This window comes from Sphingobacterium sp. E70, assembly GCF_019285695.1.
In the GTDB taxonomy this organism is placed as follows: domain Bacteria; phylum Bacteroidota; class Bacteroidia; order Sphingobacteriales; family Sphingobacteriaceae; genus Sphingobacterium; species Sphingobacterium detergens.
Genome location: NZ_CP079104.1, coordinates 4,281,461 through 4,337,054, shown reverse-complemented (window position 1 = coordinate 4,337,054; position 55,594 = coordinate 4,281,461). Strand labels below are relative to the sequence as shown.

At 38.7% G+C, this 55,594-nt stretch carries 83 protein-coding genes and 3 pseudogenes (1 of these 86 only partly in view); 27 read left to right on the top strand and 59 right to left on the bottom strand.

What is annotated here, in order from left to right:
* The 18 genes and pseudogenes from KUH03_RS30595 to KUH03_RS30515 form a co-directional block, all read right to left on the bottom strand.
* A protein-coding gene (locus KUH03_RS30595) for a DUF4998 domain-containing protein (RefSeq protein ID WP_257088136.1) crosses the window boundary here: on the bottom strand, window positions 1–336 show its 5' portion. 537 nt of this gene lie to the left of the window's left edge; 336 of the gene's 873 nt are visible here — the first part of the coding sequence; the start codon lies at window positions 334–336; its stop codon lies beyond the left edge, outside the window.
* Window positions 337–360: 24 nt separating this feature from the next.
* Window positions 361–1,542 carry a DUF5000 domain-containing lipoprotein gene (locus tag KUH03_RS30590; protein WP_257088135.1) on the bottom strand — a complete coding sequence of 394 codons (1,182 nt, stop codon included), beginning with the start codon at window positions 1,540–1,542 and terminating at the stop codon, window positions 361–363.
* A 52-nt stretch (window positions 1,543–1,594) separates the two neighbouring features.
* A complete protein-coding gene (locus KUH03_RS30585) occupies window positions 1,595–2,533 on the bottom strand; it encodes a RagB/SusD family nutrient uptake outer membrane protein (RefSeq protein WP_257088134.1) in 939 nt (312 codons plus the stop codon).
* Window positions 2,425–3,153: a RagB/SusD family nutrient uptake outer membrane protein gene (locus KUH03_RS30580; protein ID WP_257088133.1), complete on the bottom strand. Its 729-nt coding sequence runs from the start codon at window positions 3,151–3,153 to the stop codon at window positions 2,425–2,427. The genes KUH03_RS30585 and KUH03_RS30580 overlap by 109 nt, the downstream gene beginning before the upstream one ends.
* A gap of 29 nt (window positions 3,154–3,182) precedes the next feature.
* A complete protein-coding gene (locus tag KUH03_RS30575) occupies window positions 3,183–3,506 on the bottom strand; it encodes a hypothetical protein (protein WP_257088132.1) in 324 nt (107 codons plus the stop codon).
* A 213-nt stretch (window positions 3,507–3,719) separates the two neighbouring features.
* Complete coding sequence (locus KUH03_RS30570; protein ID WP_373564513.1) at window positions 3,720–4,622, bottom strand: hypothetical protein; 903 nt, start codon at window positions 4,620–4,622, stop codon at window positions 3,720–3,722.
* Window positions 4,623–4,720: 98 nt separating this feature from the next.
* Complete coding sequence (locus tag KUH03_RS30565) at window positions 4,721–5,089, bottom strand: TonB-dependent receptor (RefSeq protein WP_257088131.1); 369 nt, start codon at window positions 5,087–5,089, stop codon at window positions 4,721–4,723.
* A complete protein-coding gene (locus KUH03_RS30560) occupies window positions 5,061–5,630 on the bottom strand; it encodes a hypothetical protein (protein ID WP_257088130.1) in 570 nt (189 codons plus the stop codon). The genes KUH03_RS30565 and KUH03_RS30560 overlap by 29 nt, the downstream gene beginning before the upstream one ends.
* Window positions 5,612–6,289 carry a TonB-dependent receptor plug domain-containing protein gene (locus KUH03_RS30555; RefSeq protein ID WP_257088129.1) on the bottom strand — a complete coding sequence of 226 codons (678 nt, stop codon included), beginning with the start codon at window positions 6,287–6,289 and terminating at the stop codon, window positions 5,612–5,614. The genes KUH03_RS30560 and KUH03_RS30555 overlap by 19 nt, the downstream gene beginning before the upstream one ends.
* Before the next feature lie 76 nt (window positions 6,290–6,365).
* Complete coding sequence (locus KUH03_RS30550; protein ID WP_257088128.1) at window positions 6,366–6,662, bottom strand: carboxypeptidase-like regulatory domain-containing protein; 297 nt, start codon at window positions 6,660–6,662, stop codon at window positions 6,366–6,368.
* Entirely contained in the window at window positions 6,659–6,880 is a 222-nt protein-coding gene (locus tag KUH03_RS30545; protein WP_257088127.1) for a hypothetical protein, read from the bottom strand. The genes KUH03_RS30550 and KUH03_RS30545 overlap by 4 nt, the downstream gene beginning before the upstream one ends.
* A 189-nt stretch (window positions 6,881–7,069) precedes the next feature.
* Complete coding sequence (locus KUH03_RS30540) at window positions 7,070–7,336, bottom strand: DUF4974 domain-containing protein (RefSeq protein ID WP_257088126.1); 267 nt, start codon at window positions 7,334–7,336, stop codon at window positions 7,070–7,072.
* Window positions 7,333–7,652: pseudogene (locus tag KUH03_RS30535) on the bottom strand (FecR family protein). The gene KUH03_RS30540 and the pseudogene KUH03_RS30535 overlap by 4 nt, the downstream one beginning before the upstream one ends.
* Window positions 7,643–7,867: a hypothetical protein gene (locus tag KUH03_RS30530; protein ID WP_257088125.1), complete on the bottom strand. Its 225-nt coding sequence runs from the start codon at window positions 7,865–7,867 to the stop codon at window positions 7,643–7,645. Before KUH03_RS30530 ends, KUH03_RS30535 begins: the two are co-directional and overlap by 10 nt.
* A gap of 80 nt (window positions 7,868–7,947) precedes the next feature.
* Window positions 7,948–8,103 (bottom strand): hypothetical protein, encoded by a 156-nt coding sequence (locus tag KUH03_RS30525; protein WP_257088124.1) that lies wholly within the window; start codon window positions 8,101–8,103, stop codon window positions 7,948–7,950.
* 441 nt (window positions 8,104–8,544) lie between these two features.
* Window positions 8,545–8,754 carry a sigma factor-like helix-turn-helix DNA-binding protein gene (locus tag KUH03_RS49355; protein ID WP_373564856.1) on the bottom strand — a complete coding sequence of 70 codons (210 nt, stop codon included), beginning with the start codon at window positions 8,752–8,754 and terminating at the stop codon, window positions 8,545–8,547.
* Window positions 8,676–9,017, bottom strand: coding sequence for a sigma factor (locus tag KUH03_RS30520; RefSeq protein ID WP_257088123.1), 342 nt, complete (start codon window positions 9,015–9,017; stop codon window positions 8,676–8,678). Before KUH03_RS30520 ends, KUH03_RS49355 begins: the two co-directional genes overlap by 79 nt.
* Before the next feature lie 14 nt (window positions 9,018–9,031).
* Window positions 9,032–9,187, bottom strand: a complete 156-nt coding sequence (locus KUH03_RS30515; protein ID WP_257088122.1) for a hypothetical protein — start codon at window positions 9,185–9,187, stop codon at window positions 9,032–9,034.
* A gap of 527 nt (window positions 9,188–9,714) precedes the next feature.
* Between KUH03_RS30515 and KUH03_RS30510 the strand changes: the two genes are divergently transcribed.
* Window positions 9,715–10,143 carry a hypothetical protein gene (locus KUH03_RS30510; RefSeq protein WP_257088121.1) on the top strand — a complete coding sequence of 143 codons (429 nt, stop codon included), beginning with the start codon at window positions 9,715–9,717 and terminating at the stop codon, window positions 10,141–10,143.
* A 19-nt stretch (window positions 10,144–10,162) separates the two neighbouring features.
* Here KUH03_RS30510 and KUH03_RS30505 read toward each other — a convergent pair whose 3' ends face one another.
* From KUH03_RS30505 to KUH03_RS30410, 20 genes are all read right to left on the bottom strand, one after another.
* Window positions 10,163–10,414 (bottom strand): hypothetical protein, encoded by a 252-nt coding sequence (locus KUH03_RS30505; protein WP_257088120.1) that lies wholly within the window; start codon window positions 10,412–10,414, stop codon window positions 10,163–10,165.
* Window positions 10,415–10,768: 354 nt separating this feature from the next.
* Window positions 10,769–11,428, bottom strand: coding sequence for a hypothetical protein (locus KUH03_RS30500; protein ID WP_257088119.1), 660 nt, complete (start codon window positions 11,426–11,428; stop codon window positions 10,769–10,771).
* Window positions 11,391–11,729 (bottom strand): hypothetical protein, encoded by a 339-nt coding sequence (locus KUH03_RS30495; protein ID WP_257088118.1) that lies wholly within the window; start codon window positions 11,727–11,729, stop codon window positions 11,391–11,393. Before KUH03_RS30495 ends, KUH03_RS30500 begins: the two co-directional genes overlap by 38 nt.
* A 635-nt stretch (window positions 11,730–12,364) precedes the next feature.
* Window positions 12,365–12,670: a hypothetical protein gene (locus KUH03_RS30490; RefSeq protein ID WP_257088117.1), complete on the bottom strand. Its 306-nt coding sequence runs from the start codon at window positions 12,668–12,670 to the stop codon at window positions 12,365–12,367.
* The gene (locus KUH03_RS30485; RefSeq protein WP_257088116.1) at window positions 12,657–13,055 is read right to left on the bottom strand and encodes a hypothetical protein; all 399 of its coding nucleotides are present in this window, start codon (window positions 13,053–13,055) and stop codon (window positions 12,657–12,659) included. Before KUH03_RS30485 ends, KUH03_RS30490 begins: the two co-directional genes overlap by 14 nt.
* A 180-nt stretch (window positions 13,056–13,235) precedes the next feature.
* Window positions 13,236–14,063: a hypothetical protein gene (locus tag KUH03_RS30480; protein WP_257088115.1), complete on the bottom strand. Its 828-nt coding sequence runs from the start codon at window positions 14,061–14,063 to the stop codon at window positions 13,236–13,238.
* On the bottom strand, window positions 14,060–14,281 hold the full coding sequence (locus tag KUH03_RS30475) for a hypothetical protein (protein ID WP_257088114.1): 222 nt from the start codon (window positions 14,279–14,281) through the stop codon (window positions 14,060–14,062). Before KUH03_RS30475 ends, KUH03_RS30480 begins: the two co-directional genes overlap by 4 nt.
* Window positions 14,272–14,727 carry a hypothetical protein gene (locus tag KUH03_RS30470; protein ID WP_257088113.1) on the bottom strand — a complete coding sequence of 152 codons (456 nt, stop codon included), beginning with the start codon at window positions 14,725–14,727 and terminating at the stop codon, window positions 14,272–14,274. Before KUH03_RS30470 ends, KUH03_RS30475 begins: the two co-directional genes overlap by 10 nt.
* A gap of 147 nt (window positions 14,728–14,874) precedes the next feature.
* Window positions 14,875–15,063 (bottom strand): hypothetical protein, encoded by a 189-nt coding sequence (locus tag KUH03_RS30465; protein ID WP_257088112.1) that lies wholly within the window; start codon window positions 15,061–15,063, stop codon window positions 14,875–14,877.
* Window positions 15,064–15,123: 60 nt separating this feature from the next.
* On the bottom strand, window positions 15,124–15,999 hold the full coding sequence (locus tag KUH03_RS30460) for a Gfo/Idh/MocA family protein (protein WP_257088111.1): 876 nt from the start codon (window positions 15,997–15,999) through the stop codon (window positions 15,124–15,126).
* 360 nt (window positions 16,000–16,359) lie between these two features.
* Entirely contained in the window at window positions 16,360–16,800 is a 441-nt protein-coding gene (locus KUH03_RS30455; protein WP_257088110.1) for a fasciclin domain-containing protein, read from the bottom strand.
* 139 nt (window positions 16,801–16,939) lie between these two features.
* A complete protein-coding gene (locus tag KUH03_RS30450) occupies window positions 16,940–17,653 on the bottom strand; it encodes a RagB/SusD family nutrient uptake outer membrane protein (protein WP_257088109.1) in 714 nt (237 codons plus the stop codon).
* Complete coding sequence (locus KUH03_RS30445) at window positions 17,626–18,312, bottom strand: RagB/SusD family nutrient uptake outer membrane protein (protein ID WP_257088108.1); 687 nt, start codon at window positions 18,310–18,312, stop codon at window positions 17,626–17,628. Before KUH03_RS30445 ends, KUH03_RS30450 begins: the two co-directional genes overlap by 28 nt.
* A gap of 9 nt (window positions 18,313–18,321) precedes the next feature.
* Window positions 18,322–18,531, bottom strand: a complete 210-nt coding sequence (locus tag KUH03_RS30440; RefSeq protein ID WP_257088107.1) for a hypothetical protein — start codon at window positions 18,529–18,531, stop codon at window positions 18,322–18,324.
* Complete coding sequence (locus tag KUH03_RS30435) at window positions 18,528–18,719, bottom strand: hypothetical protein (RefSeq protein WP_257088106.1); 192 nt, start codon at window positions 18,717–18,719, stop codon at window positions 18,528–18,530. Before KUH03_RS30435 ends, KUH03_RS30440 begins: the two co-directional genes overlap by 4 nt.
* A 16-nt stretch (window positions 18,720–18,735) precedes the next feature.
* Window positions 18,736–19,068, bottom strand: a complete 333-nt coding sequence (locus tag KUH03_RS30430; RefSeq protein WP_257088105.1) for a hypothetical protein — start codon at window positions 19,066–19,068, stop codon at window positions 18,736–18,738.
* Between the two features lie 20 nt (window positions 19,069–19,088).
* A complete protein-coding gene (locus tag KUH03_RS30425) occupies window positions 19,089–19,499 on the bottom strand; it encodes a TonB-dependent receptor (protein ID WP_257088104.1) in 411 nt (136 codons plus the stop codon).
* Window positions 19,486–20,820 (bottom strand): TonB-dependent receptor plug domain-containing protein, encoded by a 1,335-nt coding sequence (locus tag KUH03_RS30420; protein WP_257088103.1) that lies wholly within the window; start codon window positions 20,818–20,820, stop codon window positions 19,486–19,488. Before KUH03_RS30420 ends, KUH03_RS30425 begins: the two co-directional genes overlap by 14 nt.
* Before the next feature lie 164 nt (window positions 20,821–20,984).
* The gene (locus tag KUH03_RS30415) at window positions 20,985–21,176 is read right to left on the bottom strand and encodes a carboxypeptidase-like regulatory domain-containing protein (protein WP_257088102.1); all 192 of its coding nucleotides are present in this window, start codon (window positions 21,174–21,176) and stop codon (window positions 20,985–20,987) included.
* An 848-nt stretch (window positions 21,177–22,024) separates the two neighbouring features.
* The gene (locus tag KUH03_RS30410) at window positions 22,025–22,390 is read right to left on the bottom strand and encodes a protein-disulfide reductase DsbD domain-containing protein (RefSeq protein WP_306429219.1); all 366 of its coding nucleotides are present in this window, start codon (window positions 22,388–22,390) and stop codon (window positions 22,025–22,027) included.
* A 628-nt stretch (window positions 22,391–23,018) separates the two neighbouring features.
* On the opposite strand from KUH03_RS30410, the gene KUH03_RS30405 reads away from it, so the two are divergent.
* The 13 genes and pseudogenes from KUH03_RS30405 (at window position 23,019) to KUH03_RS30350 (ending at window position 30,836) form a co-directional block, all read left to right on the top strand.
* Window positions 23,019–23,516, top strand: a complete 498-nt coding sequence (locus KUH03_RS30405) for a DinB family protein (protein ID WP_223583587.1) — start codon at window positions 23,019–23,021, stop codon at window positions 23,514–23,516.
* A gap of 643 nt (window positions 23,517–24,159) precedes the next feature.
* Window positions 24,160–24,783 carry a hypothetical protein gene (locus KUH03_RS30400; protein ID WP_373564512.1) on the top strand — a complete coding sequence of 208 codons (624 nt, stop codon included), beginning with the start codon at window positions 24,160–24,162 and terminating at the stop codon, window positions 24,781–24,783.
* Between the two features lie 31 nt (window positions 24,784–24,814).
* Complete coding sequence (locus KUH03_RS30395) at window positions 24,815–25,666, top strand: glycosyltransferase family 39 protein (protein WP_257088101.1); 852 nt, start codon at window positions 24,815–24,817, stop codon at window positions 25,664–25,666.
* 67 nt (window positions 25,667–25,733) lie between these two features.
* Complete coding sequence (locus KUH03_RS30390; RefSeq protein ID WP_257088100.1) at window positions 25,734–26,348, top strand: hypothetical protein; 615 nt, start codon at window positions 25,734–25,736, stop codon at window positions 26,346–26,348.
* Window positions 26,349–26,368: 20 nt separating this feature from the next.
* Window positions 26,369–26,668 carry a putative glycolipid-binding domain-containing protein gene (locus KUH03_RS30385; RefSeq protein WP_257088099.1) on the top strand — a complete coding sequence of 100 codons (300 nt, stop codon included), beginning with the start codon at window positions 26,369–26,371 and terminating at the stop codon, window positions 26,666–26,668.
* Entirely contained in the window at window positions 26,611–26,919 is a 309-nt protein-coding gene (locus KUH03_RS49350; protein ID WP_373564855.1) for a putative glycolipid-binding domain-containing protein, read from the top strand. The genes KUH03_RS30385 and KUH03_RS49350 overlap by 58 nt, the downstream gene beginning before the upstream one ends.
* Before the next feature lie 260 nt (window positions 26,920–27,179).
* Window positions 27,180–27,422: a hypothetical protein gene (locus KUH03_RS30380; RefSeq protein WP_257088098.1), complete on the top strand. Its 243-nt coding sequence runs from the start codon at window positions 27,180–27,182 to the stop codon at window positions 27,420–27,422.
* A complete protein-coding gene (locus KUH03_RS30375) occupies window positions 27,419–27,577 on the top strand; it encodes a hypothetical protein (RefSeq protein ID WP_257088097.1) in 159 nt (52 codons plus the stop codon). The genes KUH03_RS30380 and KUH03_RS30375 overlap by 4 nt, the downstream gene beginning before the upstream one ends.
* A gap of 71 nt (window positions 27,578–27,648) precedes the next feature.
* Window positions 27,649–28,622: pseudogene (locus KUH03_RS30370) on the top strand (beta-N-acetylhexosaminidase); the annotation flags it as partial.
* Window positions 28,605–29,462 carry a PA14 domain-containing protein gene (locus tag KUH03_RS30365; protein ID WP_373564854.1) on the top strand — a complete coding sequence of 286 codons (858 nt, stop codon included), beginning with the start codon at window positions 28,605–28,607 and terminating at the stop codon, window positions 29,460–29,462. The pseudogene KUH03_RS30370 and the gene KUH03_RS30365, both read left to right, overlap by 18 nt.
* Before the next feature lie 289 nt (window positions 29,463–29,751).
* Complete coding sequence (locus KUH03_RS30360) at window positions 29,752–30,027, top strand: hypothetical protein (RefSeq protein WP_257088094.1); 276 nt, start codon at window positions 29,752–29,754, stop codon at window positions 30,025–30,027.
* Complete coding sequence (locus KUH03_RS30355; protein ID WP_257088093.1) at window positions 30,024–30,308, top strand: hypothetical protein; 285 nt, start codon at window positions 30,024–30,026, stop codon at window positions 30,306–30,308. The genes KUH03_RS30360 and KUH03_RS30355 overlap by 4 nt, the downstream gene beginning before the upstream one ends.
* Window positions 30,309–30,458: 150 nt before the next feature.
* The gene (locus KUH03_RS30350; RefSeq protein ID WP_257088092.1) at window positions 30,459–30,836 is read left to right on the top strand and encodes a GNAT family N-acetyltransferase; all 378 of its coding nucleotides are present in this window, start codon (window positions 30,459–30,461) and stop codon (window positions 30,834–30,836) included.
* 89 nt (window positions 30,837–30,925) lie between these two features.
* Here KUH03_RS30350 and KUH03_RS30345 read toward each other — a convergent pair whose 3' ends face one another.
* Window positions 30,926–31,309, bottom strand: coding sequence for a helix-turn-helix domain-containing protein (locus KUH03_RS30345; RefSeq protein ID WP_257088091.1), 384 nt, complete (start codon window positions 31,307–31,309; stop codon window positions 30,926–30,928).
* 208 nt (window positions 31,310–31,517) lie between these two features.
* Here KUH03_RS30345 and KUH03_RS30340 point away from each other — a divergent pair, with 208 nt between their 5' ends.
* Window positions 31,518–32,201: a YceI family protein gene (locus tag KUH03_RS30340; RefSeq protein WP_120258966.1), complete on the top strand. Its 684-nt coding sequence runs from the start codon at window positions 31,518–31,520 to the stop codon at window positions 32,199–32,201.
* A 169-nt stretch (window positions 32,202–32,370) separates the two neighbouring features.
* Here KUH03_RS30340 and KUH03_RS30335 read toward each other — a convergent pair whose 3' ends face one another.
* Window positions 32,371–32,838 (bottom strand): hypothetical protein, encoded by a 468-nt coding sequence (locus tag KUH03_RS30335; RefSeq protein ID WP_257088090.1) that lies wholly within the window; start codon window positions 32,836–32,838, stop codon window positions 32,371–32,373.
* 181 nt (window positions 32,839–33,019) lie between these two features.
* Window positions 33,020–33,976 (bottom strand): hypothetical protein, encoded by a 957-nt coding sequence (locus KUH03_RS30330; protein ID WP_257088089.1) that lies wholly within the window; start codon window positions 33,974–33,976, stop codon window positions 33,020–33,022.
* Window positions 33,977–34,416: 440 nt separating this feature from the next.
* On the opposite strand from KUH03_RS30330, the gene KUH03_RS30325 reads away from it, so the two are divergent.
* Complete coding sequence (locus KUH03_RS30325) at window positions 34,417–34,920, top strand: GNAT family N-acetyltransferase (protein ID WP_257088088.1); 504 nt, start codon at window positions 34,417–34,419, stop codon at window positions 34,918–34,920.
* A gap of 194 nt (window positions 34,921–35,114) precedes the next feature.
* On the opposite strand, the gene KUH03_RS30320 is transcribed toward KUH03_RS30325, so the two are convergent.
* Both KUH03_RS30320 and KUH03_RS30315 read right to left on the bottom strand, forming a co-directional pair.
* Window positions 35,115–35,774 (bottom strand): DUF2931 family protein, encoded by a 660-nt coding sequence (locus tag KUH03_RS30320; protein ID WP_257088087.1) that lies wholly within the window; start codon window positions 35,772–35,774, stop codon window positions 35,115–35,117.
* Window positions 35,740–36,228, bottom strand: a complete 489-nt coding sequence (locus KUH03_RS30315; RefSeq protein WP_257088086.1) for a hypothetical protein — start codon at window positions 36,226–36,228, stop codon at window positions 35,740–35,742. Before KUH03_RS30315 ends, KUH03_RS30320 begins: the two co-directional genes overlap by 35 nt.
* Before the next feature lie 518 nt (window positions 36,229–36,746).
* Between KUH03_RS30315 and KUH03_RS30310 the strand changes: the two genes are divergently transcribed.
* The gene (locus KUH03_RS30310) at window positions 36,747–37,280 is read left to right on the top strand and encodes an N-acetyltransferase (protein ID WP_257088085.1); all 534 of its coding nucleotides are present in this window, start codon (window positions 36,747–36,749) and stop codon (window positions 37,278–37,280) included.
* A 211-nt stretch (window positions 37,281–37,491) separates the two neighbouring features.
* The gene (locus tag KUH03_RS30305) at window positions 37,492–38,109 is read left to right on the top strand and encodes an HPP family protein (RefSeq protein ID WP_120258970.1); all 618 of its coding nucleotides are present in this window, start codon (window positions 37,492–37,494) and stop codon (window positions 38,107–38,109) included.
* Between the two features lie 70 nt (window positions 38,110–38,179).
* On the opposite strand, the pseudogene KUH03_RS30300 reads toward KUH03_RS30305, so the two are convergent.
* The 5 genes and pseudogenes from KUH03_RS30300 to KUH03_RS30280 all read right to left on the bottom strand — a co-directional run.
* Window positions 38,180–38,968, bottom strand: a pseudogene (locus tag KUH03_RS30300) (outer membrane beta-barrel family protein); the annotation flags it as partial.
* 22 nt (window positions 38,969–38,990) lie between these two features.
* Complete coding sequence (locus KUH03_RS30295) at window positions 38,991–39,458, bottom strand: outer membrane beta-barrel family protein (RefSeq protein ID WP_257088084.1); 468 nt, start codon at window positions 39,456–39,458, stop codon at window positions 38,991–38,993.
* Window positions 39,407–39,664: a hypothetical protein gene (locus KUH03_RS30290; RefSeq protein WP_257088083.1), complete on the bottom strand. Its 258-nt coding sequence runs from the start codon at window positions 39,662–39,664 to the stop codon at window positions 39,407–39,409. The genes KUH03_RS30295 and KUH03_RS30290 overlap by 52 nt, the downstream gene beginning before the upstream one ends.
* A gap of 5 nt (window positions 39,665–39,669) precedes the next feature.
* A complete protein-coding gene (locus tag KUH03_RS30285) occupies window positions 39,670–40,617 on the bottom strand; it encodes a TonB-dependent receptor (protein WP_257088082.1) in 948 nt (315 codons plus the stop codon).
* Window positions 40,618–40,855: 238 nt separating this feature from the next.
* Window positions 40,856–41,260: a VOC family protein gene (locus KUH03_RS30280; RefSeq protein WP_257088081.1), complete on the bottom strand. Its 405-nt coding sequence runs from the start codon at window positions 41,258–41,260 to the stop codon at window positions 40,856–40,858.
* Between the two features lie 179 nt (window positions 41,261–41,439).
* Between KUH03_RS30280 and KUH03_RS30275 the strand changes: the two genes are divergently transcribed.
* Window positions 41,440–41,565 (top strand): hypothetical protein, encoded by a 126-nt coding sequence (locus KUH03_RS30275; RefSeq protein ID WP_257088080.1) that lies wholly within the window; start codon window positions 41,440–41,442, stop codon window positions 41,563–41,565.
* 268 nt (window positions 41,566–41,833) lie between these two features.
* On the opposite strand, the gene KUH03_RS30270 is transcribed toward KUH03_RS30275, so the two are convergent.
* From KUH03_RS30270 to KUH03_RS30250, 5 genes are all read right to left on the bottom strand, one after another.
* Window positions 41,834–42,091, bottom strand: a complete 258-nt coding sequence (locus tag KUH03_RS30270) for a hypothetical protein (protein WP_257088079.1) — start codon at window positions 42,089–42,091, stop codon at window positions 41,834–41,836.
* Window positions 42,063–42,275: a hypothetical protein gene (locus tag KUH03_RS30265; RefSeq protein WP_257088078.1), complete on the bottom strand. Its 213-nt coding sequence runs from the start codon at window positions 42,273–42,275 to the stop codon at window positions 42,063–42,065. The genes KUH03_RS30270 and KUH03_RS30265 overlap by 29 nt, the downstream gene beginning before the upstream one ends.
* A gap of 378 nt (window positions 42,276–42,653) precedes the next feature.
* Window positions 42,654–43,400 (bottom strand): DUF6882 domain-containing protein, encoded by a 747-nt coding sequence (locus KUH03_RS30260; RefSeq protein WP_257088077.1) that lies wholly within the window; start codon window positions 43,398–43,400, stop codon window positions 42,654–42,656.
* 10 nt (window positions 43,401–43,410) lie between these two features.
* Window positions 43,411–43,983: a hypothetical protein gene (locus KUH03_RS30255; protein WP_257088076.1), complete on the bottom strand. Its 573-nt coding sequence runs from the start codon at window positions 43,981–43,983 to the stop codon at window positions 43,411–43,413.
* A complete protein-coding gene (locus KUH03_RS30250) occupies window positions 43,968–44,117 on the bottom strand; it encodes a hypothetical protein (protein WP_257088075.1) in 150 nt (49 codons plus the stop codon). Before KUH03_RS30250 ends, KUH03_RS30255 begins: the two co-directional genes overlap by 16 nt.
* Window positions 44,118–44,332: 215 nt before the next feature.
* Between KUH03_RS30250 and KUH03_RS30245 the strand changes: the two genes are divergently transcribed.
* From KUH03_RS30245 to KUH03_RS30210, 8 genes are all read left to right on the top strand, one after another.
* Window positions 44,333–44,860: a LytTR family DNA-binding domain-containing protein gene (locus KUH03_RS30245; protein ID WP_257088074.1), complete on the top strand. Its 528-nt coding sequence runs from the start codon at window positions 44,333–44,335 to the stop codon at window positions 44,858–44,860.
* Window positions 44,861–44,905: 45 nt separating this feature from the next.
* Window positions 44,906–45,076, top strand: a complete 171-nt coding sequence (locus tag KUH03_RS30240) for a LytTR family transcriptional regulator DNA-binding domain-containing protein (RefSeq protein ID WP_257097451.1) — start codon at window positions 44,906–44,908, stop codon at window positions 45,074–45,076.
* A 25-nt stretch (window positions 45,077–45,101) separates the two neighbouring features.
* Window positions 45,102–46,991: a histidine kinase gene (locus KUH03_RS30235; protein ID WP_257088073.1), complete on the top strand. Its 1,890-nt coding sequence runs from the start codon at window positions 45,102–45,104 to the stop codon at window positions 46,989–46,991.
* A 567-nt stretch (window positions 46,992–47,558) separates the two neighbouring features.
* Window positions 47,559–47,708, top strand: a complete 150-nt coding sequence (locus KUH03_RS30230) for a hypothetical protein (protein ID WP_257088072.1) — start codon at window positions 47,559–47,561, stop codon at window positions 47,706–47,708.
* 140 nt (window positions 47,709–47,848) lie between these two features.
* Window positions 47,849–48,724 (top strand): ABC transporter permease, encoded by an 876-nt coding sequence (locus KUH03_RS30225; RefSeq protein WP_257088071.1) that lies wholly within the window; start codon window positions 47,849–47,851, stop codon window positions 48,722–48,724.
* Window positions 48,711–48,968 carry a hypothetical protein gene (locus tag KUH03_RS30220; RefSeq protein WP_257088070.1) on the top strand — a complete coding sequence of 86 codons (258 nt, stop codon included), beginning with the start codon at window positions 48,711–48,713 and terminating at the stop codon, window positions 48,966–48,968. The genes KUH03_RS30225 and KUH03_RS30220 overlap by 14 nt, the downstream gene beginning before the upstream one ends.
* A 14-nt stretch (window positions 48,969–48,982) precedes the next feature.
* The gene (locus KUH03_RS30215; protein WP_257097449.1) at window positions 48,983–49,900 is read left to right on the top strand and encodes an ABC transporter permease; all 918 of its coding nucleotides are present in this window, start codon (window positions 48,983–48,985) and stop codon (window positions 49,898–49,900) included.
* Between the two features lie 472 nt (window positions 49,901–50,372).
* Window positions 50,373–50,897, top strand: coding sequence for a DUF1062 domain-containing protein (locus tag KUH03_RS30210; RefSeq protein WP_257097447.1), 525 nt, complete (start codon window positions 50,373–50,375; stop codon window positions 50,895–50,897).
* A 225-nt stretch (window positions 50,898–51,122) separates the two neighbouring features.
* On the opposite strand, the gene KUH03_RS30205 is transcribed toward KUH03_RS30210, so the two are convergent.
* From KUH03_RS30205 to KUH03_RS49345, 6 genes are all read right to left on the bottom strand, one after another.
* Window positions 51,123–52,457: an SWIM zinc finger family protein gene (locus KUH03_RS30205; protein ID WP_257088069.1), complete on the bottom strand. Its 1,335-nt coding sequence runs from the start codon at window positions 52,455–52,457 to the stop codon at window positions 51,123–51,125.
* A 72-nt stretch (window positions 52,458–52,529) separates the two neighbouring features.
* Complete coding sequence (locus KUH03_RS30200; protein ID WP_257088068.1) at window positions 52,530–53,909, bottom strand: DUF6493 family protein; 1,380 nt, start codon at window positions 53,907–53,909, stop codon at window positions 52,530–52,532.
* Window positions 53,882–54,079 (bottom strand): hypothetical protein, encoded by a 198-nt coding sequence (locus tag KUH03_RS30195; RefSeq protein WP_257088067.1) that lies wholly within the window; start codon window positions 54,077–54,079, stop codon window positions 53,882–53,884. Before KUH03_RS30195 ends, KUH03_RS30200 begins: the two co-directional genes overlap by 28 nt.
* Window positions 54,080–54,102: 23 nt before the next feature.
* Window positions 54,103–55,077, bottom strand: coding sequence for a DUF6493 family protein (locus tag KUH03_RS30190; protein WP_257088066.1), 975 nt, complete (start codon window positions 55,075–55,077; stop codon window positions 54,103–54,105).
* 5 nt (window positions 55,078–55,082) lie between these two features.
* On the bottom strand, window positions 55,083–55,358 hold the full coding sequence (locus KUH03_RS30185; protein ID WP_257088065.1) for a DUF6493 family protein: 276 nt from the start codon (window positions 55,356–55,358) through the stop codon (window positions 55,083–55,085).
* Window positions 55,253–55,564: a WGR domain-containing protein gene (locus tag KUH03_RS49345; protein WP_373564511.1), complete on the bottom strand. Its 312-nt coding sequence runs from the start codon at window positions 55,562–55,564 to the stop codon at window positions 55,253–55,255. Before KUH03_RS49345 ends, KUH03_RS30185 begins: the two co-directional genes overlap by 106 nt.
* Between the last annotated feature and the right edge of the window lie 30 nt (window positions 55,565–55,594).

Here is a 55,594-nt window from a genome sequence, read left to right as displayed (position 1 = left end):
ATATACCTCAAAAGAATAGGCTCCTTGGGTAAGGTTATTGAACATAAAATCAACCACATCCTTACCAGTTGTCTTTACAACATTTGCTTCTACGGAATCCGTATTATTTTTCCAGAACACCTTGACTTTAGTGACCAGTGGGTCATTGCCCAGAATAATCCGCAATTGAATCCTGTTCCTTCCTCCATTAGCTGCTACACTATCTGCTCTCCCAGGATAGTAAATTTCGCCATCTTTTGTAATCTCCTTATAATCGTCTTCTTTTGTACAGGAAATTATAATAGTCCCAGCAACGATAAAGAAAAAAAAGCAGGTTAGATATTTTATTATTTTCATATTTTCTCTTTTAAAGTATGATTACTACGGATTAGGATTCCCCCACAGAGTCAGTTCCGTGAAATTTACATAAACACCATTGGTCCAGTTTTGTAAGGTCTTAAACCGGATATACCTTACAGCAGGTGCTTCTATAGGGATATTGATGGTTTCTCCTTCCAAGGCTGCTTCATTATCAGCGTTAGAATTCTGTCCGACAGGTAAACCAGAAGGTTTAATCTGTTCGTGTTCGGCAAGCAATACCCAATTGGTGAAACTGCCATCCGGACTCGGATCATTAGAACCCCATATTTCCACTTTTCTCGGATTATGTAGATTATAGTACCATCCCTGCCTCATAAACCAGACTAAACGGCTTAGTTTTACGGTCTTCCCGATATCAAAGGTAAACCACTGCGGCATCTTTACAGGATCTGTTGTATGATATGCTGTCGTATTGCTTACATCACCATCAAAAAGATATTCGACTTCATTTCCAGGATAATTTTTCGCATCCGTGCCATTAATATTTAGTCCTTTCATCTTTGTCCGATCTAGTCTAGCCTCAAAGATGGGAGTTAATGTCACGTAAGTCGTGTCCGATAGGTTGCCCCAGCGATCCCGTACCATCAGTCCGAATCGGGTTTCCACAGATGGCAGCTCTCTGGCGCCAAAGCGTCCTGTTTTCGCTTTTGTACTGAGCGTTTTTACAGGCACAAAATTGCCCAGCTTATCATTGGTTAAGATCACAATAGCGACATCTGAGCCAATATCGTTCTTATAGGTAACATCTATTCCACCAAATGCCTCGCTCGCGACTAGCTTTTCCTTGACAAGATCAAATGGAGGTGTTTTGGGCTGTACTTTTACGACCAATGGCGCCGACACATTTTCACTTTTGTCGACCGCGTATAATCTTGCTTCGTAAACATCCGTATCAGCAAATCCTTCCAAGACCACACTGTCCAGATACCGGCTCACTTTTGTCGCCCGAACAACACCCTCTTTGGTGGTATACTCGGCTCTTATATAGAGTAAATCTTTATCTTTTGGTAGACTATAGGTTATTTTAGCCGCCCCATTTAAATTTTCAACCTCAGCATGGCTTACTGGCTCCGGTGCCTGCTTATCATTTTTATCCATCGTCCCCACCTCGGTTTTCCGACAGGATCCGATCGTTCCAACGATCAATAGTCCCGCAAATAACACAGATATTATTCGTTTCATTTTTTCTTTTCTCACTAGTTAGTCATTCATATTAAATTTTCCTTGGCTATTATTACCACCCCCCATTTTGAACCAGATTCGGATTTACCAAAATACTGTTGTCTTTTATTGGCCAAAAATAATCTCTTGGACTATTAAAGCTCTGATTAAACAATAATACCCTGCGGTTATAATCCGGATAGCTCGTTTGGATGACATCCCAACCATAGATAGGTTGGTTCAAAAATTCTCCCGCTCTTTTCCAACGTCTCAAGTCCCAGAAACGACTACCCTCAAAAGCCATTTCAATTAAACGTTCCTGTTGGATAATTTCCCTCAAACCGTTCTTATCTGTATATTTATTCGGGTTTTTCGCGAAGTTTGTCCATGACGATTCGACAGATTTAAGTCCTGCCCGGTCTCTTATCATATTAACATACTCCAAAGCAAGAGCCTTGTTATCCGTTTCATTTAACGCTTCAGCATAAAGTAAATAAAGATCGCCTAAGCGCACCACAGGCCATGGATAGCGCTCAACGGTAATATTGGTCGCACTGGCAACCATTTTCCAATTGACCAATTTTTTAGTGTAATAACCTGTCACCGAATAGATACGACTTTGCTTTTTCCCAGAATGTTGCCCTGATTTGGCTTGAATGTTAAAATTTCCATTCTCCATATACCATTTAGAACCATCAAAGGCCATATCTGCATAAAAGCGGGGCTCTCTGTCAAAATGTAAGCCGACGGATTGGTATCCATTCTGTATCCCAAGATCGTCAGCTGTTGCAGTCCTCAGCTGGAATCTATTGGCATAGTCCCATGTTTTATCTTCTATAATAGGAACACCATTTTCTGTGTAAAACAATTCGGCCATTTTCATGGTAGGCGCGAGCTGCCCTTTTAAACCGGAATTAGGAACATTCGGATCCAGCTGCGGACTCGCATAGAGTTGCAGCGTCCAGGTATCATTGGGCTTGGTTGTTGTTCCCAGATTAACTCCGAGTTCCACTTCTCACATACGGCATTACGGATGCTCATTTCCGTTTTTGTGAAATCATCGACCGGCTTTGTTGGCGAAATAAAACGATATAAATCAATATCTGCATTTTTTGCTGCCGTAATTGCCAATTTACATGCCTCTGCGGCTCTTTCCCATTTTTTCTGATCATAGGTGGCGCTAAATAATGCTCTTCCATCGCGATTCTTGATATGGGCAAAATCTGGGTTTCCGTTAAACAAAGGACTTGCTGCCGTAACAAGCAATCTTGCTTTTATTGCAAGTGCGATAGGTTTAGTAATTCTCCCCAATTCAGTACTTTGATTTATAATCTTATCCGGTAAGCCTACACTACCTTCTCCTGCCGCCGCCTCATCGAGTAGATTAACAATATAGTTCACGACGGAGTCAGCTGACTGCCGACTTACTTTAACCTCCTCTGGCGTAGCATAAATTGGTAAGTTCTTATCGACAATAGGGATAGGACCATACATTCGAAAGAGGTACCAATGAAAATAAGCCTTCAAAAATTTAGCTTCAGCAATCCAGCGATCTCTCATATAGGGTTCAACATCTTTGACCCTGTCGATATTTTCAAGAAATATATTGCAGTTCCGAATACCGTTCCACATCGACTTACCGTCATAACCGTCCCAGTAGTTTAATTCAGGTTCATCTTTATTCTGAAGCCCCTGGCAATATTATAAGGGGATAAACTTGAATAATCCTCGCCCGTTGGCATTGGCCAATAAATCCATAGCTCGTCTCCAGTATTCAGCCCCGCATTCATTTCTGGATGACCTTCCCGTGGCAGGCCGTCATAACAGGTAAACAAAAACTTCTCTGCTTCATTCCGGTTGGAAAAAGCGTGATCAATGGTAGAAACATTGTCCGGAACCACATCAAGAAAATTTTTCTTACAGGAATTCATCATCAATAGCAGCAAGGCCGCCGAAAGGGTAAAACGAATCGTATATCTTTTCATATTGAATTTCTTTTTTATTAGAATTGGACATTTAATCCGAAATTGTATACTTTTTGTAGCGGATATCTTAGACCATTACCCCCATCTCTGGATCCCAGAGATCAAAGCTACTTTTGACAAATAGGTTACTGGCATTTAGATAAAATCTGATTGGTCCCACGCCCATTTTATCAAGCATTTTGCTCGAGAGGTTATAGCCCAATTCGACTGTTTTTAACCGTAAAAAGAACCATTACGCATCCACCAGCTGGAAGGTTTGAGGTTATTTTGATTTAGATTCGGACTTAAACGAGGCCAAAACGCATAAATATTGCCATTCTCTTCGGACCAGTGATCATCAGCAATGGCTTGTAACAAACCATGTTGATAAGGTCCATTCATAACAAAAGGACTAGTTTTATCGGGATCAATCCAGAAAGAAGACCGGCCGGATCCCTGAAAGAATCCACTAAGATCAAAGTTCTTATAGCCTACCGACAATCCAACACCATAAATAATTTCAGGTACCATCGGTAAACCCAATGGCACATAGTCTAAGGAAGAGATAATACCATCCCCGTTAATATCCCTGTATTTGATGTCTCCACCCATAACCTCACCGAAAGTCTGAACTGGAGAGTTTTTCACCTCTTCATTATCGACAAAAAGTCTCTCTGCAATAAGACCATAATATTGGCTAAGCGGATTACCGACTTTAGACAGATAAGCTAAACTGGATGGATAATTGGGTTCCTCATTGACAAGCAATTTGCTCGTGGCATAGGTAAATGTTCCCCTTGCCTGTACCCACATACCACCAAAAGTCTTATTGTAATCCACCGAAAGATCAATACCCTTTCCTTCTGCCTCACCCACATTCGCTTGTATGCCTGCAGATAATCCCATTGTCGTTGGAACATAAGCCCGATTCATCAGAATATTATTTCTGCGTGTTTTGTAAGCATCCAAAATAATATTGACACTGTTAAACAGGCTAAGATCCATACCTAGATTGACTGTTGTTGCCTGTTCCCAAGTAATCGTCTCATTGGCATATCTCGAAATCGAAACACCATCTTTGCTATAGGTGTAGTTTGTACCAAAAGCTGATCCATGACCTCCATCCCTCAGATTCACTTTAGACAGATAAAAGAAGCGGTCATCTGTATTGCCGATCTGATCGTTACCGATCAGACCATAAGTTGCTCTAAATTTTAGTTTCGTTATAGTCTGTCTTAATGATCTAAAAAATCTTCATTCGATGCATTCCAAGCTACCCCGATTGAAGGGAAGAAGCCATAACGATGATTTTTCGCAAAACGTTCAGAACCATTTAGTCCAAAATTTGCTTCAAGTAGATACCTGTTATCATAGCCATACGTAAATCTCCCCGACAGCCCTTGATTGCGAAAAGGAAGCGAAGCCTGAAGATCAGCTGCATTGCCCGTAAGAAAACTCCGCAACTGGGTCACTAATAAAGCACCGACACTATGCTTTTCTGAAAAAACACGATTATAATTAACCGCTGCCTCCATATAAGAGACTGTGTTTGAAACTTTATCTCCTCTATTATAATCAAGATACTCTGTTGCATTTTTTCTCATTGAGCAATTCCAATGAATATTTATCACCTTTGGCATCTAGCGCATTTGCCCGATAATAGAAAGGATTGTACCTTCTGTTCAAATCAAAATAAGAATAGCGTTGTGTATAAGCCATAAGTCTTGCACTCAGTCCTTCTGTAAGGAATTTGAAATCCTGCTTAACTTCAAGTTGCACATTCAATGTTGAAGTGTTGTACTGCTGAAATCCTGATACCATTTCTGCATACGGATTAAAATATAAAGCTTCTCCCCTTTCACTAATTTTAGCATTGCCAAATAAAGGATGTTGCGCATAAGGCATATCAGATGCAGGAAAAACAGCTGGAAATTTAACAGGATTTGCAGCTATTGCGCCCTGAAAGATATTACCCCCTCCACCAATTGGTCCTTGATAATCATCGAAACTGCCCGAAGTCCGTACAATTCCCTCCGTGGTTGGTGTCAGTTTGACATTGACATTTGACCGGATCTGATAACTTTTCAGGTTAATATTATTATCGAATTTATTTCCATTATCAGACTTTAATACGCCATTATCCACGTTATAAGTTCCCGCAATATAAAACTGTGCGTTTTCCCGCCACCACTCATATTCATATTAAATCGCTGGTTGAGGGTGTAATCTTTAATCAACAAGCCGATCCAATCATTATTTGGATACAGTAAGGGGTTATCTCCGGCAATTGTCCGATCAATCTTGTTTTGACTGTATGGCAGCTCTCCCAAGCGATCCCTGGTCAGCACAGCTTCATTCGCCAACTTCATATAGGTGATATTGTCCGCCAGTTTGAAATTTTGCGTATTGGAAGAAAGCGAATTCTCAACCCTCACATTGAATTTTGTTTTGCCTGAGATACCAGATTTCGTCGTCACCAACACCACGCCATTAGCTCCTCTAGCCCCATAAAGCGATGATGCCGCTGCATCTTTTAAGACTGAGAAACCAGAGATATCATCGGGTTGCAACCGGGCTAACGCATTGGAAGAGGATTCCATACCATCAATCAAAATCAATGGGTCTACCTTCCCACTACCAAATGTTGTGATACCGCGGATAAAAAACTGTGCATTATCGGCACCGGGTTCTCCACTCCGTTGAAAGGCGACGACCCCAGATAGTCTTCCCGCAAGCATCGTTGTCAGATTGCTGGTTGGCCCCTTCAATTCTTTCGGATTGATTGTTGTAATGGAACTGACCATACTCTCTTTTTCTGATGGCCATAAGCCACTACGACCACCTCATCCAATTCGCTCTTATCTTCCGTTAATTGTACATCTATCTGTTGAAGTCCATCAATCGGAACTTCTTTTTTGCATAACCAACGATAGAGAAGACTAGAATTCCCTTGGGGTTTGACACTTTGAGACTATAATTTCCATCGACGTCTGTTGTCGTTCCATTGCTTGTCCCTTTTTCTACGACAGAAACACCCTGTAGTTTTTTATCTCCTTCTCCTGAAACGATACCTTTAATCAAATTCTGACTGGACCGGCTCTCCCTTCTTTTGGAAATAATAATCATTCTTTCCTCTATCGCATATTCCAGCCCTAAATTAGCCGTAACTTCCTTCAACGCCTCGTCAACTGTGGCGTTCTTAACTCGAAAATTTGTCTTTTTAATGGGTTGATCAAATCTATATTATAGAACATGTCGTACCCGGATTGTTTCTTGATCTCTTTCAGCACAGTTTCTATAGCTGCATTTTTCAGCTCGAGATTGATACGTTGGCCATAGCCCTCCGCAAATGCCGAAATTGAAAATAAAAATGTAATTACAAATGTTAGCTTCATTATGATTAGATGCTTGCGAGTACATATTCCAGGCCCAAATAGGCGCTGTAATAAACAATACAAATGCTTGTATTGAACTTTTAAATTCATACTTTTGTGATGTTAGGTTTTTAGAAAATTTTGTATTACCTAATGTTCGCCGACGGTATGGCAGTACTGTCGGTTTTTTTGATTAAGTTTTTTCCCCATTTATTTTTCAAATTTTAGTGTAGTTCCTGTTCGGTTAATCTTAATATTTGCTGTCCGCGCAATAACACTCAGTGCTTTGTCCAGCTCATAATTTCTTGGTATAGTTCCGCTAAATGTAAGTGCAGGAAGGGTTTCAAGGTCCACATCAATATTGTACCATCTGGCAAAATCCTTCATAATTTCCTTTAATGTTGCATTCTCATAAACAAATACACCATTCTTCCAGCCCAATACCTGCTCCTCGTTTTCAGTCTTATCTTGTTTCAAAGCTTTGGATTTTTATCGAGGACAATCTGTTCACCCGGTTTAAGGATATACTCCTTCTGAGGCGATGATCCGATCAGATTCTGGACAGACACCTTACCATGAAACAACGTGGTTTTAGTCGTTTGTTCATTTTCATAATTGTTGACATTAAACTTAGTTCCGTATACCTTAATCCGTTGATCGTGTGTTTTAACGATAAAAGGCTTCTGCTTATTGGTTTCCACGTCAAAAATCCTTCGCCCTGAAGTTCGACCTCCCGTTGATCCTCTGCATAAAAAAGTGGAAATTTAAGTTGGGAATCAGAATTTAAAACCACAGCACTACCATCGGTAAGATAAATACGTGATTGTCGGCCTTTGGCTGTCCGGAGTGTTTGATAAATGATCTGAGGCTTAAGATTAGGCAAACTATCCAGTACTTTAACGTGAATATCCCCAGACTATCCTGTAGAATCACAGTTCCATTTTCCCGCAATAATTCAACGTTGGAGGTACCATCCAGTTTTATCTCTTTTCCATTACTTGTTATCAAAGTACTACTGTTATCCGCTATTCCTATACCACCCGATTCTTCGCCCCCACCTGTGTACCATAATACCGAAATTGCACAGATTATTGAAGCTGCAGCGGCAATTGAAATCCATGCGAATAGTTTTCTGTTGTTCTTTTTCGGTTCTGATAAAAATACTCGCGGTCAAAATATTCATCAAGCTGCTCAATAGCTATTTTGGCCTGATCATCTAACTCAATTTCTTCTTCTAGCTGCAAATCTTCTAAAATCAGTTCCTTGAAAAGTTTTGCATACTCCTTTGTCGCATGTAATGCATCAACAAATGGATTTCTTCATCTGTGCACTGTTTAGCAAGATATTTTCTATATAAGTTTATTAATTTGGTTTGTTCCACAGTATAATTGGTCTTACTTTAACTCTATATACGTAAGCAAAAAAATATCAACTATGCCAAATCAAAAAAATTAAAATACCTGCAAATATGTTCTACGACTTGCAAACGCAGAGATACCCAATGGATATTTACTGATTTTAATGTGTAATGATTTGTAGCAGGATTGTGCTGATGTAGCTGAGAAATACAAGCTGGAGTTCCGCTAATAATATATAAGGAAACAACAGTGATTTCGATTCTTAAATGGAAAATCGAGGTTAATATTCCACAAATAATATTATAAGAAAAAGTACTGATCCAAATCCTAGTTGAGAAATACAGGATGGTATTCCGCAAATAGCACCATAATGAAACAACAGTAGTTCCAATTCCAATGCGATTTAATAATACCCGTAGCTTTAACAATATGATTATTGATTGTGGCTGTAGAAATATTCAAAAGTTTGGACACCTCATCATAGCTTCTACCTTCGAGCTTACAGAGTACATATACTTCCCGACATCGTTCGGGAATAATATCAAGATATCATTGAGATATTTCTCCATTTCTTTATAAGAGACCTCCGCTTCAATATCATTTGCGCATTTTCCCTTCGATAGAATCATCAGCTGTTCACTCTTAACTTGATCCGAAGCAATTTTTCGAAAATAATCGTAGACTGTACTTTGTGCAATTGTATAGAGATAGGATTTAAAATTTTTTGAAACATCAATCTGCGCTCTATTCTGCCAGACCTTTACAAATACGTCCTGAGTGATATCCTGTGCAAACTCCACTGATCTTACCTGCTTTAAAATACGGCCGAAGATCTGTGCCCTATATAGCCATAATAGAGCGTTTCGAATGCCTTTTGATTTCCCTCAGCCAATTGTACGAGCAATATCGCGTTGTCCTCTAGACTCATAATTCTATTTCTATCGAAGTTCAATAATCCATGGTTTTTCAATTGCATTACGATGTGCGGAGAAAATAATTCATACTTTCTGCACATGTGCTTTTGCTTTTCTAGGTACTTGACGAGTTGAAAATAGCAGCAAAATTTCGTTAGGCCACCTGACAGTCGCCTGACAATTGATCTTTAAACAAAAGAAATAATATAAATTAAATCAGAGATGTATAAAACACGCAAAAACATGTAAAATATTACGATACAGCCAATGCATTTCTCTTTTTTAAAAGGAAGTGTCAAATCAGTACTTACATTACTAAATGAGTGAGCTACTTTTCTCCGACAATAAACTGTTTCACTTCAGGAGCAGTATCATGCAAGTAGCTGAGCCAATGAACCTGTCGCCTAGAAATATCGAAGGTAAAAAGCTCAAAACTGGCACGAAATTCGATATCATTTGACCGGACATAATTAATCAAATACTTAATAAAACTTGAAAAATAACAAAGTCATTTTTAGTCGTAAAATAATCTAAAACCTATGATCGTATCATTAAATACTTATTTAATTATTATTGGGATATTTTGTCTTTTAATAGTTATCAAACCCCTATATACCCGATTTATCAAAAAGAGGAAAGTAAAAATGATGCGGTATTGTTATTGCTTCTGCTAACTATTCCGATCAATTGGTTTACACCAACGATCCTGACAATTACAGACTGCAGTAATTACACAAAAGAGGTTGTGCTGTTCCCAACAACGAAAGATGGCTTTAAAATTAACTATGGAAGAGCGACCTATATCTTGAATAAATCGGATCGGAATTTAACATTTGAATACTACTATTACGGAGATAATACACCAGCGAAGGGAGAGGAAAATAAGGAAATTGGACCGAAACAAAATGCGAAAGTAAATGTTATTTCAATCGATTATATTCTTTCAGAACCGGCAGAGCGTGTATCTACAAAATCGAGCGGTGCAACAAAAACTGTATTGAGATGTAAATAAATAGGATATAGCACATTCGTTATTCCTGCTGTATCCAGGCAAATTTCCCCTTGTTTAAATAGATAACACCTCCACCACAAGATTCAGCCTGGTGAATGAAAATACCATCGTTTACCAATTTGATTTTATCTGTTTCATTTACTTCTTCATCTGTGATTATTTCACCATCATCATTTACATTGTTCCAATAGATTTCCCCTTTGGGCGCCTTTTCAAAAACACCCACCCAACTTATATCATCAAAGCCCTGACCCAAGATATCAGTGCCCATCCCTAAGTATTCAATCTTTTTGTTCCCAAAAATAAATCTTAAGCCATATTTCTCATTTTTGTATTTTGGACAATCTGCACTGTATCCGTCAAATTGTCTCCGTCCAAATCACAGTGTACCGTACTCGGTTTATGTATGTGGGATAACACTATCGTGTCTGGAACCGTCCGGTCTACTGTATTTCGAGTGGGCTTATCATTATTTAATTCAATCTTATTTTCGAGCTGTTTGGACCTGGAATTTTCAGTCTTTTTATCTTGACAGCCCAGTATGCATAATGCCAAAATGAGAGAAACTATAAAACGATTTCTTGCCATCATCTATAAATTTTAAGAAAAAATGTTCCCAATTAGATTAGTTATCACAATTCGCAATGAATATAGGATTGGGCAATATCTTTACCGTTGTCTGGGGTTCTGACTTTCCCTTAATCTGGTCAAACTTCATTAATATACCATCGTAATGGTAGTCTGTGCTTTTATAGTCCAGTTCTTTTGCAGGTATTGCCCGATTGAGATATAGATTTTTGCCGGCATCATATCTGTAAGCTGCCAACTCAATTTCCTGATCCATATCATCATGGGTATTGTATCCATTATTTACCAACTTGAAATCCGCATCAAAGGCTCTATCAAAAGATTGGTCTAAAAATTTCAGTTCTTCGAGCATAGAAAATTCTTCCTCTTTAGTAGATTTGCGAATAGGCTCATCCGACTTATCACTGACTGCATATAATCCTTCTTTGCCTATTTTGAGAACAAAGTCATTGTGATACAAGCTACTTTGCATATGCTGCACAATAAAATCATTAAAATCGCCACTGGCAAAATGATACATCAATTTAGGAATCTCAATACCACGATCATTGTCCTGGTTTTCTCGCTCCAATAAGGTAATCGTATCCATCTTTTCATTAAACAGATGAACACTAGGAAAGTCCTTACAATTCGCATCCTCATTAAAAAGTGGCTGCATCTTATCCGGGAACGTTCCGACCAAAATCGCACTGCTCAAACGGTCCCCATGAAACAAACACGCATTCCACTTTTGATGGTCGGATTTTTCCGCGCATAGACATAAAATTGAGCGGCAGGATTTTTAGGCTGTAGATAAATAAGATCATTTTCGATCTTCCAGTTACCTTTATTAATGTTCCGTAGGCTATTATCAAAAATGTCTTGTTTTTGTTTATAACAAAAGCAGCACCCGAAGATTTATATACCCCATCAATATGTTGTTCGCTTTGTTGTGCACAGACAAGATTAACGCATAATGTCAATAACAGCACAAGTAGTTTATTAAATTTCAATTGCATAGTTCCAATATTTAGTTAAATATCGTAAAAATGCCAAAAGATAAATTGGCTATTAAAAATTAAATGGTGGGAGAATAAATTTTCGAAGGACTATCACCAATATTTGATTTATCGCTTTCCCAACGAATATATTTCAGTGTGCAGGCTATTCTCCACTTAACAGGCAGTTTATGAATGAGATGGAATGAATCTATATCACTATTGAGACCAAAATCGGAAAGATAGCTCACGATCAGCAATAAAACTAAAACTAGTCCATTAGCGTAGGCTAGATTATGTTGAATATAGTTATAGTTATCCGCATTGGTCTATGCAAAAGATTACTGTGATCTTGTCTCACTATTTTTCAGTAATGCAATCTCTTTATTTGTTAAATCAATTTTCTATAAAAATCTCCCGGCCTTGTCGCCTTCTGTACCGACATTTTTATTTATAACATTTTATAATTAACTCAAATCAATAGCGTAGTCATTATCAATTTTAGCCAATGATATAGTTTTGCAAAGATATTGAATTATCATAGAAAGTTACCCGATGCAAAATTGTCAACCACATGCCCAAAATGATAACTTGCCTATTTCAGTAATAATTTTAGCCAACCACAGACACACGGGGATACATTTTTTTATTAGCATTTATCTCTTCGACGCTATTATGATATCTCTAAAGAATATGGTCTTTCCGCTTTTGGTTATGCCTTGAATAGTAATCCAAAACCCTTCTGGGTTACTATTATTAAAAAACGAGATCTCCATTCCGCTACTTCTCCCATCCAATTTGACCTCCGGATTCCAATACAAGGTGGGGCGTGCATCAAATTGTTCATTTGCTAAATCATCATTATAGGTTACCAATTTAAAATGTTCTTCTCGCATATAACCTTCAACTTCCTGCTCGTCCAAGGCTCTGCCTATATATGAGTCCCCTTCACTTGGATCCATTTGATAAACATACAATAGAAGTAACGGAACCGTCTACTTTGAATTTCTCAAAGTACTTGACATACGGAATCCGATCCATGGATGTGTTGAATAAATCTTCCAGCTTCCTTCTATTTGTTCTTATTTCATAGTTATTAACAAATACACGATCCCATCTGGTTGAATCTGCAATTTTAGTATAATTTAAACGAGCATATTCTCCAAAATTTAACGGCAGAGCCTTGACGAAACGGTCGTTATGGGGATCAAGTACGGCATCAGCAAGTCCTTTAAATTTTTCTCCTGCATATCTACCCTCAAGGTAATCAATACGCCTCTGCTGCACACTTCGATCTACCTTGACTTCCTTTAATCGGATCCACCCGTTTTTATCACGATAGCTCAATGGTGTATAGGCCCAATTACTTTCGTTCCATGCCTGAGGTATTAAAAACTTTTGTTGTAAAGGGGAATAAAAAGGTAGAATCTACTTTTCTCGGTCCAAAATTGTACTTAACCAGAAATTTATCAAACATCATCTTTTTTTTCAATAGCAGACAGCTTAGTTGTTATCGTCCCCGGATAATCAAATTATCCACGATAAAGTATCCTGAGAGATCAGGTATAACTGTTTTATAACGCATAACCTTATCTTCCGGAAATTTGTATCCAAAAGACATTCCACTAGGTTTTCCTTTCCCATTATTTTTGCTATCTGATCAACAAGCTTCTTGTGGAAATGCACCCATTTATTTTCTTCCATTAAGATCTGCCCTTGTAGGTAATAAACGGAGTCATTTGTCGACCGTACCTTATTAAAATTCAAATTGGATGGAGAATTCCAAGCGCTGGTGGCTATCAGACCGTACTGCAATTTATCATTCCGGAATAAATGTGTTGAATGGACAGGTCCCTTATGCAAGAAATAGGGCCTAAAGTAAATATCCTCAGTAATATCTGGGACGCAATCATTGGGTACTTCCAAAGCTGTGATCGAGATAGATAAGTTTCCCTCTTCACCTGAAGGCAAACTCAGTCTAAAACTATTCTTTCCTCTGTCCTTTCGCGTTATCTGCAACCATTTGATACTAGGCACAATTTGAATATCTCTCAATCCGCCCACAAAATGAGCGGATTGAGAGCGTATGCTATCCTGTTGATCGCGCAGCTCAAGCCGCAGCACACCATAATCTAGATCATTTCGGTTTAAATAAATAACAGTCCGCCGATCAGGTCCAATTGTGATCGTATCTATCATGACCAACCTGTCATTCGAAGCCAATATGATCTTTACCCTTTCAGCAGGAAGATTACTTTCTAAATAAACAGCTATAGTGTCACCTATATCCCTACTATATATTTTTCGTCCAAGTTCGGTCTTTAAAAGGATGTCAGGTTTACGCCTACCATTCACCTCCCATTCAAGGCGACAATTCCCAACGAAAGGGGAACATTGACAACACCATAACCGGAACTATCTAACTCAAAAACCGACAGTAAATCACCATCACTTTTTAAAATAGTCCCTTTGACAAGTAGTGGTTTTTCACCAGCCTCTATCGTCTGCAAATAAAGCCTATTATCTTTATTTTGCAGGAAACGATTGCCTTCAGGGCGTACAATCAGGGGCAATCCACCGTTATAGCTCCACTGTCTAAATCATTTTTATTCTGGTTATTTATTTGAATAATCGGAATTTCCTTGAAATAGTATCGTTCAATCATTCCTTTATCTGTGCCCACGTAAGCATTAATATAGATACTGGTCTGCTTCCAATCCAGCGGAAGTAAAAATACACCATCACTCATACCTCCACGTTGTAAGCTAAACATAGATCTCACAATATTACCCTGTTGATCCGCAAGATTTAGATGGAGATTGATGGCAGAAGAATCCAGATAGCCATGCTGCACAACATAGCTTTTAAACCACACAGAATCGCCAGGGAAGTAAGCCTCCCGATCAGTATGAATGTATATTTTTCGTACTTCCTGTTGTCCATAAACCGAGCCCGAAAAGAAGGCAAAAATCAAAATTATTTTACTCCAGACAACAACGGTTGAGAAAGTACGGTCCAAAATCATTATGCATAAATTTCTAGTTGGTAAAAAAATAAAAAAGTCAGACACTGTAAATTAAGCCATGGCCATAATTTGCACTAGGACAGATAAGGATGTTGCCAGGGCATTCGATAAGGTCTTTTTAATAATTGGGTTGCTTCGGGATCATCGATGCATATTTTTTTTCAATGGATCATATTTCAATGGTCTATTTAATTGCATAGAAATATTGGCAAGTATACAACAGGCTGTGGATATATAGCCCTCTTCGATGTCAGCTACAGGCAATCGATCATGTTCTATTGCAGACAGTAGATCCAATAGATGTTGCCGTGTGGCAGGAGCTGTATGCAATTCAATTCTAGGTTCTTCCAGATCAGCTGGAAATTTATCTTTTCATAAACCACATCTTTTTTATGGGGAACCTTTACCAACTGGAATAAACTCATATTTCATCACACTTCCTTTTAGTGTTCCTTTATCTCCATAGATAATAAACGCCCAAGGATATTCGGGATCCACGGGATTGCCCCAAGTGCGGTGTTGCCATATACAATTAAGCTCATCATATTCAAATACTGCTGTCTGTGTATCGGCGATAGTCGACTTTCCCTCCTGTTGCACATAGATCCCTCCAGTTGCGCTAATTTTATTTGGCCATTTGAGTTGTAATAGCCAACGAACAGTATCAAACATATGCATCCCCATATCACCTGTGATACCATTTCCATATTCCATAAAAGTTCGCCACCAACCGCCATGAGGTAAACCGTCGTAAGGACGTAGGGGAGCAGGACCAGTCCATAGTTCATAATCGAGAAAGTCCGGAACTTGCTCCAGTGCCGGATTACCGTTCCTTCTCATATGATAGTAACAGCACATTTCCACGTGCGATATCTTACCGAGTAAACCTTGGTCAATAATCTGCTTTTTTGCATCAATCAGATGTGCTGTACTCCGTCGTTGTGTCCCTACCTGCACTTTTTTATTATATTTTCGTGCATATCGGAGTATTGCTTCGCCCTCTAATACATCAACACTAACGGGTTTTTGCAAATAGATATGTGCTCCCGAACGTATCGCATCTATCGCCTGCCGCGCATGCCAATGATCAGGCGTACCGATCAGAATAAGATCGAATTGATTATCGGCAAGCATTTTCCGGTAATCTTTGTAGAGCTTTGGAATCTGCCCCGAGCGTTGTCGTTCTCCGACCAATCGCCCTGCCTCCTGCAAATGACGGCTATCAACATCGCAAATCGCAACCACATCGACGTCACAAACCTGCATCAGCCTAAAGAGATCACTTTTTCCATACCAACCTGCCCCGATCAGTCCGACCTTGATATTTTTAGATAGACGTTCAAAGGATAATCCTTTTTGCTTCTATAGCGGATAAAGTAACAAAAGCACTTGCACCCAGAATGAAGTTTCTTCGGTTCAGCGTATAATCGACCATAATTTACTGGCTTATTGTTTAGTTTGTTATAAGACAAAACAATAAACTGAAGATAATGTTTATTGAGTTATCATTTTCAATTGTATCCATTATTCTATAGCGCCTTATAACTTTATAAACTGTTCGTATTTCCATTTTTTTCTTATACTTTATACACAAGACATTGTGAAGAAAACGGACCATCAATATACCTATTTCGTCTTCTCGGATAAAAATACGATGTGATCAACGACATGGATAACACCATTATTCGGAACTAAATTAGATGTGCGGATTTGCCATTGGTTGTTGGTCCCTTCATTGATCAGCCCCACATAGGTACTGGTATGGGACAAGTACATGATTTGACCTTTTTCAGTCGTATAAGCAATTGGCTTGTTACTCGCCAAGGCAGGATCGCTAAAATTCACTACCGCCTTTACAATATGGTAACGCAAAATATCCTTTAATATTGGTACTGGAATAGCGGCCATATTGTCGTATTTATTTTCTTTTAGATATGCTGTAAAAGCTTGATTGGTGGGCAGAATAAAGGTCGCTTTTTCCTTACGTTCATACAATGCTTCATCCTTACATTGCAAAATGGCTTGTTTCAGTAAGGATAATGAATCCTTCCCTGAATATATGTCCATGCTGACATATTCAGTTTACTATTGTCTTCTGCGTAGTCATATTCAAAGCTTTCCTGTATTTCGCAACTAGAAAACAATGACAGTGTAGCAAAACCACATAGAAAAAAAAATAACGATATATTTTATCTTCTTCATAAGATTATCTATAAAATTCATTTTGTTGCAAATTTGGATTTTTAAGAAGTTCACCTTCATGTATTGGCCACAGCAAATTTCGTTTATCGGAGAGACCATTGATCGGTTTCATTGTCGAAATAGCAGTTTCATTTCGCAGGAGATCAAACCATCGGTGTCCCTCAAAACAAAGTTCTACAGATCGTTCATGCAAAATACTGCCAACTAAGCTTCCGAATTCGCTTTGCGCCTTATTTTGATCCAAAACTGGCAGTCCCGCACGAATACGGATACGGTTCAGCAGGTCCAATGCTTCAACAGGCTGATTTAAATTGGCATGTGCTTCAGCCTTTAGTAGGAGGATATCAGCCAATCGCGTTAATACAATATTACCAGCGGACGGTTCTGGACTTTCGTCATTAAATCCTTGCCCAAAAAACTTCCATATCTTACGGGGCTGAACTTGAGACACATCGTAAATACGAGCTTTGCGAAGATCGTCAGGTTCGATTGACGCGATAAAACCCACACTGGGTACATAATCACTATCCGATCCATTGGCATACCATACACGTAGGTTATTGGGTTGCACTTCATTGTATCCTACCTCAAAAATACTTTCGGTACTGCTTCCTTTTACAAAGATGTTATTCCAATCCTCAATTGGCACCAAGGCATATTGCGGGTCCGCGATTACTTTTTCAGCCATTTCTATTGCTTGTGCATACTTTTTTGCCACATATAGAGCTGTGTCAGAAAAGCATAAGCCGCCCCTTTGGTAATTAGCACACGATTTCCGGCACCTGAATAATTTGAAGCACAATTCTCCGTCGCAAAAGTTAAATCTGCTTCCGCCTTAGCCAATACCTCCGCCTCAGTGTTCTTCTTGACAAACAAATCCTGATCCAATCCCTCATAGGGCTCCGTAACCAAAGGTACTTGCCCCCATATCCGAACCAAGTAAAAATAAGCTAATGCTCTTAATGCATGGGCCTGCCCAAGTAATTGCCTTTTCAGTTCACTATCTTCCGTTCCAAATGCCTGTGGAATATATTTGATCGCATAGTTCGCACGGGATATAACTGTATAAAAATTATCCCAACGCGCCGAATTAATAACTGGAGTCAGCGTGTTCTGTTGCAGCGCGGCAGGATCACCGGCATGGCGGGTCACAATATTATCAGCCCGCCCCTCGCCCCAGTAAGCAAAGTTCTGACGGAAAAGAGATTGCAAGCCATTATAGATGCCATTGACACCGGCCTGGGCATCACTGGGCTTTTTATAGTAACCCTGTCCAGAAACATTGCTAATAGGCTCCTTATCCAACAACGAGTTCGAACAACTGCTAACGGATAAAAATAGAAGAGAATAAAATGTATATTTTAACAATTTTTTCATCACAATTTATTAAAGACCAAGGATTAAACCAAACATAAATGTGCGGCTCTGTGGATAAGACCCCTCATCCAGTCCTACACGAAGACCAGAATAGGAATTAACATCGGGATCAAAACCGGTATACTTTGTCCAGGTAATCAGATTTGTAGCCGTAACAAAAGCATCGAGCTTACGCAAACCGATACGTTTGCTCCAAGCGGGGTCAAAAGAATACCTCAAATTGATATTTTTAACTTCAGATAAGAACCATCTTCCACCCACCTACTTTGCACCCGACTATCAGACTGTTTTGGATCATCCCGAATCAATCGGGGAAAATCTGTTTGATCTCCCTGTTCCCGCCACCGGTTAAGGGCATCAGTAGATAGATTATTATAACGAACAATTGAATTGCGCTGATGGTTCAACTCACTATAAATCTGATTACCCACCGAATACTGAAAAAACATTCAAATGAAAATTCTTATAGCTGAAATCATTGGAGATCCCGCCGAAATACTTCGGTTCAGCATAACCGATAATCTCGCGGTCATTTTGATCGATAATATTATCATTGTTCACATCCTTCCAAATGGGATCTCCACCGGCAAATACAGGTCCATTCGCACCATTTGTCAACCCGCTTGTATTGTCTTCATCTCGCGCATACACACCAAGATAACGCCATCCATAAAATACACCGATAGGCAGGCCTTCCTGTAGAATATGGAAAGCCCCATTTTGAATATGACCGCCCGTCAGTAGATTCTTAGGCAACGATGTAACTTTATTTCTATTTAAACTAACGTTAATATTGGTGTTCCAACTAAAAGCTCCTCCAGATTACGGGTCTGTAGGCTAAACTCTAATCCTCGATTCTCAATAGATCCTATATTTTGTGTAATAAATTCAAATCCCGTAGTCCCGGGCATGGGCACATTATAAAGCAGATCTTTCGTTTTCTTCAAGTAAGCATCCGTAGAAAACAGGATTCTGTTTTTTAAAAAGCCAAGTTCTAGCCCAAGGTTATATTGACGCGTTGTTTCCCAAGTGAGGCTCGCGTTGGGCATCACCGTTGGTGCCGCTCCCGAAAAATCCAGATAATTCGTTCCCAAAGTAAATTCTCCTCTCGCGGCATAATCACCGATGGCCTCATTTCCGGTACTTCCAAGGCTAAAACGAAGCTTACCATCGCTAAGCCAACCCAAATTCTTGATCCCTTTTTCTTCGACAAAACGCCAGCCCGCTGACGCAGAGGGAAAAATCCAAACCGTCGGTTACGGCCAAAACGGGAAGAGCCGTCCGTACGAAGGTTGAATTCAATAAATATTTTCCGAGATAGTCATAGGTTACCCGACCGAAATAAGAAAGCATGGCATGTTCGGAAGCGATATTTACACCTTGGTTTGAAATAACAGATGCACCATTCAATGTACGGATATCATCACTTGGAAAATATTCTCCATCGAGACCTGTCCGGTCATAACGCCATTTCTGAAAACTTATTCCCAATACCGCCCCAATATTGTGTGCATTAGCTACACTTTTTGCATAGGTAAAATAACTCTCATTGCCCCAGGTAAGGTTTCCAGAAGACCGCACAGCACCTTTATTATACCCCTCGCGGTAATCCAATATGGATGGCATAAATTCATCTTCTTTCATTGAAATATAATCAAGGTTTACATTACTTCGGAATTTAAGATCTTTATAAAGATCAATTTCCAGGTATTGGCTTCCAACGATACGATTGCTCTTGTTCAGATTGGTTGCAAACAAAGCCATCCCAACGGGATTCCGCTGTCCGATCATATAACCATTCAGTGATCCATTAGGTAGATACATCGACATAATAGGTGGCCGTATCAATAGACTCCGGATAATACTCAGATTCCCTGAGCCCGCGGCATTTGTCCGGTTATTCACTGCATTTGTATAGGAAATACTCTGACCTATCCTGATCCGATCGGAAATCGTAAAGTCGACATTCAATCGGGAGGTAAATCGCTTGTAATTGGAATTCAAGATCACACCATCCTGGTCCAAATAAGATGAACTCCAGGCATATTTTGTTCCTTGATTCCCTCCCCGTACAGAAAGGTCCAACTTATATTGCTTTGCTGAACGCATCAGCTCATCCTGCCAGTCCACGTCACCACTGTTCATGGGGTTGAGCGAATCTATAATAGTATAGAATGGCTCCTCGGGCTTGGCCATACCCCGATAGGAATCCAAAACTGCCTCTCGATATTGTCTTGCGTTCAAAACACTTAGTTTGCGGGTCAAAGCGCTCACTCCCGCTGTTGCATTTAATATCACTTCAGGCCTACCTTCAGCACCTCGTTTCGTTGTAATCATCACGACTCCATTGGCAGCTCTAGAACCATAAATCGCGGTAGACGCAGCATCTTTAAGAATCTCAATCGAAGCGATATCGTTCGGATTGATATCCGTCATCGGATTCAGCCCGGAATTTTCAGTACCATTTAAAGAAGAAATGGAATTGGATTCCAATGGAATACCATCCACAACGAAAAGGGATTATTCCCCGAGTTCAATGAGGAGCTCCCCGAACGCGTATGCTCATCTCACCACCGGGCGCTCCAGAATTGACGAAACCTGTACGCCCGCTGCACGTCCCTGTAAAATTGAAATGGGATCCTGCAAGGTTGTCTTGGCAATTTCTGAAGCACCTACGGAAACAATAGATCCCGTGAGGTTTCGCTTTTCTGACGCCCATATCCTACCACAACAGTCTCTTCCATCAGATTGGAAACAGCAACTAGTGCGATCGTATAGCTTGCACGTGAATCTACTTTTATGGTCTGACTCGAATAGCCCACAAATGAAAAAGTAATGGATTGCCCTATTGCTACATAGTCCAATACAAAGCCCCCTTTTATCCGTACTCACTGTCACGTTTTTTGTGTCGCTAAGCTTTACGGTAACTCCAAGTAAAGGCGACTTTGTGGTCGCATCAATCACGTTACCAGTGACCGTCTTTTGCTGAGCGACTACAATGTCAGGAAAAATTAAAATGCTGCACAAAAAAATACGGATAGAACATAATATGATCCTTTAAGGTTACACTGGTTAGCACTAATTTTCATATGAAGACTTTAAGTTTATATCACCTATTAACTATCAATAAGGATTAATAAAAAATATTTTAATGAAAACATTTACATTAAAACGTTAAGCATTATCAAATAATTAACGTTTGAAAAAAAAAAACAATAGTATGCGCAGTGTTAATTTTAGTAACATTTATGTGACGAAGACACTTTCAAGAAACATTATATTGTCTCACTATCTATTTCATGGATACTGTTTTCTTTCCCAACCAAGTCAATAAAAATTCCAAATGGGCTCCATAAAAATTAGACTAACATCAAACCGTAGACTGCATTGCTTACGGAAATTATCATAATCTCAAATAGAAGGTATAAAGCAGGTCATAAAAAGCCCTAGAGCGGGAACTCTAGGGTCTTAGCCATATATTAACCTATTTTATGAAAAGTATTTGCATTATTAACGCATTATTGTGGCAACTTATTTTGTGCTATATTGAAAAAAATTAATAATTATAAAAAAATCCCATTTATAGCGCTATAAATGGGATTTTTCATACGATCCAAAATAAGATTTTGTTATTTGATCGTTACTGCAAAAGCATATTCATCTGGAGGAAGACATTGTGATGCATCACACGCTTGCCATTCCACACTACCTTTCACAGTTGCTGTTCCTTTTTCAAAGTCACCTTTTGTTGGAAGATCACCTCATTTGTAAAATATCCTACATCCATTTTAAAAACCTCCTCGTGTTTTACTTTCGGTTTTGGCTCAGCAGTTTTTCCGGCCAATACATAATCAGTCGCATTAGCAAATGTGAAAGAAGTCGGAATAGGTCCGCCATCCTTTACATTTTGCGAATAAATATGCCAGCCATTTTGAATGGTAGCTTTTACATAGACGACTGCCTCTTTGCTGTTCAGCTTTTTGCTAGCTACAGTCCATTTTACCGGTTTGTGAATCTGAGCAAAAGCGCCAGTTATCATAAAAATAACTGCAGTCATTAACAATACTAATTTTTTCATTTTTTTATATTTATTTTGGTTTATTACACGATGTCCATTCTCCTACCTTCATATCCATTTTCTTCTATATGTAAATATGACGATATAGAAAGACAAAAAACGCTACAACAATATTCGCTATAAACAATATAAAACACAACAACAGGTTGATAAAACAATAAATTTTATTGAAAACAATATAAAAAACAATACGATTTACATTTATAGAGCACGTTTTTCAATATTCTCGCCTTATTTTTTTGTGTTCTAAAAAATGAAAATAACAACTATATCACACTGGCTATACCACCCAAAATCTGTTATTATTTATTTAAAATCAGAAACAACAGATTTGTTACGTTGCAGTACCTGTCAAAAATCATCTTTGGCACAGAAATCGCATAATATAAAACTCATAATTTAGGTTAATAATTGGTTAGGTTAGACCGCTTGAAGTTCCCCGCTTCAAGCGGTTTTTTTATTATAAATCGTCATATTCAAATCCATACTGACACAGAGCTGTCAATATCCAAACTTATCTTTGACGTAGGATACAAAAAAACAGAACGACCTATCATTTGTTCAAAAGGATGGGTATAAAAACAAGGGCATTGTATAAAAATATTAAACTAATATATTCCAAAACAAGATGAACACACTTCAACAACTAAAATCTGAACTTGAAAATGAGTATCAGATCACGAAAAATTTTATCGAACTTTTTCCAGAAGGCAAAAATGACTATGCCCCACATGAAAAAAGCATGAAAATCATGCCCCTTGCGACCCATCTCGTAGAGGTATTTGAATGGCCAAGTACAATTTTGAAAACGTCTGAACTGGATTTTGCCGATGGTGGCTACAAGCCCACTATTCTATCAACGCGGGAAGACTTACTCCAGAAACTAGATCAAGATTATGAAGCAGGAAAAATAGCCTTAGAAAATGCTACCGAAGATGATTTAAATCCTGTTTGGACCATCAAAAGTGCTGGTCAAAAACTCGCTAGCTGGACAAAATATGAAGCAATCCGTCATTCATTAAATCAGATCACACATCACAGGGCACAATTAGGTGTTTACTATAGGTTGAATAATATCCCCTTACCGTCGAGTTACGGGCCTTCTGCCGATTCACAGAATTTTTAGTATGGTCCAAATAACTATTGTTTTTGAACAAGATTGCATAAAAACAGTCCGCGATCGACCTTCGTTTATGATCTAGGAACGTTTTTATATAATTTCGCTATGCACCCTATCCCAACCTGCGACGGACCTCAGTCGGGACGGTGTCAGGATGAATCCATGATATTTCCGTAGTGAGTCCGTGGTGAGTCCGTGTTATACTCGCTAAAACCACATTCACATGATGGTCAGACTACCCTAACATCTGCTCTCAGGTATGTTTAAAGCTCGATTCAGGCCGGAATGGCCCTCGAACAGTTACCGAAAATAGGCCAAATACTCGGACTCACTTGCTGGAAACGCGGTTTTTTGACGTGAAAACGTTAATATTTAAAAAAGACGCGAACTTAAAAACATAAGAAATCCGAATAGTAATCTAGAGTTTTTATGTATTAATTACTAGCCATTAATTGTCTATTAGCATAGTAAGATCTACTTTGAGTTGGGACAAGCTCATATTCCGAATAACTTCCTGCATTTATCAACCACGCTAAGAGTCAATATAATGGCATAATTTTTGAAAAAAATATCCACAAACCAATTAAATGGTATGCAAAATGGGCTAAAAATCCCATAAGCCAAAATATAGGAACAGTATATTTAAACCTTGAATATGATTATTTTCGGAACAAGAACAAAGTTACTACAAAACAGCTCCAATGCAGCTGTTGGAACTTGCAATTATTGCAACACAGCCGGATCCTTATATGCCTACAAACAGGTAAAATACTTCCACATCTTCTGGATCCCCATTTTTCCATACAGTACGGAGATTATTAGTGTATGTGATCATTGCAAAAAAGTAAATTACCAACGTGAGATTGATCCACAAACCCTTGCAACAATCCGTTCAAGTGGTATGCCGAAGACGCCTGTTGGATATTTTTCTGGATTAATACTCATCGGTCTTTTCTTTGGATCTGCGGCCGCAGCGGGAATATCCGGATCCATTAAAACAAAAAAATACCTGGAAAGTCCGGCCACTGGTGATGTATATGAAATCAAACGGAAAGAAAATGGGAAGTCCATGTACACCTTATACCGCGTTGCCAATGTCACGACGGATTCCATTACTTTCGACGTCAACGACTACGAGGCAGAGGGAACGAAAGGTCTTCGCAAATTGAAGGAACAACGCAGCGATAATTACTCAGAAAAGATTACTTTAGCCCGTGCAGAAGTGGCCAAAATGAAAGCTGACAATCAGATATCAACGATAGAAAGAAAATAGAACTGAAGCTTACGGACAAATCCGTTCTTACATGAAAAAACATCTTATTCTAGTAGGCCTTATCCTGCTGAAATTTATCATTCAATATCAATTGATAAGTCCGATATATGATTTACATCGGGATGAGTTCTTACATTTAGATCAGGCCAATCACTTGGCTTGGGGATATTTGTCCGTTCCGCCGTTGACCTCTTGGCTTTCCTACCTCATCAAGATTTTAGGAAACTCCGTGTTCTGGATCAAATTCTTCCCTGCACTGTTCGGAGCGCTAACCATTCTTGTCGTCTGGAAAACCATTGAAGAACTCAAAGGAGGTCTTTTTGCCTTGATATTTGGTACAAGTTGTGTTATTTTTTCGGTCTTATTTCGTCTAAATACCCTGTATCAACCCAATTCTTTTGATGTGCTGTCATGGACATTGATTTATTATTTTATCATAAGGTATCTCAACAGCGGACATCATAAATGGCTATACTTTATTGCTGTCGCCTTTGCTTTGGGATTTTTAAACAAATATAATATCGCCTTTCTAATTGTAGGGCTCATACCGGCTATTATAGCTGTTCCAGAACGTAAAGTACTATTCAATAGCAAATTTTATTATAGTATTCTAATTGCTTTTTTAATCATTCTACCTAATTTAATCTGGCAATACATGAATAATTTCCCTGTTTTATATCATTTCAAAGAACTTGCGGAAACCCAGCTCATCAATGTCAACAGATGGAGCTTTATCCGATCTCAATTTCTATTTTTTTCGGAACTTTTCCTGTTATCGGATTTGGATTATATGCTTTACTATGTTATCCTGCATTTCGAAAATATCGGTTATTCTTGTTGTCTTTTTTATCACAATTGGTGTTTTTCTATTTTTAAAAGCTAAAGATTATTACGCAATCGGTATCTATCCCATTTATTTTGCTTTTGGTGCAGTCTATATTTCAACACTTTTGGAGAACAAGGCTGAAAGAATTCTAAAACCTCTTTTAATTGCTCTACCTCTGGTTTTCTTTATTCCTGTTTATTTGCTGACATTCCCCAACAAGAGCCCACAATATATTGCGAACCATCCCGAAAAATACCGCAAAATTGGAATGTTGACCTGGGAAGATGGTAAGGACCATCAACTTCCACAAGATTTTGCGGATATGCTAGGCTGGCGGGAGCTCGCCCAAAAAGTAGATGACATTTATGGCAAAATTCCCAATCCACAAAATACACTCGTCCTTTGTGATAACTATGGTCAGGCGGGCGCGATAAATTATTATTCCAAACGAGGAATCCGTGCAGTCACCTTCAATGCAGACTACATCAACTGGTTTGATTTCAGCCATGAGTTCCGCAACTTGATTCGTATAAAGAATTCATGGGAAAACCAATCTGAAATGAATGAAACCGCTCCCTATTTTGTACAATCTATACGCTCAGATTCCATTACCAACGAGTATGCAAGAGAATATGGAACTGTGATTTTCACCTTCATCCATGCAAAAATCAATATCAACCAACGAGTCAAGAACGAGGTCGAACAAGAACAACGACAACATCTATTGCCCGTTAAATAATTACTTAATATAACGATCAGATGAAAACAGTATTATGGCAGGGAGTCGCTTTCCATTCCCTGGAGTATTTCAATATACAGGAAAATAATGACCATTATGTTGTAGTATCAAAAATTATAGGTTCCTATCAAAAGAAAATTTATTCGGTCGCCTATCAACTGATGATAAACAAACAGTGGGAGGTCGAGAAATTTCTTATTGATTCCGAGGTCAATATGACCCAAAACACCCTAACCGGAAAAAAACAACTACCAACTGGGAAATCAATCATTTCGACAATCCAGACTTTAAGGGTTTTCAATATATTGATATCTCTTTAACTCCCTTTACAAACACGCTACCAATAAACAATCTACAGCTTAAAATTGGTGATTCACAAGAAATAGATATCATCTATATCGACCTAATTAACAACGACATCACACCTGTCCGGCAACGTTATACAAGGACAGATTTACACGAATATCTGTATGAAAATATCGTCAGTGATTTTACAGCTCGTATCCAGGTGGATGAGAACGGACTGGTCCTAAACTATCCCGGTTTATTTAAAAAGATAGCTGGAAACTAATTTCAATCATCCCGAAATAAAATCAACACAAGCCTTCCCTCAACCTTGTCCTAACGATTTTTCTAATCAAAAAACAAATCGGTATGTGTATAGGCTCTACAGCTGTGCTACTAGATAACAGTGCCACTAGCATACATTTTTATTACCTCGGTTTACATAAAATATTTCTATATTGGTTCCGAGTTTTTCATGCTAAACCGACAAATTCTATTTGGCAAGCTCCTAAACACATAATTATTAAGAAATAACAAAAAAACTTTATGTATAAAGCTATTTCACTGCTCCTGCTATTGTCTGCTTTCTATTGGCCCGGTACAAGTTATGCGCAAGAAAAAATCATATCCCCAGCTGATCCCTTTTCCCGAACAACTGGAATCATCTACGGGTTTCTTTCAAATAGCCAAGGAGAACTCTCCTATACGATTGATTCCGACATCTCCTCAAACTCTCTAGACCAATGGGTACGTCAATCGTTATTCGGGAAGATTCCTAAAAGAAGGTGACACATGCTGATGCAACACTACGATTGATAAAAAAAAATGGTCTTTCCAAGGAAGGTTACGAGTTAACGATTGATAAAAAGGAATACAGATTTCTGCATCTTCGGATCAAGGGCTATTTTACGGGCTACAAACAATACAACAGCTGTATCTTTTAGCAAAACCCAATGGCAGTATTCGTTTGCCCTATCTGTCAATTAAGGATCAGCCGGCGTTTCAGTGGCGCGGTGTGGAATTAGATGTAGCACGGCACTTCTTCTCAAAAGATTATTTATACAAGTTTATCGATCTTTTGTCGTCCTATAAATTCAACAAGCTTCACTTGCATCTCACAGATGATCAAGGTTGGCGCATCGAGATAAAAAAATACCCAAAACTTACTTCACAAGGTGCTTGGAGAACGTATAATAACCAAGATTCAGCATGTTTGGCCAAAGCAAAAGATAACCCCGATTTCAATCTACCCAGCGAGCACAAACGTATCAATAATGGACGAGAAGAGTATGGTGGATTTTACACACAACAGGATATCAGAGATATCGTCACCTATGCATCGAGCAGACATATCGAGATTATACCTGAGATAGATATGCCCGGACACATGATGATCGCGACCAAAGCCTATCCCGAGCTAGTCCTGGACAGTGAAACTGCAGGCTGGGGAAAACAGTTCTCAGTACCAATCAGTCCATGGAAAGAAAGTAGTTATACATTCATAGAAAATGTACTTAGTGAGGTCATCGAGCTTTTTCCGTCCACTTATATTCATATTGGTGCTGACGAAGTGGAAAAAGATTCCTGGTCAAATTCAGCTATGGCCACAGCGTTTATGAAGGAGAAAGACATAGCCAATCTACATGACCTACAAAGTTATTTTGTAAAACGCGTTAATAACTTCATACGTTCGAAAAACAAACGCAGCATCGGCTGGGATGAAATACTTGATGGTGGTTCGGATACATCGATGACAGTTATGTATTGGCGGGGATGGGTAAAAATGCACCTCGTGAAGCAGTCAATCGTGGTCACCGTCTTATCATGACACCTACAAACCCTTTGTATTTTGACTACTTACCCAATAGTAGCAGCTTGGATGCCGTGTATAACATGTCTGTCATACCATCCGATATCCCAGGCAACAAATCAAATTTAGTTCAGGGCGCGCAGGCAAATATATGGACAGAAATGATCCCATCGACAGCTCGGTTAGAATTTATGATTCTGCCAAGATTGAGCGCATTGGCAGAGCGGGTCTGGACCAACAAATCGCTATATGAAAGCTATAGAAATAGATTAATCGCTCATTTTGGGCTCTGGAACAAAATGGGGCTACGTTACCGTATGCCAGATTTAAATGGCTTTGCCGATAACCAGGTCATCGTTGATGGACGATCCACGCTGAAAATTGAAAATGAACTCCCGGAAAATGCGATACATTATACCATTGATGGTAGTCTACCAACTCAGAAAAGCCCAGTATTAAGCGATTCACTTATTGTCAAAAACGAAGGTGCCATACGTTTCGCAACGATATCCTCTTCGGGAGCGAAAAGCGAGTTGTACCAAGTAAATTTCAAGAAAGACACCTGGAAAAATGGTGTTACCGAAGATGTAAAGAATATGCCTGCAGGATTGACCGCAACCCTATTTAACGGAACATTTGCAAACACAGGAGCAATAACAGGCAAAGCGGTACGCCAAGAGATTATCAAGAATATCCATTTGAGCGATACGATTAAAATGCCTTCTTTTGGTGCGAAAATTAAGGGCTATTTATACGTGAAAGAAAAGGGGATCTATAATTTCTATTTCACTTGCGATGACGGTGGAGTTTTACGTATACATGATCAAGTGGTCGTAGACAACGACGGACAACATGCTCCAATTATGAAAAGTGGACAGATTGCTTTAGAAAAAGGATATCATCCGATTAGCATCGATTTTATAGAAGCGGGCGGTGGTTTTACCTTGAAACTTCAATATCGTGTTAACGGTTCCAAAGTTATCGACATACCCGACGAAAATCTATTCCGAAAAAATTAGACGTCATGGCTGTTCCTCCTATAAAAAGGGACAGCCTAAATCATACCTTCCATTCTATCATCTTACTCCTATTCTCCTTTCTATAGAAACTGAAAAAGATTCAGCTTCGGATCTACATCAAAATCTTTGGTATTATCTATCGTTGTATTGTTGCACAATCAAAACTTTTGCTATCTTTATTTTACTTAGCCAGAGTTGTGATAATGACGAATAAAAAGCCATCTGGTTGAACCAGATACAACCAAGATAATTTGTTAAGATCAGCTCAAAAATATATTAACAAGACTATATGAGCTTTTTAAATTTCTTAAAAGGACAACATAATTTAAAGCAGATTGATGTCAGTGAGGACCAGGACTTTGTTGATTTGCAACTAACGATAACCAAAAACTGGGAGGATGAAAACCTAAATCATATTATCCAGGCAAAGGGTCTTTGGGGCAAAGAAACAGTCGGTATAGAAGTTTCATTTCGACGCGATATGAAATTAGGTATCGTCAACACAGAAGTAGACAAGAAAAGATTTTATCGAGAAGGGGTCAACTTTTATTCCATAGGGAATTGAGTGATAATTTCACTAGGGCTTTAAGTACCTTGTTTAAAACTGAAGCCAGTTCTTTCAAGATGCTTGACACTATAGGTTCCACAGCATTTGTACTTAGCGGCCAGCCGGAGTATTTTGACGAAGAGTATATAAAAACCAAAATTTTCTTTGACGATACAAACGAAAAGGATAGTTATGCAGAATGGTATGTGAATATCGACCTCAAAAATAGAATTCTTGAATTAAGGGAAAAAGATCAGGAATATCGAAAAAACATCATTAATGTGTTGACAAATAACTAGCTTTTCGAAAATTTAGAAATTAATACATGTCTATTCAGCCTTTAACACTTGAGTCTGACCCTATTCTATTCGTCAGTTATTGGAAAGCGAATTTGAATATTATAAATCAATTCGTCTAGAAGCAATTCAAACGGAGCCCACCTTATTTCGATGGAGCAATCCAGCAGAAAGCGATCTCTCCGATTTGGACTGGCAAGAGCGTATAAAATATCCCCGGATTGTCTTTGGACTTTTCAAAAAGACGACCTGATCGGGATGACCAGTATGTTATTATTAAACGATACTGAAGCATATTTTGGGCAATCTTTTATTCGCCCTGAACATCGTGGACAAGGGCTTTCAAGCCTCTTGTACAAAATTAGAATGACCTGGGTCAATACACAGCAGATCAAACGGCTCATCATCAGTCATCGGGAAATCAATACGATTTCAAAAAAGCGATCCTACGCGCAGGTTTCGAATATAGTCACCGGGAACTCGTACATTGGCTGGACGGCACAACTGGTTACTCATTGTACTACCGCTTAGAACTTTAACACAAATCTGATCTGATTTCGGAGATAAGCTCACAATAATCATTTCACTCGATTGAAAACCTATTGCGGATATAAAACCTCCTATATAGCAGCTGAGTTAGTCCCGTCTTTTTGATAAAGTGTGCTTCTGTAAGTGATACCCCATTTAGCTATTTCATCAATAATGGGACCTAATGTTTTACCACAATCAGTAAGTTCATACTCCACAGTAAGCGGCTTGGTATTCAAGACGGTTCTTCTGATAAGATGGTTCATTTCCAGATCTTGCAGTTCTTTGGACAGCATCTTTGCCCCGATCCCATCAACTTCCCGCAACAATTCCATAAAACGTAGCTTTTCAAACAGCATTAATGTCCCAATAATGTGGAATTTCCATTTACCTGCCAAAATCTCCATGCTGTCATTTATCGCCAATATCCGCGTTTTACAGCCGGTGGAGGAACTTGATAGTGCTTCCTTTTTCATTTTACTTGATCTCCTTCTATTGATTACAAAAATACTGAATTACAGCGTCACAGCGCACTATCTTTTGGAAAGTAGTTTCTTTAAGGAAACTAATACCAAAAATAAACTATCTATCATCTACCTTTGTATTCATAAATTAAAATGGCATGATTGATGCCGACGATACAGAACAATACAAACATCTTATTAAAAAATAAAACGATTAAAAATGAAAAAACAATTAATCTCGGGTTTAGCCCTTATTTTGTTATTCGCTTCATGTCAAAATGCAACTGGAGACAAAGCCAAAACAACATCAGCGCAAGAAGTGACTGAACAAAAAGGACAGACTTATACTGTAGAGGCTGACAAAAGTACATTAAAATGGACAGGTTACCACAAAGGTGGTTTGAATCCAAGATATGGTGTCTTAAAAAGTGATGGTACACTTTCAGCTGAAAACAATGCTATCACTGGTGGATCTTTCACCATTGACGTCAATTCAATTGTAACAGACAGCGCTTCTGTAGATCCTACTACTGCAGGCGGTAAAAAATCAACAGATTTGGATGCACACTTGAAAAGTGCGGACTTCTTTGATACAGCGAAATACCCTACAGCTAAATTTGAAATCACCAAAGTTGCTCCATTTGATGCTGCTCAAGGAAAAAGCGTTGTTGCTGATGCCACAAACACTGTCAGTGGTAACTTGACAATCAAAGACAAAACAGTAAACGTAACATTTCCTGCCAAAATTACTTTCAATGGCGAAGAAGTTACTTTCTACTCTAAATTTACGATCCAAAGACAAGATTGGGGACTTACTTATGGTACCGAAGGTAACCCTCAAGATTGGATGATCGCACAAAATGTTGACATTGAACTTAATGTTACAGCGAAAAACGCAAAATAAAATTTCTGATGGCTGATACAGCCTTCTAGAATTCTGGCTATAATCAAGTTGGCTCTTCTGTAAGCCAACTTGATTACTCTTTTCCCTATTTGTATCTTTAACCTACCAAATCCGTATTATTACCCATCCTGATCAGGCACATCGCATTAAATTCATGTGGATTCATCTCCTAATCTCGCAACTCCATTTTCTTCTTTAGACGCTGTTTTGCTTTTTTGATTGCTTCGGTAGATACACAGAGTAGTTCACTCATGCTACTGTTGTTTAGATCCAATTTTTGTAGAGCAAGTATGCGCAGATCGTTATCTGTTATTTTTGAATAGTTTTGTTTCATTTGTGCTAAATAACCCGGATGGACTTTGTCAAAAACATGCTTGAATTTTAGCCATCGTTCATCGGTCATGATATGTGTCTGCAACATTGCATTTAAGCTGTCGGAAACCTGAGCCATGTAAGCAGGATTTTGCACTGACACCTTCACAATCTCCTGTCGGAGCTGTTGAATAGTTGTATCATTTTGTTTGATCGTATTGGTAAATTCACCAAGAGAATCTTTTAAAATCAAAAGCTCCTGATCGAGTAATTGCTTCTCGTAACCTAGCTTGAGCCGATCCTTTTCAAGAAGGGCATTTCTCATTTTGATTTTTGCTTTGGATCTGTTTATTAAGAGCAATACAATCGCAAACACCAAAATCAAACAGAGCCCAACAAATTGATAAATCCGTTTGGTGTGAAGTCTTTTTCCTCAGCAGATTGGATAGTTCGATTATATCGCTCAGTCTCCCTTTGCCAAAGAAACCTTTGAATCTCTTTATCATTTATTCTTTTTCTAATGAATCTTTTAATATCAGATAGACATGTAATTGTTTGAGTTCTTCCTCCTTTTGATTTAAACCACGAGCAATATCAGATAACAATTTTGAGGCCTCCATCTTATATTTCAAGAAATAGGGCTTTTCCTCCATCAGGCTTATGCTGGTTACAGCATATTGCTTGGCCAGTTTCCATTCCTGAAGCACAATATACCACCTTGCCAGATTAAGGTTTGCTCGCATGGCATCCTTTCGTTCATTAAACCGCATAGAAAGATCGATGTTCTTCTGAACTAAGGCAATCGCTTTTTGCCGATCGCCTGTTTTCCAGGCCTGATCGGCTAGATTACCTGAGATAATGCCAATCCATACCGAATCCTTAGCCAATTTTGCCTCCGTCATCGCCCGATTGAAATAAGTGGCAGCCTGATGATTAAGCGAATCATTTGCTAGATACACGGCAATAGCATTGATTAGATCCACACGTTCTCTTGATGCTGCTTTCGAAAAAGGTAATGCTTCCTGTAAGTAATCAACAGCTATACTATGATCTCCAATATAACTATAAAAATTCGCGATGAACTGGTAATGCTTAACTACCAATGGTATTTTTTTAATGTCAATTTTGGATTTCAAATCATTTGCACGCAAGAAGAATGGAAATGCTTCCTTTACCTTCCGATAAACATAGTTATAATAGCCTTGTCGTGCATAGCCTATCATTTCCAATTCAATATTGGGATGCTTTTGAAGCAATTGCTCCGCAAGCCGATAATATTGATCAGAAACAGCATTAGTCCGATCAAACGCAATCGAATACCCATCTGCCATACGCATATAGTATCCCCATTTTAGTATACTATTATTTTTCTTATTAGCGAGCTTTAAAACAGGATCTAGTGCATTTTTCAATGCAATTGTATCCTTCCCAAAGTTAGCTGGAAATTGGAGGACAGCTTCCAACTGAAGAACAGGGTCTTCAATATGCGCTATTTTTTTCTATAGATTGCCCAACGGCTATATTCGTACTTTTTATCGTCAGAATAGCTGAACAACATACAAAATAAATAAATTTTCATTTTTAAAAAGGTCAAATTTTATTAAAATGGCTAACGGTAACAGGCCAACTCGTAATAGATATAATTTCCAGATCAGCCCTATTAAAATCTGACATTACCAAAATACAGTTGGGTGCGCCAATAGTTATCGGAATGACTTTTTAATTATTTAGCAAAATGGTTAATATGGACTCATAAAGCGAGGATATAGGCCCCGATTCACTGTCGTAAATATACAATTTATCCACGTAAGAGATCAATCTCTTTTTGTTAAAAAATTATTAGCACATTACGCCTATTTTTAGATTTGGTGGTACATCTATCTATTTTTATACCATTATCCAAATGTATTTATCTTTGTATATGGAGATATCAATACGAAAGGGAATATTAAGCGAATTACCCCAAATAAAGGAGCTATTTGCTGGGACTATTACTTCAATATGTCAGATTGATTATAATACAGAACAAATCGAGGTATGGAAATCTTCGATCAATAACGTTGACCGTTGGAATAACTTAATCATAAATCAGTATTTTATTGTCGCAGAAATAGACAAAGAAATCGTTGGTTTTGCTTCATTGGATCATGGCAACTATATCGATATGTTATACGTACACAAAGATTTTCAACGGCAGGGCATTGCACAACGGCTATATGACCACTTGGAGCATAAGTCTAAATATTTAAATATAGAGACATTAACAGCAGATGTCAGTAAAACGGCAAAACCTTTTTTGAACGTAATGGTTTTACAACAATTGCCAGACAGGTGCAAGTTCGGTCAGCCGTTGAAATTGTCAATTACAAAATGCAAAAGACTTTTTAACATCAACTGGTCTAGCTAAAGATCAAAACTTTTCACCATATGCTATGATTTTGGTTTCCATAAGCAAAAGCTGATGTTCAGCATTTTTTAATTGTGCTGTCGCCCTGCCATTTTGTGTATCTATGGTAATTTCCATTTCAGCCTTTATATTTTTATCGCGATCAAAAAAAGCCTTGAATTTTTTAAAAATATCCGTTTCATCAAATTCAAAATTTACAGCACAACGGTTTTGATTTTTATCATACCATTTGATGTATATATGCTGTGGAATTCCCCTTTTTCAACTGTTATATTTTGTGTTCTTTCATCGAAAACAAAACGTTCAGCATTAAAATACCGAAAAATAGCATCATAGGTTTTTATTTCTGGAGCGATCACAAACTTTGGGTTCCAAGTATAAGCTACGCCCAGTTTATTCCAATAATCATCAGGAACAGGTTGATTTTTTTTTGCCATTTGTATTGCCAAAGGAACGATCATTGTATCTGTCAGAACCTTATTGCGCCACTCCTGATTAAATAAATCACCATAAACCATCTCCTTATTATCAGAAACCTTCTGGTCAATATCGATTTTCTTCGCCTGATACTGACCTATTTCGACCTGACGATATCCTGATCCTCCTGCCCATATCACCAGTCCCCCAGCGGGTGCAAACCCGAAAATAATCTTGTTATAATGCTCCTCAACATCACTAGTTGCCCTTCTTTCTACATAAGGCTGTTTAAAAAGTGTAAGCAATTTGTTGTAATCTATTGCATCATGGAATCGGTAGAACGCATTCTCTGAAAACGAATACCAGGTAACATCAATTGCTTTGGGCAATGACATCATACGTTTATAGGTCTCGGCCCCTGCCTCCCCATTTTCCATGATAATTCACCGTATTTCCCTCACTAAATGTAAACTCATAATCCTCATCTTTCGGGAAGATGAATGTCCCTTTGTAGAGTTGTACCGGATAACCTGCTGGACTACTCATTGCACCAGCCCATTCAAATCGACCTTCTTTTAAATTATCTGCCTGATCCCGTCGCTCCCGTTCAGCTTCCCGAACTTCACGGCCAACAGTCGAAAAAATAGACACAAGCACACTGATTAAAATATTGCCCAAAAATGTTAGTATCAACGCTGTCCACGATCTTAGGCCCCAAACGAACATAATGCTGCTGAATAAACTCAAAAAAATACTCAAAATTAAAATCAATGGGAACATTTCAGAAATTACTCCTCCTAGATCAGCATAAATCTTGTGTTCATATTCATCGCCTAGTGTACTGACAAAAAGCAACACCGGTAACAATGTGGAAAATATAAAGTAATACAAAAACTGTAAATACCCTCAAAGACAATACTGGGCTGGTCAAATACATCAAATCGTTTCCGAAGCTTATTGAAATGAAAATAAATAAGGGTAATTACAAGAAAATAGGGAGAAACACAGAATGCCCCATAAACCAAGTTCATATCGGCATCTTGTGTTAACAACATTGCCAATAATCCCAAAAGAGTCACAACAAAGGCTGAAATTGTAGCTTTAAGAACCATGTATAGATTTTACTATTTATTGATCATAATATATTGCAGTATCCTGTCTACATTTTGCTTCAAATTCACAATTTGAAAAACAAGAACAACTTTACTCAAAAGTAATAAGAAATGAAATTATAAATACACAACAATTCATATTCAAAGCAAACCAATGCATATTCGTTCTATTTTTCAAACCTCTTAAGAGCTCCATGCTCGCAATGCTCAAAAAGAAAACAGATCATTTTGTTATCTTAGCCCACAAATAGAAAATACGAGTTATGCATTTGACGATTAGACCCGCACAACAACAGGATGCCGCAGTTGTACCTGAAATCATGTTACAGGCGATGGAAGATATCATCTTTCGTTTTATACAAAAAGAAGACAAAAAGAAGCAATTCGTTTTTTAACAGATCTTTTCAACAGACCGGAAATCTATATAGCCATGAAAATACTTTTGTTGCTGTAGATCCCGAAGGCAATGTCATGGGATCATTGACGGGATATAATGGGGATCATTTTATTGCGCTACGACAACCAATCCTGGAACTCATCCAAAAACAATACGCAAACGACCTAATCCCTGAACCGGAAACAGTGGGACAGGAATTTTATATAGATTCTGTTGCAGTATCCACTGCCGCCAGAGGTCAGGGCGTAGGAACTGAGCTATTGAAACATGCGATAAAACATGCCAAAAATGAAGATTTCAAACAAATAGGCCTATTGGTTGATTTAGATAATCCGAATGCCAAGAAGCTTTATGAACGCCTTGGTTTCACCTTAGGAAACAAAATGCCTTTCGTTGGTGGGGAATACTATCATATGTATATTCAATTTGTTTAGGTTAATCTACGACATCTAGTTCCTGAAAAACATCAACATTATTATTCAAATATTGGTTTCTTCCAAAATACCAAAAGTGTCAACTCAACAAATGGGGCAAAATAGAGCCCAGAACAATTTGATAGTCTATCTTATTTATAAATACCACAAAGATTAATATAAAAGATCTAAAAAGGAATTCTTAAAATTCCCTATTTTTGCACAGATCAACATGAAAAATCAACTTCATCGGCAACTCCGTATTTACAGATATGTTATCTATCGGGAAACGTTAATAGATCCCTGGGAACATTTCTGGTCTTTTATCGGTGCATTCGTAGGCATATTTATCATCGCTTTTATTCAATCACTTCATTTCCCACCATTGGAAAATGTGTTTCTGATCGGATCATTTGGGGCCTCCTCTGTCCTGGTTTATGGAGCTATACAAAGCCCACTTGCGCAACCTCGAAATTTAATCGGTGGTCATGTGGTTTCAGCGATAGCTGGAGTTACCGTAGCACAGCTACTCCCCGATATCATCTGGCTCACTGCCCCCTTTGCTGTAGCCCTGTCTATCGTATGCATGCAACATACCCGCACATTGCACCCTCCGGGAGGAGCGACCGCGCTAATCGCCGTAAGTAGTGGAACCAAAATTTCTTCCTTAGGGTATTGGTATGTATTGAGTCCCGTACTCTCCGGCTGCCTGATTTTATTTATAGTAGCACTTATTTTTAATAATATCACCAAAAATCGGCACTATCCTGTTAAAAGATCACGTTTACGGCGTTCACGGCGACAACATCTAAAATCACGATTTGAACGAACCAAAGGTACATCAACCTAATCTGAATTAGCTAACTCTATCGTACTATTCCCACAGTACGCATATCCATCTTGCTAATTCGTAGACATTATTATTTACGTCGATGTGGGATATGTTCCATTTCTCGTGGACTCTTTTCCGCTGTTCCTTCTTTTTGTCTGCCGGCACCGAATTTCCAACTAAAAGAAAGACTTACCGATCTGTTGTAATAATTGTTGGATGTTGTACTTCTGAATGAAGGCGACACCGCCATATTCCTTTGTTTCATAGCTCGTTGAAACGGATTACTTACTGTCAACACAATACTGGCTCTATCATTCCAAAGTTCCTTTTGAGCAGAAAATCGATAAGACCATTCGGCCGTATTCCGTCCCTGCAAAGTCACATAACCATTGCTATAGTCTCCTGAAATCTGAAGACTGTAACCTTTAGACAGACCATATGAACTGCTGAGATTAGCAGCATAAAACCCATTGCTATTCCTTACCTGTAACGCTGGGCTCCTAAACCAGACATAATAGAGTTCCAGTCCACCATTGAGCATCCAATTCGATTGCAGTTCCATGGATAGATTGACCTGTGCACCCAAACGTTTATTTGTCGCAATATTACTGGGTGTAGTACGTGAAATTCCGAGACTGTCGACGACAGTAAGCTGCTCTATCGAATTATTGTTGGTACTATAATAGACACTACTATTCAGATTAAAACCAGATGCTGCACTGTAATTGTGTCCCAATTCCACTACGCGAATCCGTTCAGGTCGCAATAGCGGATTTCCCGACAGCAGATTTCGCGGGTCACTGGCGTTGACATAAGGATTGAGATCCCATATCCACGGTCTACGTATCCGCTCTGTATAAGCGAATTTGAGTTCGTGATGGTCATTTACCTTTTAGCGACTAACAGAGTAGGCACCCAGTTGCCGAATTTAGATTTAAATGAAAGTGTGGAACTCCTGAAATGAGCCCCAATACTGTTGTTTCAAAACGAATTCCGGGCCTAATTGTCCACTGATCATCGGTTTCGATTTTTAAACTCATATAGCCCGCCAATATCGTACTGTAGTAATCCATTTTATCCGACCGGGATAGGATTTCGACCAACTCTTCACTTCCCGGAGCATGTTCATTATTGAAAACGGTATAAAGACTACTGGAATTACTTCGCTTCAATTTCATTCCCGTTTCAATGACATTTTTCCCGGTCGCATCTATCGGGTGCGTATAGTCTGCCTGAAAATCAAAGTCCCAGGAGTCACCTTTATTTGGTCCTTTCTCCTTAAAAGAGCTTACTCCGGACATTTCTTTTTGACTGGTTATGTATTCCGATCTATCGTTTGATCGGGCGGCCAGCCCAATGATCTGCAACTCCTGTGACTTGTGTCTAAATTTTTGAGATAATTCAGCGAGAGTTCATAATACTTTACCGAATTCTGCTGCTGACTAAACTGATTATATTCAGCATAGGTATTTTCATCCTGAAACAAGTTGTAAAGTGAACTATGCGCAGGCCAACTGCCATACCAATAGGACAGGTCTGCGCCAATTTTTTGCGAGCTGTCCGGGCGGTACACAAATCCTAGACTTGCAGACGCCCCCTATCCTTTTCAGTTGCATCATTGTGCTGTAAAAGTTCTCCGACCGATACCCCATTGGATAAGGAGGTTCTTTGCAGGGTCGACCTGTTTCGTTCTCGTTCAGCATTCATCGTTGCGTTAAAATTGAAATCAAACTTTTCAGTAGTCATAGCCCAAGAGCCACTTCCAGATTGATCCAAGTTACCTAAACTAACATCCAAACTTCCATGTGTTCCCCGGATGGATTTTTTTGTGATAATATTAATAATACCAGCAGCTCCTTCAGCTTCATATTTTGCAGATGGCGAAGTAATTACTTCAACAGATTTAATAGAACTTGCAGGAATCATTTTTAAGGCATCTTTCAAGTTCTTAGCCATTATTCCAGAGGGGATACCATTGAGCAGAACTTTAATATTCGTATTCCCGCGCATCCGCAATTCCCCATTACTCCCTACTGTTAGCAGAGGAACTTTCCGCAATAGATCTACAGCCGAACCGGCTTTATTACTGATATCAGAGCCCGCATCATAGATCAGCTTATCACTTTTAAAGCGTATCGGATTTCGCTTCCCTTTCACAACAATTTCTTCCAAGGATTGAAACTGACTGACAAGTCTGACCTCCAATACCTTTGATGAAGTTATCGACTTAGACAGGTGACTTTCATATCCCACATAAGTCACCAAAATACTTGGACTCTCAGTCTGCGGCATAACGAGCTTAAATCCGCCTCTCAAATCGGTAGTGACTGTCTGTAAAACTTTTCCCGCAGAAATCAGAGAGACTGTTGCATGTTCGATCGGAAGGGCATTGCTCGCATCGACAACTTTTCCTTTAATTTCATAAACGGCATTTTTCCCAACTTGATGCTGAGCATATAAAGAAGGTAAATATAGGATAGACACAAAAAGAATTGCAATTGGAAAATGCTTCAAAACACGGAACATATTGTTTGGATTAAATACAATACAAAACAATAAGACTATGTTCTTTTTAAAATTTTAATGAGGAATAAGGCGAATAAAAGGCCAAACGACCTTCATCATCAAATTAGTAGCTTTGGTCATTCTCTCTTGGGTAGAGATTTAATAATTGCCATCGTCCATCAGCCATACAATTGACTAATTGATCAGATAATATGGATGAACGATGGCTGGTCGAAAAATTTGCTTTCGTATGTAAATATTAAGCTCCTGGAAATTTACTCATATCCATATAAAATATCTCCCAAGTGTGGCCATCATAGTCTTCCACCTTTCTTAACTGCATAAAACCATGATCCATCATTGGCATTGGCTCTATTCCTCCTGCTGCCAGCCCTTTGTCAACAATTTCATTTACCCGATCCAGACTCTCCACGGAGAGCGCAAATAGTCCAGCGATATGACTTTTTGTATCGGCTATGGGTTTATTCGTAAAGGATTTAAATTTATCATGTGTCAAGATCATGACAAAAATATGTTCACTCCAGACCATACATTTAGCATCGTCATCACAAAATTGTAGATTTACTTCAAAACCCAATTGAGTATAAAAATCCATTGATTTGTTTACATCCGCCACAGCGAGATTAATAAATACCTGTTTCATCTTTTTAAATTTTTAATTGCTATTGATAACACAAACTTGCGCATTATGGTTTACAAAGATCTTAGCATAAGACAATAAAATTCGTCCCTGATCAAAATCCTCTATCAGTTGGCAGGAGAAGCTACAAAAGTTATATTTGTCTAAGTGTTAAGTATAATGTTATCATTTAATTATTAAACATGATCATCATAATAGCTTTCGGTGTTATTTTGCTCTTGCTAGGTTTATTTCTCGCATACGGATTATCCAAAGACAGCAAACTGATGCTCTTTGGCAGTAAAATTAAAGCTGATGTCATTGGATAGACAGTGTAAAAAGCAAGCGTTTTGGATATGTACATTATCCGATCCTCCAATTCAAGTATAAGCAAAAACAAGTTCGTCTGGTGAATGATTTAAGTAGCATTAACCCCCAAGAAGTACCTGCTCATATGGAAATATATTACAAGGAAGGTATCGGTATAAGTGATGGTTTTACTGTTATATATGCAGTCTTTTCCACTATAAGCATCGTCATGATCATCTTTGGCATCATAACCCTTCGCACCAAACACGTTCGTTAACTTATATCAGCTTATTTGGAAAGTTCGGCAAGGTCTGCCTGGGAGAATATATGTTCCCCTTTGAGATAGCTATTTGCTTCTTTCAGGTAGACATAAATTATTTTTCTGGCTTCTGGATTAGGCAACTTATATAGGTTATGTATCAAAAACTCTTTATCCCGCAATCGGTCTTTACTGTAATTCAAAAAAGATGGTGCATGTGTCTGTACACTCCAACGGATAAAGCGTAAATCGATATTATCAGGATATTTGATGATAACCGATTCCAATAATTTTTACCTTTTTTAAACTGGCCCAGCTTCGAAAAGGATTTCCCATATGCTTTGCCCAAAGAATCTCATAAGCAGCAAGATAGCCTTTTTCTGTCGCCGTATTTGCGGCTGCCTCTAGCGTTTTCAAATTGGCCTCACAGAGTTTTTTATCTTTGACTGCTGCGGCATAATCGGCTCGCATTTTGTCTATATGTATTTGACCAAAACAACAAATTGTGCTTAATATAAAAGAGAAACAAACAAAAAATCGTACTACCATCCCAAATTCAATTAAATAAAATCATGCATTATCCAGATGAATTTAAACATAAAATATATCATCATATTAACCAAACAGATTGTTACGTTCATATAAAATTCATCCTCAGACCATACTCGGTCTTATTCTAGTTCATATAACAATAGTTTAAGCGCAAGAGTTTTTTTATTTTTCCATTAAACAGTTTCAACTGTTAGCGTTTCTACCCTTGAGATTGGTAAGACGCGATAGCTCATCAAACTCTGCGGTGATCGTTTCTCCGCCTTTTGTTGCTATGAGCTGGGCTCCTGTTCCGATATTTTATAACTTTTTTTCTTCCAGATACCACTGCAAAGCAATCTTATGGTTCATTTCAAATTGGGAAATTAACTGTGGGAAGACAGACAGTATCCGAAGATGATCATCTTGACGTTGACGGTCTACAAGATCACTTTTGATCGTCACCAGCATTGCCCCCTGTCCATAATCAGCAATATAATAAGCGCTCGCATCAAACATTCCCGAAGCGATCAAACCGATGCGGTGCAACTCATCTTTGGAAAAATCGACGCTGCTATTGCTGAAAAGATCAATCTCTTGCTCTTCACCATATTTTTTTAGTTGAAGAGCTTGCTGCGTAATATGTTCAGAAAGACCAGATTTGGTATTTGCCCATGCCCAAAGCCAAGTTTCGGACGAATGCGAAAAAGTCCCTAAGACCTGGATCGGAAAATCAAGGTTCGGTTCAAAACTAATCACCTCTTTGCCCATATCTATATTCCAATTATTATTACCGATGACCGTAGCAAAATCATACTGCTTATCAAAGGCAATTCCACCAAATCTTTCAATCAGTTCCTTCTCTGTGCGATAGGGTAAGCTATCATCGGGCTTCTCTGTAGACCTAACCTGTTCCACTTTAGCGCCAAGTTCCGCTCCTGTAGTAACTTGATCTACTTTTGCTCCTTGTTCTACTTTAGTGTCTTGCTCTACCTTAGCTCCTTGTTCTGATTCGGTACCCTGTCCTGTTTTAGTACCCTTTCCAAAAAGTTTGCTTAAAAATCCCATAATTGTTTCTCTAATTTTTCAATTCAGCCAGTAATTCAGCCCTTCTATAGCTCTCCCCGTTAATTGTCAGTATGATTTCATCGATCTGTTTTAAATCAGCTATTATTTTAAGTAACTCATTTTTTCTATCTATTTTGATTTTCTTATTGATAAAAAATTCATGTATATAAAGCGTATTCAATTTCGGAATTGTCTTTAGCTCAGCCAGACCTTTCAAATGAAACATATTGGTTAACCTCAATTCACCTAATTGATCCAATTTAGCAAAATCAACTAATTTTTTTGAATTGAGTTCAAACAAAGCAATGCGTTCCAATCCCGAAAAATCATGCAAAAAAGATAAATCAGCCATCTTTGATACCGAGGAAATTTCGAGATTCCGTAATGAAGGTAGATGCGGAATGATTAAATGATCACTTTTGGAAGTAAAACTTTCCAGTCGCAGCGACTCTAGCTCCAATCCCTGTACAAAATCCAATGTATTCACAGCTCCCCGATTACTTATATACAATTGCTTAAGTGACTTACAATTGGCTATTGGGGATAAATCCTTAACACTTCCCGCAATTAATAAATTGCGCAAATTCCTTTTTTTTCAATAAATTTTAGTGAAATGCTCGTATAAAAAAACAGTTCCAATTTCTCAATCTGGTCGATCGGTTGATCTTTGAGAACATCCAAATCTTTCGCGCTATTGATCTCAATCGCTAATTCCATAGTACCTATTTTTATGCTTAACTCAAATATACTGAATGCAATAACCAACCCAATTATGCATTTACAATCCGTCAAAATCGTTTATGATTCGTGAAATTACTGAATATATCGACTGGTGATTTGTATCATATATTGAAAAAAACAGCACAAATATTAAATGAATAAGATTTTTTTACTCACAATTATTATTTTTACCGAACAGAAAAGTTTGAAAAATGATAACAGTAGCGATAATAGAAGATGAACCCGCTGTTCGTAAGGAGATCAGTTACCTTATACAAGAGGAAACCGACACAGCACTAATTGGTTGGAGCGACAGTGTCAGAACTGCTGTAAAACTAATTGAAGAAAAGAAACCGGATGTGATCCTAATGGATATTCAGCTAAAGGATGGTACTGCTTTCGATCTTCTAAAAAAACTCAATGTTATCCCACAAAACGTCATATTCATCACCGCATATAATCATTTTGCGATCAAAGCGATCAAGTATGGTGCGCTGGACTACTTGTTAAAACCTGTTGACCAAACTGAATTAAAAGAAGCATTAGAACGCTACCGTCGTCGCAGTGATAATAATCCACAATGGATGCAACAGCTAAATATGGCACAGAATGCAATGCACCACGGTGATTTGCCCGAAAGTATTGCTTTGACATCCATTCATAATGTGCGTATCGTTGCTGTTCATGAAATCGTCTACTGCAAAGGTGATGGTCCATATACTTTTTTTCTTTCTGAGTGATGGTTCCAAAGAGCTCATATCCAAACCGCTGAAATATTATGAGGAATTGTTACCCGCCCCTATTTCCTACGTACCCATCAGTCCTATCTGGTAAACCGTAAGTATATAACCGGTGTTAACCGTTCAGAGTATATCGTATTGAAAAACAAGGAAGAGATACCTATTTCGTCTCGACGGAAAAACATAGTTTTAACCCAGCTTTTCCCAGAGAAATGAGATATCTGTTACGAAGTATTTTCTTTTGCTGCTTATTTTACATATTGTAGCTTGCGACAAAAAACCGACTTTTTCTTCCCGAGACCATGATGCTGTTTTAGCACAGATAAAGGAGCTCGAAGACATAAGGTTGACACCGACGAACGGCGACTCACTCAAGAGAGCTTGGCGACAACTCGGTGAAAATCCTAACGTAAAAAATGACACCGTATTCTTTGCAAAAGTTAAATACAACACCGCTAGGCTATATGCCATGCTCCAGCAAGATTCCGCAGGCTTTTTTGTAGAGCAGGCACTTGAATTGATCGAACCTACCGCCGGTAATCTAAAATACAAAGCACTTATCTACAATGGTATTGGCAATATCCGTAGTGCCGAAGCAAAAGAACGCGAAGCAGGCTATTACTACAACAAAGCAGCTGCGATCGTTCTCTCGGACAGCACCGCAGGACTTTCTGCCGAAGCGAAATCGGCTATATTGCTCTCTGCGGCACAAAATAACCTAAGTTCGTTTCAATACAATCTCGCTGAAAAAATGAATCGAGCGGCCCTCAATCTCTCAGATTCGCTTCCAAAGGAGCATATCAATCGCCAGCGTGCTTTCGTGCAGATGATTTATACACTAAATTCATTGCAGAGGCCCGCCAAAGAAATAGCGCCATACCTCCACAAACTAGAACAACTCCACCGACTATTTCCAGATAAGTATAATATCAGTTTTTTATACGATTCGAAAATACAATACTTTGAAACAACACAACAGCAAGATTCTTTGCTACATTACCAGCTACTGAAAATAGAAATTGATGAGCGACTGAGCAATATCAAGGAGTCCTCTGTGTTGATGAATAATCTATTTGTAAACTACTGTAATGTTGCAGTAATTTATGTGTTATTTAAGAAGCCTGTGCAAGCAGCTCAATATATTACAAAAGCTAAACATCTTAGAAAACAGTTCACCAAATTGATCTTTCCGCATAATGAAATACTCTTTCAAAAAAGCTTAGCCGAACTGTACCGCTTACAGGGCAAAAAGGAAGAAGCAATAGCCGTCCTAGATAATATCGTTCAATTACAGAAAAATGTCTATCATTCGGAAAACACACAAGCTATTGCCGAAATGAATGCATTGTATCAACTACAGGCCAAAGATCAGTCCATTCGCACATTGAATGAAAGCATTAAGATCAATAAACTACAATTACAGCAAAATCGTCTGTGGCTGGTCATATCCTCTTTGGGTCTTATCTTATTGATTATTATATTATTCTTTCTATACTATAGTTTCCGTCAGCGACGCCTAAGCCAGGAGAAAGAAAAAGTCCTGCTGCAACAACAACTATTGCGCACACAGATGGAACCACATTTTATTTTCAACACCTTAGCAGCAGTACAGAGTTTTGTGCGATTAGATAAGAAAGAAAGTGCCATCAAATATCTCAATCGCTTCAGTCGTCTGTTGCGGAGCAATCTGGAGTTAAGTCGAGAAAATCTGGTGCCTTTAAATGAAGAGATCGAAACACTGGAAAATTATCTGACCTTACAACAAATGCGCTTTGAAGATGCTTTTACCTATCATATTACACAGCCAGACGAACAGGATCTGAGTGCTATCATGTTACCTCCGATGTTGATACAGCCTTATGTAGAGAATGCCCTACTACATGGCATTGATCTCGAAACCTGTAAAGGCAATATCGACATTCATTTTCAATTGGATGGCGATATTTTATCGGTGGACATCCTTGATAGCGGTAAGTCTGAACCAAATATCCAAGAAACTCCACATCGCTCACTCTCTGGAACAATCAGCCACGAACGGATGCAACTCTTGGGTAGGAAAGCAAGCATAAAAATCACGAAAAATCCTGAAGGCGGGACACTTGTCAAATTGCAGATACCTGTCACCTCCTGAATTTTTTAAGACAATGATTTGGTTATTTTTTATATTTCAATTCGGACTCTTTATACTTGCCACCATTATCGCATTGATTTGGCCCGTATTGCAATTTTCCTTTTTTACCAAAAAGATAAAACTCGCTTACTTAGGAATACCATTGTAAAGACTCCTTCTCCTATTCCATCGGAAAAATCAGGCTACTATTTGTTATAGAAATATGCCTGCTCATTGCCTTGCTATTTTTTGCAACGAAGGTTGATACAATGAATTTATTTCAACAAACGAGCATATAGACTACATGTCGACGCTGACTGCAGTGTATAATTGTCCGCATCTGAACAAAAACATGTTCGAATATGAACAGTCTCTCTCTCCAATAACACAAAATAAATCACTGAAAATCAATGCACTAAAACAATGGCAAATCAATTGCAATTCTATTTTCACATGAAATAGTCATCTATTTATAATTGATACCGCTATGTTAAAAACTACATAAAAACTGCTTGGAGAAGCTTAAAAAATCAACGCTTCTTCTCATTAATAAAAATAGGCGGTTTTGCCTTTAGCATAGCGATCTGTATGCTTATTGTTTTATATGTAAAGCATGAGTTGAGCTATGATAAATTCTACAAAGATGCTAACCTACTTTTCAGGGTCGTAGGCGTGGTCAATAAAGACAATACTGTTCTAAAGGATTATCGCTACCGGCTCCGGCCGGTGCTACTTTAAAAGAAGAATTTCCAGAAATTATTGCCTCCGGAAGATTATTAACAAATCCACTTTTTGGTGCAGGAACCAATCAAGTCGCCACAACTGGTAATGCCGAATTATTTTCCGAAGAAGGCTTCTGTTTTGCGGATCAAGCGATTATGGATTTCTTCCCAACCAAGACAATCTTCGGTTCATTAAGCCATGCGCTTGACAATCCAAAGACCATTGTCATCACCAAGCGGAAAGCAGCGAAACTGTTTAACGGAAATCCGATCGGAAAACGCATCTATTTAAATAATGATAAGTCAAACGAGTATTCCATTACGGCAGTCATCGATGATATTCCCACAAACTCCAATCTATATGGATTTGATTTCTTTATGACTTTAAGTGGTCATGAGCCTTATGAAGGTGAAAAATTAAATTGGCTGGCCTCCAACTATACAACCTATTTTAAAGTCAGAGAAGGGACCGATATACAACAATTAGAAAAGAAAATAACAAAATCTTACATTCAGGATCATTATAAACCCGCTATGATTAAAGCAGGTATGACGGTCAATGAAGAGATTTGGAATACTGCAAGAATGACCTTACAGCCCTTGGAAAAGATTCATCTATATTCCAATGATGTGCAAACGCATAAGATTGAAAGCCAAAATCGTGGTGATATTCGATTGGTCTATATTTTTGGTGGAATAGCAATATTTATATTGATTATCGCGATGATCAACTTTATCAATCTGTCTACTGCCAATGCTACTACACGTGCGAAAGAAGTTGGTGTCCGAAAAACAATCGGTTCCGGTCGAAAGGCCCTCATTATACAGTTTATGACGGAGTCATTTTTATACAGTGGAATCTCGATTGCATTTGCCTTATTTTTCGCAGTGCTTCTACTTCCCTTTTTAATCAGATTGCTGGCAAATCCTTGGCTTTTCCTTGACAACCTGGTATTTCATCCCCGCCCTGGTCGTCTTCGGTTTATTGATCGCTGTGATATCCGGAATTTATCCTGCAATGTATCTTTCTAAATTTAAACCGATTGCTGTATTAAAAGGAAACCTAAATCTAAAATCTAGCCGCAACTGGTTTCGAAATGGACTTGTTATCTTCCAGTTCGCAACATCTATTATCCTGATCATTGGCACCTTGGTCATCAACCAACAAATAAAATATATTTTAAATAGAGACCTGGGGTTCAATAAAGAGCAGGTGCTCATATTAAGAGGAACAGGCACTTTGGATGGAAAGCAAAGATTACTAAAAACGAATTAAAGGAATTGTCCAGTGTGGCTTCTGTCTCTATTGGTGATTACCTACCAGTTACAATGGATGGCGTAAAGCGTAATGGAAATTCATTTTGGAACGATGGTAGACAAAATCAAGACGTGGGTGTAGGCGGTCAGAACTGGATTGTTGATGATGATTATATCGCCACCTTTGGCATCAAAATCCTCGAAGGACGTAATTTCAACATGAACATGCCAACCGATTCCGCAGCGATAATAGTCAATCAGAAGATGGTAAAAGAGTTGAATATCAAAAATCCGATCGGTGCAAAAATTCGAAATTATGCAACTTATACAATCATTGCTGTAGTCGAAGATTTTATCTTTGGAAACATGCGCAATGAAGATGTTAAACCGCTGGCATTGGTTATTGGTGGTAGTCCGAATATGATGTCCATCAAACTTAAATCGGACAAAATGGAACAAAGTATTCAGGAAATCACGAACGTTTGGAACAAATTCTCTCCAAATCAAAAGATCCAATACACCTTCTTGGATGAAGGATTCGCCATGTTATATGCAGATGTACAACGTACTCAGGTTATTGTCTCAACCTTTGCAGGATTAGCGATATTTATTGCCTGTTTGGGCCTATTTGGACTTGCCGCATTTGTGACCCAGCAACGGACAAAAGAGATCGGCATCCGGAAGGTTCTTGGAGCCAGTTTACTAGGAATTATAAAATTGTTATCCACTGATTTTATAAAACTTATTTTCATCGCCATTCTAATCGCCTGCCCTATTGGCTGGTGGGCCATGAACACCTGGTTACAGGACTTCAATTACAGAATCAGTATTCAGGCTTGGATATTTATACTCGCAGGAATTGCCAGCATGTTGATTGCTTTTGGAACCATCTTTTACCATGCGTTAAAAATAGGACGAATAAATCCGGTCAATAGTTTAAAAGATGAATAAATACCTTTCATACATTTCACCGAAACAGGGTATATCGTATTGCTGTCGGTGAAATGTTGTTATTAAAAACCTCTCTTAGTAATTTCAACTAAATTACTTAACTTAGCATATAGACCAAACGATTACGTTTTGAACACAATTCTTAAATTTATAGTTGCTTAGTTAGCCTCACAAACCACAGGCTAATCATTCTTTTATTTGGATAATCCTATCCAAACAGGTTTTCATTTGATTTTATTATTCACCCTACTGTTATAGCAAATATTTCTTTTTTGCTATGCAAGCTATCCATACCCTCGTGTTGCAATAGCAGAAACATCGTGAATAATATCAAAAAAATTAACAAAGAATATTAAGCACGACTATAAATAATGCAAAAGGAATATTCATGGACTGTCGGTCCAAACAATACACCACTACTAAAGAAATCATGTAGCCACTGCGATAGTAAACAATTTTATTGCAGTGAAAAATTCAGAATAAATGCACAGAAAAAAACGTTGACGTATGGTTGATTTATCGATGTGTTAAATGCGATAGCACATACAATTTGACTATATTTTCACGTACCCGACCGACTGCAATAGACAGTATATTGTTCAACAAATTTCAAAATAACGATACAGAACTGGCTTGGAAATATGCGTTTTCCGAAGAAATGAGAAGAAAGAATAAGGTGGAAGCCGATTTAGCTACAGTAGCCTATGCTTTGCAATATGACCAGATTTCAAGCGATGAATTGCTGTCTTTGAATGAAAGGATCTTAACATTCGAGGTTGATTATCCCTTTGACTTCCAACTTAGATTATCAACCCTCATTCGTACCTGTCTCAACCTTTCCTCAAGGCAGCTCGATCAACTAATCATGCAAGAAGCAATTACAGTAGCGGGAAAACACCTACAGAAAAAGCATAAGCTAAAAAACAAAGACCGCATAGAAATTGATTGTAAAAAACTAAAAAGCATACTGTGTAACAAGATCCAAAGTATACAGTAACGGATTGGTTAATTTGGGTTTCCCTTAAATTCAATGAATAACAAAAATAGGGTTTAAATTCATCAAGAACTTAAACCCTATTTTTTTATCAGACTGAAGATCCAAAATATTATTTGGTATCATTTATCAAAATTCACCTTTTATATGCTCCTTAATCCTGCGAATAATTCAAAAAAGCAGTCCAAAGAATAAAGGCATCCTCCTACGATTTGAATAGTTGACAATTTAATCTTTCAACTGCATTTTCACCGCCAAGACATGCTTACATACACCGCGTTTTCCCTGATGATTTGTATACCAATTGCAGGTACATCGCGCCTGTTCCCCTTCAATTAAAACGGTATGCTGCACACCCGAACCTTCTACCCGAGCCTCCAATATCCGTCCTTCCCGCCGTATAATCTGTACGCTATCAGTTTGCAATAATTTTTTCGCATTCTTTAAACGGGGATTAAGCGACAATATGCGTTCTGTTTTAAATGGCAGCCGTCGATAATAGTGTTTTGCCTCATGCATGTCATACCCCAATAATCCGATGGACGATAATGAGGCAGTTAAGCTATCCATGGTATCAAAGGCGATATCATGCTCTATCGACAGTAGGGTTGGGTTGAATAGTTCATTAGATTTCAGCAGGCTATTAAGTCCGTAAATCCATTCCTGCGGAACCTCCTGCACCATATTCTCCAGTACATTCCCTTCACCTGAAAACCCGCGATAATTGTCCGGAGAGAGCGCCAGAGTCATGCGCATTTTTCCAAAATCAGCCACCACACAGACACATTCGCCACCTGCAGCCTGATATACACGCATCAGGTCAACATAAGGTAACAATGATTCCAATAGTCGCAGACGTTGGATACCACCAATTTGTACTGCATCGGCACTCTTCAATGGTGAAAACAAGAATTTATTCCCCCTTTTGCTCAAGTAATAGTTCCCTTGACCGAACCTCGTGGAATACTTTGAAATAACTGGACGACCTGCAATTTCTGTAAGACAAAAACTTCTTCCATTTCGGCAAGATACCACTGTACACTGGTCAATCCTTTGACCCATCGCAAAGGTAGCGTGACCTTTCTTTCTACGACAGTCCCCATCACTGTGCAGTGAAACTTCCTTTTCGCCGACTCCCATCACCATTGATTCTGACTTTTTGATGCTATTCAATGCATTTAACATCGGTTCATTAAAATCAACATTTGTTGTACCAGCGGCCAAAAATTCTCCATCTATCGCCTCTTCCAAAAGATCCAGTCGTGCATACACACCGTTACAGGAGGAGAAACCTTCAAAGCGAAGCTGCTCAGTTCCAGCAGAAACAATTGGATCTCTTAAACTCGGTGGTACAGGGCCAAAACTCGACCGAACGACCTTAGATAACGTCAATAAACATTTTGAACTCAATAAAGGATCAACCAATTTGCCCCAGAAAAAACAGGGCACTTCATTGACATCTTGCAACTCTGCCTGATGAGCAAGTACGAGCTGTTGTATTCCATTTCGTTCGGCCAGCATCGATGGTCGTGCAAAGCTTACTTCTAAATCTTTTAATGCCATTTTACAGTTTATTAAATTTTAATACAATGGGTTTTAACGCTGCAACTTTTTCCCATTCCGCGATTTTTTCCTTCAATTGTTTATCCTCTTTTTGCCCAGACGAAGCGCAAGGTCGTACGTTTGCTCGATCAGCTTTTTAAAATTAGCTGGCATTTTTGTTTCCCAGCTGACACGCAACAGCAGGCTTTTTAACAGTTGATATAATGCATCGTTGTGAATCGGGCTGATGTCGCGGACTACTTCAAACAAATCCAGAAAACGGTTTATAGGTGCGTAGGCTTTACCTATTAAATCACCCAGATAATCACCCAGTGTCTGAACATCCAGCTTTCCTTTCTCCACCCATTGCATGACCAATTCCGCTGCCAAAGTACGTGTATTCTTTTCTTTCGTCAATAAGCTACAGGCGATAAACAATTGTGTGCTTGGATCAGTAGCGCCATGATAATCCAACAAGGCCGTCAACAGCGCTGGTATGGTCTTCGAAGTCTCCAATGCATAGGAATTGAAACGACAATTTAACACGAGACTTAGCGGTTCAGCCACCTGGGGAGTCAAGCTAAAAAAATAGCGGATATCAGCCTCGCTCACGTAATAAAAATATTCATTTTTCCGGGTGGCATAAACATCCATTGCATACAATAATGGTGTCGGTGTTTCCTGATAAGTAGGCATTGGAATAGCCAATTCCTGACCGATCAAATATTGCTCATTCTGTTTTGTCTTATAATCGTAGCTCGTATTGTAATTCGGTTTAATCTGATAGCTGGGACGATAAGATTCGACCACAAAAGGAAAACTGGCTAAGGCTCCGGTCTCGAATACAGGAAACTTTCCGTCCGGCTGCCGTGTCCGCGCAGCCGTTGCCCATACGGCCAGCCACTCCTTTTCATCGCCTTCTTTTTTGAATAGACGTTGAAGCCAGTTTTTTCCTTCCCCAACCTTGATATTGTCAGTATATCTCAAGGCGAATGCGAGCAACTCACGTAATTCCGCCGTTTGGATATGCTGTAATTGTGCCTTGATATCTTCGCCATCTATACGTGGCATCCTACTGATTGCAATAGCTATATCGACAGGATCTATGGCAACCTCTTGTTGCTCATGCGCAATGATCCGATCGATTAAGACCTCGGCTGATACCCAATAAGGCGCATGACTTGGCGTACTGAGCAATGAAACAGCAACATTTTGCTGTAAACGACCTTGAAATATAGCCAGTAAATGATCCAAAATCGAAATCGATCTGAATTCACTGTTATAACGGCTCTTATAGCGATATATCGTCTTGGGTTGATAAATAATATTCAGCAGCACGTTACCAAATAAACTGGCATAAGAAGCCTCATTGTAACCACTCTTTAACTGTTTGAGGTAAGGATCCAGTTGTCTGACATAATCCGCTGGAAATTCATCCCGCTTGGTTAACCAGGCATGGATAAGCAATTCCATATCCAAAGGATCCCCTCCCTGATTATCTTTCCCCAATGAAATAAGATATCACTCCAATTGGCGAGATAAGTGATTGGTTGATCGAGGTGTATATCATTCCCTTTTGGGGCTTCATATTCATACACTTCATCCATTCCCCGCAATGGGGACAATACTTCTGCTTCACTCAACGGAGCCTCTTCCAGCCAAGGCTTTAGTTGACTACTGATATCCCCATGAGTTGCGTGGCATACATCGTCAACCTCATTTTAATCTCCTCATCCTCCACAGCAGCATATTTGGCAATCAATTTTGCCGCGCGTTCCTGTAGCGAAAGATCAGATAACATAAAGATGGGAGTAATCGCCGAACATACAGCCGAAGCAAGTTCTTTTTCCTGTTTCAGCCATTTGTCAAATTGGATCAGAAGCGTCTTGATACCTCCTTTCAAATCATTACGCATAAAAACAGGTTCCAACCAAGATAAAAGCTCATTGCTGTCCAATTCCGAGCTTCCGATCAGAGGCTTCAGTCGATCAATGGCAAAATTAACGACCGCAGCCTGCTCATGATGCAATAAGGGGAAAAGATGGTTTTGATGTTGCAAAATTACCGCATCATTAATATTCAACTTCGTCAGAAGCTTTCGGAAAAAGCTTTTGAGATTAATATTCCAATCTTTTGTCTGCGTTTCAAAGAGTTGTTGTATAAAAAGATCGGTATCCAATTTTCCTTGTTCCAATAATCTCGGGAAAACATAGTCCCATACCAACTCCGATTCCTGCGTCTGATAATCATAACGCAAATAGTTGTTTTGCAGATTCGTTTCGTAGGCAAGCAACAAAGGTACATCACGTGTATAAGCCTTCTCGTCTTCAATCAATCTATCCAAATAGGCTTTCTTCTCCGGTTCATTATAACCTAGATTTGGGGCGTTGCCCAATGAACGTGCGTAGACTTCAGGTTTAAATTCAAAGTAGCCCCACTCTTCCAATAAACGGATGTTGTCATAGGTAATCGCCATCCATTCATTTTTAACCATTTGTTCCGCGGCATAGTCTGCCAACCAACTTGGTTTTGCCCAATCCAGTACCTTTTTTACCGAGGAGATATGCAGTGAGTTTAAAGGATCTATCAATTCAGTCCAGGTCGTCGTATCACTCAACGAAAAAGTCGCCAATGCACTCAATGCAATCAGTCGTTGTTGCGCCTGATCCGCACGTTGCCCCCAATTGTAATTGGCGTGTTTTTAAATTCCGGTTCTTTGGAAAGATCCGTCCATGATAACCAATATTTCTTTGCTTTTCGGATTTCTTTTTTGATAAACTCGACATTCCCTTTTAAATGTCGGTCAAGAAATGGAATCAGACCATCAATATTTGTCTGACGAATAAGTTCAAGGTATTCATCGGCAATAGCTTGCTTGGATTGGGCAGCTCCTTTTTTCTCTGTGGGAGCGACGATCGACAAGCCATCATCCGAATAACCTTTTTTATTTTCTCCGCAATCAATTTCTCAGCATCTTTCAAACAAGTTTCATCTGAATCAAAGGCTTTTGTCTTCGATTGTCCGTCGGTACCGTTTCGTCCGTAAGTTACCGTATGACTATTTCCCTTGGTTTCTATTTGCCAAAATTTATCCGATGATCCGTCAATTAATTTTAAATGTCTAAACATAATGATTCCGATTTATTAAAGCTGACAATC

Bases quoted from the DNA above. Each gene is read 5' to 3' on its own strand.
- KUH03_RS30590 (WP_257088135.1), bottom strand. From the start codon at position 1,542: ATGAAACGAATAATATCTGTGTTATTTGCGGGACTATTGATCGTTGGA.
- KUH03_RS30580 (WP_257088133.1), bottom strand. From the start codon at position 3,153: ATGTGGAACGGTATTCGGAACTGCAATATATTTCTTGAAAATATCGAC.
- KUH03_RS30575 (WP_257088132.1), bottom strand. From the start codon at position 3,506: ATGAAAAGATATACGATTCGTTTTACCCTTTCGGCGGCCTTGCTGCTA.
- KUH03_RS30565 (WP_257088131.1), bottom strand. From the start codon at position 5,089: ATGAGAAAAAATGCAACAGAGTATCTTGATTATAATAGAGGAGATAAA.
- KUH03_RS30555 (WP_257088129.1), bottom strand. From the start codon at position 6,289: ATGGTCAGTTCCATTACAACAATCAATCCGAAAGAATTGAAGGGGCCA.
- KUH03_RS30545 (WP_257088127.1), bottom strand. From the start codon at position 6,880: ATGAAGCTAACATTTGTAATTACATTTTTATTTTCAATTTCGGCATTT.
- KUH03_RS30505 (WP_257088120.1), bottom strand. From the start codon at position 10,414: ATGGGCACTGATATCTTGGGTCAGGGCTTTGATGATATAAGTTGGGTG.
- KUH03_RS30495 (WP_257088118.1), bottom strand. From the start codon at position 11,729: ATGCAATTGAAATTTAATAAACTACTTGTGCTGTTATTGACATTATGC.
- KUH03_RS30490 (WP_257088117.1), bottom strand. From the start codon at position 12,670: ATGGATCCAAGTGAAGGGGACTCATATATAGGCAGAGCCTTGGACGAG.
- KUH03_RS30460 (WP_257088111.1), bottom strand. From the start codon at position 15,999: ATGCAGGTTTGTGACGTCGATGTGGTTGCGATTTGCGATGTTGATAGC.
- KUH03_RS30455 (WP_257088110.1), bottom strand. From the start codon at position 16,800: ATGGACATATATTCAGGGAAGGATTCATTATCCTTACTGAAACAAGCC.
- KUH03_RS30445 (WP_257088108.1), bottom strand. From the start codon at position 18,312: ATGAAAAAATTGTTAAAATATACATTTTATTCTCTTCTATTTTTATCC.
- KUH03_RS30410 (WP_306429219.1), bottom strand. From the start codon at position 22,390: ATGAAAAAATTAGTATTGTTAATGACTGCAGTTATTTTTATGATAACT.
- KUH03_RS30405 (WP_223583587.1), top strand. From the start codon at position 23,019: ATGAACACACTTCAACAACTAAAATCTGAACTTGAAAATGAGTATCAG.
- KUH03_RS30395 (WP_257088101.1), top strand. From the start codon at position 24,815: ATGAAAAAACATCTTATTCTAGTAGGCCTTATCCTGCTGAAATTTATC.
- KUH03_RS30385 (WP_257088099.1), top strand. From the start codon at position 26,369: ATGAAAACAGTATTATGGCAGGGAGTCGCTTTCCATTCCCTGGAGTAT.
- KUH03_RS30380 (WP_257088098.1), top strand. From the start codon at position 27,180: ATGTATAAAGCTATTTCACTGCTCCTGCTATTGTCTGCTTTCTATTGG.
- KUH03_RS30365 (WP_373564854.1), top strand. From the start codon at position 28,605: ATGATCCCATCGACAGCTCGGTTAGAATTTATGATTCTGCCAAGATTG.
- KUH03_RS30360 (WP_257088094.1), top strand. From the start codon at position 29,752: ATGAGCTTTTTAAATTTCTTAAAAGGACAACATAATTTAAAGCAGATT.
- KUH03_RS30350 (WP_257088092.1), top strand. From the start codon at position 30,459: ATGGAGCAATCCAGCAGAAAGCGATCTCTCCGATTTGGACTGGCAAGA.
- KUH03_RS30345 (WP_257088091.1), bottom strand. From the start codon at position 31,309: ATGAAAAAGGAAGCACTATCAAGTTCCTCCACCGGCTGTAAAACGCGG.
- KUH03_RS30340 (WP_120258966.1), top strand. From the start codon at position 31,518: ATGAAAAAACAATTAATCTCGGGTTTAGCCCTTATTTTGTTATTCGCT.
- KUH03_RS30335 (WP_257088090.1), bottom strand. From the start codon at position 32,838: ATGAGAAATGCCCTTCTTGAAAAGGATCGGCTCAAGCTAGGTTACGAG.
- KUH03_RS30325 (WP_257088088.1), top strand. From the start codon at position 34,417: ATGTATTTATCTTTGTATATGGAGATATCAATACGAAAGGGAATATTA.
- KUH03_RS30320 (WP_257088087.1), bottom strand. From the start codon at position 35,774: ATGGAAAATGGGGAGGCAGGGGCCGAGACCTATAAACGTATGATGTCA.
- KUH03_RS30310 (WP_257088085.1), top strand. From the start codon at position 36,747: ATGCCGCAGTTGTACCTGAAATCATGTTACAGGCGATGGAAGATATCA.
- KUH03_RS30305 (WP_120258970.1), top strand. From the start codon at position 37,492: ATGAAAAATCAACTTCATCGGCAACTCCGTATTTACAGATATGTTATC.
- KUH03_RS30285 (WP_257088082.1), bottom strand. From the start codon at position 40,617: ATGTTCCGTGTTTTGAAGCATTTTCCAATTGCAATTCTTTTTGTGTCT.
- KUH03_RS30280 (WP_257088081.1), bottom strand. From the start codon at position 41,260: ATGAAACAGGTATTTATTAATCTCGCTGTGGCGGATGTAAACAAATCA.
- KUH03_RS30275 (WP_257088080.1), top strand. From the start codon at position 41,440: ATGATCATCATAATAGCTTTCGGTGTTATTTTGCTCTTGCTAGGTTTA.
- KUH03_RS30265 (WP_257088078.1), bottom strand. From the start codon at position 42,275: ATGCGAGCCGATTATGCCGCAGCAGTCAAAGATAAAAAACTCTGTGAG.
- KUH03_RS30260 (WP_257088077.1), bottom strand. From the start codon at position 43,400: ATGGGATTTTTAAGCAAACTTTTTGGAAAGGGTACTAAAACAGGACAG.
- KUH03_RS30250 (WP_257088075.1), bottom strand. From the start codon at position 44,117: ATGGAATTAGCGATTGAGATCAATAGCGCGAAAGATTTGGATGTTCTC.
- KUH03_RS30245 (WP_257088074.1), top strand. From the start codon at position 44,333: ATGATAACAGTAGCGATAATAGAAGATGAACCCGCTGTTCGTAAGGAG.
- KUH03_RS30230 (WP_257088072.1), top strand. From the start codon at position 47,559: ATGCTTATTGTTTTATATGTAAAGCATGAGTTGAGCTATGATAAATTC.
- KUH03_RS30225 (WP_257088071.1), top strand. From the start codon at position 47,849: ATGGATTTCTTCCCAACCAAGACAATCTTCGGTTCATTAAGCCATGCG.
- KUH03_RS30220 (WP_257088070.1), top strand. From the start codon at position 48,711: ATGTATCTTTCTAAATTTAAACCGATTGCTGTATTAAAAGGAAACCTA.
- KUH03_RS30205 (WP_257088069.1), bottom strand. From the start codon at position 52,457: ATGGCATTAAAAGATTTAGAAGTAAGCTTTGCACGACCATCGATGCTG.
- KUH03_RS30200 (WP_257088068.1), bottom strand. From the start codon at position 53,909: ATGGAATTGCTTATCCATGCCTGGTTAACCAAGCGGGATGAATTTCCA.
- KUH03_RS49345 (WP_373564511.1), bottom strand. From the start codon at position 55,564: ATGTTTAGACATTTAAAATTAATTGACGGATCATCGGATAAATTTTGG.